This window comes from Bacillus sp. GW823-FHT06A10, from assembly GCF_058795375.1.
In genome coordinates, this window is sequence record NZ_JBXAHT010000003.1 from 29,728 (window position 1) to 87,398 (window position 57,671).

At 36.3% G+C, this 57,671-nt stretch carries 58 protein-coding genes and 2 pseudogenes (1 of these 60 running past the window's edge); 24 read left to right on the forward strand and 36 right to left on the reverse strand.

The features are described 5' to 3' along the window. Window positions 1-9,830 (reverse strand): isopeptide-forming domain-containing fimbrial protein (locus AC1Q8M_RS20985; protein ID WP_492334190.1); only part of this gene is annotated, 9,830 nt, incomplete at its 3' end. A 448-nt stretch (window positions 9,831-10,278) separates the two neighbouring features. On the opposite strand from AC1Q8M_RS20985, the gene AC1Q8M_RS20990 reads away from it, so the two are divergent. Continuing rightward, on the forward strand, window positions 10,279-10,758 hold the full coding sequence (locus tag AC1Q8M_RS20990) for a GyrI-like domain-containing protein (RefSeq protein ID WP_098365887.1): 480 nt from the start codon (window positions 10,279-10,281) through the stop codon (window positions 10,756-10,758). 218 nt (window positions 10,759-10,976) lie between these two features. After that, a complete protein-coding gene (locus AC1Q8M_RS20995; RefSeq protein WP_000391931.1) occupies window positions 10,977-12,224 on the forward strand; it encodes an MFS transporter in 1,248 nt (415 codons plus the stop codon). Window positions 12,225-12,241: 17 nt separating this feature from the next. On the opposite strand, the gene AC1Q8M_RS21000 is transcribed toward AC1Q8M_RS20995, so the two are convergent. Further along, window positions 12,242-13,123 carry a helix-turn-helix domain-containing protein gene (locus AC1Q8M_RS21000; protein ID WP_000535237.1) on the reverse strand — a complete coding sequence of 294 codons (882 nt, stop codon included), beginning with the start codon at window positions 13,121-13,123 and terminating at the stop codon, window positions 12,242-12,244. An 80-nt stretch (window positions 13,124-13,203) separates the two neighbouring features. On the opposite strand from AC1Q8M_RS21000, the gene AC1Q8M_RS21005 reads away from it, so the two are divergent. Further along, window positions 13,204-13,665: a 2-thiouracil desulfurase family protein gene (locus AC1Q8M_RS21005; RefSeq protein ID WP_098236322.1), complete on the forward strand. Its 462-nt coding sequence runs from the start codon at window positions 13,204-13,206 to the stop codon at window positions 13,663-13,665. Between the two features lie 30 nt (window positions 13,666-13,695). Here AC1Q8M_RS21005 and AC1Q8M_RS21010 read toward each other — a convergent pair whose 3' ends face one another. The 4 genes and pseudogenes from AC1Q8M_RS21010 to AC1Q8M_RS21025 form a co-directional block, all read right to left on the reverse strand. Then, window positions 13,696-14,049 carry a YxeA family protein gene (locus AC1Q8M_RS21010; RefSeq protein ID WP_000833143.1) on the reverse strand — a complete coding sequence of 118 codons (354 nt, stop codon included), beginning with the start codon at window positions 14,047-14,049 and terminating at the stop codon, window positions 13,696-13,698. 105 nt (window positions 14,050-14,154) lie between these two features. Beyond that, window positions 14,155-14,340 (reverse strand): O-methyltransferase, encoded by a 186-nt coding sequence (locus AC1Q8M_RS21015; protein WP_002094183.1) that lies wholly within the window; start codon window positions 14,338-14,340, stop codon window positions 14,155-14,157. Between the two features lie 405 nt (window positions 14,341-14,745). Continuing rightward, the gene (locus AC1Q8M_RS21020; protein WP_098365886.1) at window positions 14,746-15,516 is read right to left on the reverse strand and encodes a hypothetical protein; all 771 of its coding nucleotides are present in this window, start codon (window positions 15,514-15,516) and stop codon (window positions 14,746-14,748) included. Between the two features lie 413 nt (window positions 15,517-15,929). After that, window positions 15,930-16,022 (reverse strand): annotated as a pseudogene (locus tag AC1Q8M_RS21025) (iron-sulfur cluster assembly accessory protein); the annotation flags it as partial. A 406-nt stretch (window positions 16,023-16,428) separates the two neighbouring features. On the opposite strand from AC1Q8M_RS21025, the gene AC1Q8M_RS21030 reads away from it, so the two are divergent. After that, window positions 16,429-16,992 (forward strand): GNAT family N-acetyltransferase, encoded by a 564-nt coding sequence (locus AC1Q8M_RS21030; protein WP_001068190.1) that lies wholly within the window; start codon window positions 16,429-16,431, stop codon window positions 16,990-16,992. A 105-nt stretch (window positions 16,993-17,097) separates the two neighbouring features. On the opposite strand, the gene AC1Q8M_RS21035 is transcribed toward AC1Q8M_RS21030, so the two are convergent. The 3 genes from AC1Q8M_RS21035 to AC1Q8M_RS21045 form a co-directional block, all read right to left on the reverse strand. Beyond that, entirely contained in the window at window positions 17,098-17,451 is a 354-nt protein-coding gene (locus tag AC1Q8M_RS21035) for a HesB/IscA family protein (protein ID WP_000573830.1), read from the reverse strand. A gap of 41 nt (window positions 17,452-17,492) precedes the next feature. Beyond that, complete coding sequence (gene dapF, locus AC1Q8M_RS21040; RefSeq protein WP_000077394.1) at window positions 17,493-18,359, reverse strand: diaminopimelate epimerase; 867 nt, start codon at window positions 18,357-18,359, stop codon at window positions 17,493-17,495. 246 nt (window positions 18,360-18,605) lie between these two features. Then, on the reverse strand, window positions 18,606-18,845 hold the full coding sequence (locus tag AC1Q8M_RS21045; RefSeq protein WP_000595026.1) for a YuzB family protein: 240 nt from the start codon (window positions 18,843-18,845) through the stop codon (window positions 18,606-18,608). A gap of 352 nt (window positions 18,846-19,197) precedes the next feature. On the opposite strand from AC1Q8M_RS21045, the gene AC1Q8M_RS21050 reads away from it, so the two are divergent. From AC1Q8M_RS21050 to AC1Q8M_RS21065, 4 genes are all read left to right on the forward strand, one after another. Next, window positions 19,198-20,268, forward strand: coding sequence for an NAD(P)/FAD-dependent oxidoreductase (locus AC1Q8M_RS21050; RefSeq protein WP_000682065.1), 1,071 nt, complete (start codon window positions 19,198-19,200; stop codon window positions 20,266-20,268). Window positions 20,269-20,501: 233 nt separating this feature from the next. After that, window positions 20,502-20,675, forward strand: a complete 174-nt coding sequence (locus AC1Q8M_RS21055; protein ID WP_001054090.1) for an aspartyl-phosphate phosphatase Spo0E family protein — start codon at window positions 20,502-20,504, stop codon at window positions 20,673-20,675. Window positions 20,676-20,729: 54 nt separating this feature from the next. Then, window positions 20,730-21,389, forward strand: a complete 660-nt coding sequence (locus AC1Q8M_RS21060; RefSeq protein ID WP_492334191.1) for an ABC transporter ATP-binding protein — start codon at window positions 20,730-20,732, stop codon at window positions 21,387-21,389. Beyond that, window positions 21,373-22,170: an ABC transporter permease gene (locus AC1Q8M_RS21065; protein WP_098361526.1), complete on the forward strand. Its 798-nt coding sequence runs from the start codon at window positions 21,373-21,375 to the stop codon at window positions 22,168-22,170. The genes AC1Q8M_RS21060 and AC1Q8M_RS21065 overlap by 17 nt, the downstream gene beginning before the upstream one ends. Window positions 22,171-22,432: 262 nt before the next feature. Here AC1Q8M_RS21065 and phnA read toward each other — a convergent pair whose 3' ends face one another. The 6 genes and pseudogenes from phnA to AC1Q8M_RS21095 all read right to left on the reverse strand — a co-directional run bounded on the left by phnA (window position 22,433) and on the right by AC1Q8M_RS21095 (window position 26,342). Then, complete coding sequence (phnA, locus tag AC1Q8M_RS21070; protein ID WP_000212735.1) at window positions 22,433-22,774, reverse strand: alkylphosphonate utilization operon protein PhnA; 342 nt, start codon at window positions 22,772-22,774, stop codon at window positions 22,433-22,435. Window positions 22,775-22,933: 159 nt separating this feature from the next. After that, window positions 22,934-23,215: pseudogene (locus AC1Q8M_RS21075) on the reverse strand (hypothetical protein). Window positions 23,216-23,284: 69 nt separating this feature from the next. Next, entirely contained in the window at window positions 23,285-24,082 is a 798-nt protein-coding gene (locus AC1Q8M_RS21080; RefSeq protein WP_072940842.1) for a DUF2628 domain-containing protein, read from the reverse strand. 326 nt (window positions 24,083-24,408) lie between these two features. Next, window positions 24,409-25,086 (reverse strand): CPBP family intramembrane glutamic endopeptidase, encoded by a 678-nt coding sequence (locus tag AC1Q8M_RS21085; protein ID WP_065229511.1) that lies wholly within the window; start codon window positions 25,084-25,086, stop codon window positions 24,409-24,411. Window positions 25,087-25,186: 100 nt separating this feature from the next. Next, window positions 25,187-25,981, reverse strand: a complete 795-nt coding sequence (locus tag AC1Q8M_RS21090) for a nucleotidyltransferase domain-containing protein (RefSeq protein WP_141533100.1) — start codon at window positions 25,979-25,981, stop codon at window positions 25,187-25,189. Between the two features lie 52 nt (window positions 25,982-26,033). Next, window positions 26,034-26,342: a YuzD family protein gene (locus AC1Q8M_RS21095; protein ID WP_000248588.1), complete on the reverse strand. Its 309-nt coding sequence runs from the start codon at window positions 26,340-26,342 to the stop codon at window positions 26,034-26,036. A gap of 195 nt (window positions 26,343-26,537) precedes the next feature. On the opposite strand from AC1Q8M_RS21095, the gene AC1Q8M_RS21100 reads away from it, so the two are divergent. Together AC1Q8M_RS21100 and AC1Q8M_RS21105 are read left to right on the forward strand one after the other, a co-directional pair. Beyond that, a complete protein-coding gene (locus AC1Q8M_RS21100) occupies window positions 26,538-26,774 on the forward strand; it encodes a NifU family protein (RefSeq protein ID WP_000431159.1) in 237 nt (78 codons plus the stop codon). Window positions 26,775-27,094: 320 nt separating this feature from the next. Continuing rightward, entirely contained in the window at window positions 27,095-27,310 is a 216-nt protein-coding gene (locus AC1Q8M_RS21105) for a hypothetical protein (RefSeq protein ID WP_001125507.1), read from the forward strand. Between the two features lie 61 nt (window positions 27,311-27,371). Here AC1Q8M_RS21105 and yutH read toward each other — a convergent pair whose 3' ends face one another. After that, entirely contained in the window at window positions 27,372-28,373 is a 1,002-nt protein-coding gene (gene yutH / locus AC1Q8M_RS21110) for a spore coat putative kinase YutH (protein ID WP_000614216.1), read from the reverse strand. Between the two features lie 120 nt (window positions 28,374-28,493). Between yutH and AC1Q8M_RS21115 the strand changes: the two genes are divergently transcribed. Continuing rightward, complete coding sequence (locus tag AC1Q8M_RS21115) at window positions 28,494-28,985, forward strand: phosphatidylglycerophosphatase A family protein (protein WP_000665103.1); 492 nt, start codon at window positions 28,494-28,496, stop codon at window positions 28,983-28,985. A 23-nt stretch (window positions 28,986-29,008) separates the two neighbouring features. On the opposite strand, the gene AC1Q8M_RS21120 is transcribed toward AC1Q8M_RS21115, so the two are convergent. Next, window positions 29,009-29,488, reverse strand: a complete 480-nt coding sequence (locus tag AC1Q8M_RS21120) for a GNAT family N-acetyltransferase (RefSeq protein ID WP_098511381.1) — start codon at window positions 29,486-29,488, stop codon at window positions 29,009-29,011. Window positions 29,489-29,650: 162 nt separating this feature from the next. Here AC1Q8M_RS21120 and AC1Q8M_RS21125 point away from each other — a divergent pair, with 162 nt between their 5' ends. The 5 genes from AC1Q8M_RS21125 to AC1Q8M_RS21145 all read left to right on the forward strand — a co-directional run bounded on the left by AC1Q8M_RS21125 (window position 29,651) and on the right by AC1Q8M_RS21145 (window position 35,108). Beyond that, the gene (locus tag AC1Q8M_RS21125; RefSeq protein ID WP_061660696.1) at window positions 29,651-30,754 is read left to right on the forward strand and encodes an HpcH/HpaI aldolase/citrate lyase family protein; all 1,104 of its coding nucleotides are present in this window, start codon (window positions 29,651-29,653) and stop codon (window positions 30,752-30,754) included. Next, a complete protein-coding gene (locus AC1Q8M_RS21130; RefSeq protein ID WP_098855491.1) occupies window positions 30,699-32,045 on the forward strand; it encodes a phosphoribosyltransferase family protein in 1,347 nt (448 codons plus the stop codon). Before AC1Q8M_RS21125 ends, AC1Q8M_RS21130 begins: the two co-directional genes overlap by 56 nt. A gap of 5 nt (window positions 32,046-32,050) precedes the next feature. Next, window positions 32,051-33,163, forward strand: a complete 1,113-nt coding sequence (locus AC1Q8M_RS21135; RefSeq protein WP_098855490.1) for a cysteine protease StiP family protein — start codon at window positions 32,051-32,053, stop codon at window positions 33,161-33,163. Then, window positions 33,160-33,975 (forward strand): HAD family hydrolase, encoded by an 816-nt coding sequence (locus tag AC1Q8M_RS21140; protein WP_000575379.1) that lies wholly within the window; start codon window positions 33,160-33,162, stop codon window positions 33,973-33,975. Before AC1Q8M_RS21135 ends, AC1Q8M_RS21140 begins: the two co-directional genes overlap by 4 nt. Before the next feature lie 551 nt (window positions 33,976-34,526). Further along, window positions 34,527-35,108, forward strand: a complete 582-nt coding sequence (locus AC1Q8M_RS21145) for an NAD(P)H-dependent oxidoreductase (protein WP_000683411.1) — start codon at window positions 34,527-34,529, stop codon at window positions 35,106-35,108. Window positions 35,109-35,296: 188 nt separating this feature from the next. Here the strand turns inward: AC1Q8M_RS21145 and AC1Q8M_RS21150 are convergent, their stop codons facing one another. From AC1Q8M_RS21150 to AC1Q8M_RS21160, 3 genes are all read right to left on the reverse strand, one after another. Continuing rightward, on the reverse strand, window positions 35,297-36,061 hold the full coding sequence (locus AC1Q8M_RS21150) for a TIGR01457 family HAD-type hydrolase (protein WP_000276470.1): 765 nt from the start codon (window positions 36,059-36,061) through the stop codon (window positions 35,297-35,299). 107 nt (window positions 36,062-36,168) lie between these two features. Then, the gene (locus AC1Q8M_RS21155) at window positions 36,169-36,801 is read right to left on the reverse strand and encodes a helix-turn-helix transcriptional regulator (RefSeq protein ID WP_098365884.1); all 633 of its coding nucleotides are present in this window, start codon (window positions 36,799-36,801) and stop codon (window positions 36,169-36,171) included. An 80-nt stretch (window positions 36,802-36,881) separates the two neighbouring features. Next, window positions 36,882-37,322, reverse strand: a complete 441-nt coding sequence (locus AC1Q8M_RS21160) for a DUF86 domain-containing protein (RefSeq protein ID WP_000274010.1) — start codon at window positions 37,320-37,322, stop codon at window positions 36,882-36,884. A gap of 147 nt (window positions 37,323-37,469) precedes the next feature. Between AC1Q8M_RS21160 and glpX the strand changes: the two genes are divergently transcribed. From glpX to AC1Q8M_RS21175, 3 genes are all read left to right on the forward strand, one after another. Then, window positions 37,470-38,441, forward strand: coding sequence for a class II fructose-bisphosphatase (gene glpX, locus AC1Q8M_RS21165; RefSeq protein ID WP_000439090.1), 972 nt, complete (start codon window positions 37,470-37,472; stop codon window positions 38,439-38,441). Between the two features lie 16 nt (window positions 38,442-38,457). Next, window positions 38,458-38,724 (forward strand): DUF3055 domain-containing protein, encoded by a 267-nt coding sequence (locus AC1Q8M_RS21170; RefSeq protein WP_000392611.1) that lies wholly within the window; start codon window positions 38,458-38,460, stop codon window positions 38,722-38,724. Between the two features lie 373 nt (window positions 38,725-39,097). Beyond that, the gene (locus AC1Q8M_RS21175; RefSeq protein WP_001174588.1) at window positions 39,098-39,595 is read left to right on the forward strand and encodes a hypothetical protein; all 498 of its coding nucleotides are present in this window, start codon (window positions 39,098-39,100) and stop codon (window positions 39,593-39,595) included. Between the two features lie 45 nt (window positions 39,596-39,640). On the opposite strand, the gene AC1Q8M_RS21180 is transcribed toward AC1Q8M_RS21175, so the two are convergent. Beyond that, on the reverse strand, window positions 39,641-39,952 hold the full coding sequence (locus AC1Q8M_RS21180; RefSeq protein WP_000970508.1) for a YutD family protein: 312 nt from the start codon (window positions 39,950-39,952) through the stop codon (window positions 39,641-39,643). Window positions 39,953-40,067: 115 nt separating this feature from the next. Here AC1Q8M_RS21180 and AC1Q8M_RS21185 point away from each other — a divergent pair, with 115 nt between their 5' ends. Beyond that, window positions 40,068-40,646 (forward strand): YhcN/YlaJ family sporulation lipoprotein, encoded by a 579-nt coding sequence (locus AC1Q8M_RS21185; RefSeq protein ID WP_000744131.1) that lies wholly within the window; start codon window positions 40,068-40,070, stop codon window positions 40,644-40,646. A 34-nt stretch (window positions 40,647-40,680) separates the two neighbouring features. On the opposite strand, the gene AC1Q8M_RS21190 is transcribed toward AC1Q8M_RS21185, so the two are convergent. Further along, entirely contained in the window at window positions 40,681-41,415 is a 735-nt protein-coding gene (locus AC1Q8M_RS21190; RefSeq protein WP_000178777.1) for a MerR family transcriptional regulator, read from the reverse strand. Between the two features lie 100 nt (window positions 41,416-41,515). Here AC1Q8M_RS21190 and AC1Q8M_RS21195 point away from each other — a divergent pair, with 100 nt between their 5' ends. Further along, window positions 41,516-42,331: a YhfC family intramembrane metalloprotease gene (locus tag AC1Q8M_RS21195; RefSeq protein WP_141533101.1), complete on the forward strand. Its 816-nt coding sequence runs from the start codon at window positions 41,516-41,518 to the stop codon at window positions 42,329-42,331. Between the two features lie 25 nt (window positions 42,332-42,356). Here the strand turns inward: AC1Q8M_RS21195 and AC1Q8M_RS21200 are convergent, their stop codons facing one another. Next, window positions 42,357-42,788, reverse strand: a complete 432-nt coding sequence (locus AC1Q8M_RS21200) for a hypothetical protein (RefSeq protein ID WP_000738182.1) — start codon at window positions 42,786-42,788, stop codon at window positions 42,357-42,359. Window positions 42,789-42,921: 133 nt separating this feature from the next. On the opposite strand from AC1Q8M_RS21200, the gene AC1Q8M_RS21205 reads away from it, so the two are divergent. Together AC1Q8M_RS21205 and AC1Q8M_RS21210 are read left to right on the forward strand one after the other, a co-directional pair. Continuing rightward, window positions 42,922-43,476 carry a histidine phosphatase family protein gene (locus AC1Q8M_RS21205; RefSeq protein ID WP_098361532.1) on the forward strand — a complete coding sequence of 185 codons (555 nt, stop codon included), beginning with the start codon at window positions 42,922-42,924 and terminating at the stop codon, window positions 43,474-43,476. 74 nt (window positions 43,477-43,550) lie between these two features. Continuing rightward, the gene (locus AC1Q8M_RS21210; protein ID WP_000272748.1) at window positions 43,551-44,030 is read left to right on the forward strand and encodes a YbaK/EbsC family protein; all 480 of its coding nucleotides are present in this window, start codon (window positions 43,551-43,553) and stop codon (window positions 44,028-44,030) included. Window positions 44,031-44,050: 20 nt separating this feature from the next. On the opposite strand, the gene lipA is transcribed toward AC1Q8M_RS21210, so the two are convergent. Further along, a complete protein-coding gene (lipA, locus tag AC1Q8M_RS21215; RefSeq protein ID WP_000166367.1) occupies window positions 44,051-44,947 on the reverse strand; it encodes a lipoyl synthase in 897 nt (298 codons plus the stop codon). A 189-nt stretch (window positions 44,948-45,136) separates the two neighbouring features. Between lipA and AC1Q8M_RS21220 the strand changes: the two genes are divergently transcribed. Further along, the gene (locus AC1Q8M_RS21220) at window positions 45,137-46,120 is read left to right on the forward strand and encodes a M23 family metallopeptidase (protein WP_098361533.1); all 984 of its coding nucleotides are present in this window, start codon (window positions 45,137-45,139) and stop codon (window positions 46,118-46,120) included. Between the two features lie 73 nt (window positions 46,121-46,193). On the opposite strand, the gene yunB is transcribed toward AC1Q8M_RS21220, so the two are convergent. The 12 genes from yunB to AC1Q8M_RS21280 all read right to left on the reverse strand — a co-directional run. Continuing rightward, on the reverse strand, window positions 46,194-46,925 hold the full coding sequence (gene yunB / locus AC1Q8M_RS21225; RefSeq protein WP_000021807.1) for a sporulation protein YunB: 732 nt from the start codon (window positions 46,923-46,925) through the stop codon (window positions 46,194-46,196). Between the two features lie 54 nt (window positions 46,926-46,979). Beyond that, a complete protein-coding gene (locus AC1Q8M_RS21230; RefSeq protein ID WP_000248467.1) occupies window positions 46,980-47,282 on the reverse strand; it encodes a YunC family protein in 303 nt (100 codons plus the stop codon). Between the two features lie 65 nt (window positions 47,283-47,347). Further along, entirely contained in the window at window positions 47,348-48,763 is a 1,416-nt protein-coding gene (locus AC1Q8M_RS21235; RefSeq protein ID WP_206704213.1) for a bifunctional metallophosphatase/5'-nucleotidase, read from the reverse strand. A gap of 525 nt (window positions 48,764-49,288) precedes the next feature. After that, window positions 49,289-50,686: a Fe-S cluster assembly protein SufB gene (sufB, locus tag AC1Q8M_RS21240; protein ID WP_001118824.1), complete on the reverse strand. Its 1,398-nt coding sequence runs from the start codon at window positions 50,684-50,686 to the stop codon at window positions 49,289-49,291. A gap of 48 nt (window positions 50,687-50,734) precedes the next feature. Beyond that, window positions 50,735-51,166 (reverse strand): Fe-S cluster assembly sulfur transfer protein SufU, encoded by a 432-nt coding sequence (gene sufU, locus AC1Q8M_RS21245; protein WP_098855489.1) that lies wholly within the window; start codon window positions 51,164-51,166, stop codon window positions 50,735-50,737. Further along, a complete protein-coding gene (gene sufS / locus AC1Q8M_RS21250; protein ID WP_001020767.1) occupies window positions 51,156-52,376 on the reverse strand; it encodes a cysteine desulfurase SufS in 1,221 nt (406 codons plus the stop codon). The genes sufU and sufS overlap by 11 nt, the downstream gene beginning before the upstream one ends. Then, complete coding sequence (gene sufD / locus AC1Q8M_RS21255) at window positions 52,376-53,668, reverse strand: Fe-S cluster assembly protein SufD (RefSeq protein ID WP_098361534.1); 1,293 nt, start codon at window positions 53,666-53,668, stop codon at window positions 52,376-52,378. Before sufD ends, sufS begins: the two co-directional genes overlap by 1 nt. A gap of 15 nt (window positions 53,669-53,683) precedes the next feature. Beyond that, window positions 53,684-54,469: a Fe-S cluster assembly ATPase SufC gene (gene sufC / locus AC1Q8M_RS21260; RefSeq protein ID WP_000929163.1), complete on the reverse strand. Its 786-nt coding sequence runs from the start codon at window positions 54,467-54,469 to the stop codon at window positions 53,684-53,686. A 238-nt stretch (window positions 54,470-54,707) separates the two neighbouring features. Further along, the gene (gene metQ, locus AC1Q8M_RS21265; protein WP_097821511.1) at window positions 54,708-55,514 is read right to left on the reverse strand and encodes a methionine ABC transporter substrate-binding lipoprotein MetQ; all 807 of its coding nucleotides are present in this window, start codon (window positions 55,512-55,514) and stop codon (window positions 54,708-54,710) included. Between the two features lie 70 nt (window positions 55,515-55,584). Next, window positions 55,585-56,397 carry a methionine ABC transporter substrate-binding lipoprotein MetQ gene (gene metQ / locus AC1Q8M_RS21270; RefSeq protein WP_000735080.1) on the reverse strand — a complete coding sequence of 271 codons (813 nt, stop codon included), beginning with the start codon at window positions 56,395-56,397 and terminating at the stop codon, window positions 55,585-55,587. A 23-nt stretch (window positions 56,398-56,420) separates the two neighbouring features. Next, window positions 56,421-57,086: a methionine ABC transporter permease gene (locus AC1Q8M_RS21275; RefSeq protein ID WP_000359401.1), complete on the reverse strand. Its 666-nt coding sequence runs from the start codon at window positions 57,084-57,086 to the stop codon at window positions 56,421-56,423. Then, on the reverse strand, window positions 57,079-57,671 hold the 3' portion of the coding sequence (locus AC1Q8M_RS21280) for a methionine ABC transporter ATP-binding protein (protein ID WP_000601791.1). It continues 433 nt past the right edge of the window; the window shows 593 of its 1,026 coding nt (coding positions 434-1,026); its start codon lies beyond the right edge, outside the window; the stop codon is at window positions 57,079-57,081. The genes AC1Q8M_RS21275 and AC1Q8M_RS21280 overlap by 8 nt, the downstream gene beginning before the upstream one ends.

A 57,671-nucleotide genomic window follows, 5' to 3' on the forward strand; every position in this document is an offset into this window, starting at 1 on the left:
CCTCTCGGTTTCACTTCTGGCTCCTTCGGTTCTTTCGGATCCTCTGGTTTCACTTCTGGCTCCTTCGGTTCTTTCGGATCCTCCGGTTTCACTTCTGGTTCCTTCGGTTCTTTCGGTTCTTCCGGTTTCACTTCTGGTTCCTTCGGTTCTTCCGGTTTCACTTCTGGTTCCTTCGGTTCTTTCGGGTCTTCCGGTTTCACTTCTGGTTCTTTCGGTTCTTTCGGATTCTCCGGTTTCACTTCTGGTTCTTTCGGTTCTTTCGGATCTTCTGGTTTTGCTTCTGGCTCCTTCGGTTCTTTCGGATCTTCCGGTTTCACTTCTGGCTCCTTCGGTTCTTTCGGATCTTCCGGTTTCACTTCTGGTTCTTTCGGATCTTCCGGTATCTTAAAATCTTCTTTTGTTTTCGGTAAAATTGTAACTGTAGGCTCAAGTGGTGGATTTATTCTATCGTCCACTATCGCTCTATTTGTTATCCCTTTACTTGGTGCTGCTTTTACCTTCGCTTTAAAAATAATACTACGTTCTTTTGTATCTGTAATTTCTAAATACTTCGCTATTACTTTTCCAAACTCCATTTTTAACTCTACTGGATTTGGTTCAGCCCCTTCAAATCGAATACTATCTTGCACGTACTCTAAACCGGCTGGAATTTCATCTTCTATCTTTACCTCTGCTATTTTTCCGTTTTCTACCGTATTTTCAAAGCTAATTCGGTATTCGATTTCTTCTCCTAGCTTCGGTTCTTTATTACTTACTGTCTTCGTTGCTTTTACCTTACCATCTTTATATTCTGGCTTTATTGTCGCTGTCGGTTCCATAACTGGATGATTTGGATCATCTACGTGAATAATCGCTTTATTTGTTATTTCCTCTCCAACTTTTACTGATTCTTTTACCTTTACTTTAAAGATGATACTTCTTTCTTTCGTATCCGTAATTTCTGGATACTTCACTGTTACTTTTCCATTCTCAACTTTAAGTTCTGTTGGTACAGGCTTATCACCTACGGCCTTCAGACTATCTTTCACATACTCTAAAACAGACGGAATTTCATCTTCAATCTTTATATCAACTAACTTCCCGCCATCTACTATGCCGTTAAAAGTAATTCGATATTCGATTTCTTCCCCTAGCTTTGGTTCATGATTACTTACTTCTTTCCTTGCCTCTAGTTTCCCACCTTTATATTGCGGTGTAATTGGTACAAGTGACTCAACCGGTGGATTTGTCGGATTATTATCATCCACAACCGCCTTGTTTATAATTTCTTTTCCTACTTGTACCGTTTCTTGTACTTTCGCTTTAAAGATGATACTTCTTTTTTTCGTATCCGTAATTTCTGGATACTTTGCTGTTACTTTTCCATTCTCAACTTTAAGTTCTACTGGATTTGGTTCCGGCCCATCAGACTTTATACTATCCTGTACGTATTCTAAACCGGCTGGAATTTTATCTTCTACTTTTACCTCAGTTAGTTTTCCGTTTTCTACCGTATTTTCAAAGCTAATTCGATATTCTACTTCTTCTCCTAACTTCGGTTCATGATTGCTTACTGTTTTTTCTGCTTGTAATGCACCATCTTTATGTTGAGGCTGTATAGCGACATTTGGTTTCTCTGGCGGATTTATAGTATCTTCCACAACCGCCGTATTCACAATCGCTTCGCCAATTTTAGCTTTTTCTTTCACTTTTCCTTTAAAGACGATGCTTCTTTCTTTCGTATCCGTAATTTCTGGATATTCTGCGAGTACTGTGCCGTTTTTCACTTTAACATGCAACGGTTTTGGACTATCCCCCTCAGCTCTTTCGCTACCTTCTACAAACTCTAAACTGTTTGGTAATTCATCCTTAATTTTCACCTTCGCTAATTTTCCGTGCTCAACTACGTTACGGAACGTAATTCGATACTCTACTTCTTCTCCTAATTTTGGAGCTGGGTTATTTACTGTTTTCTCAGCTTTTATTTTTCCATTCTTATACTCCGGTGTAATAATCGCTTCTGGTTTTTGCGGAGGATTCTTCGGATTATCATCATCCACAATTGCCGTATTCACGATTTTCTTCCCGACTTTTACTGCTTCTGTTACTTTTACCTTAAAGATAATGCTACGCTCAGCTGTATCAGTAATATTTTCATACTTCGCTGTGATTTTTCCAGCTTCTTCTTTTAGCTCTACTGGATTTGGTTCATTACCTTCTGCTTTTAAACTATCCTTCACATACTCTAATCCATTTGGTAGTTGATCCTCAATTTTCACTTCTGCTAGTTTTCCGTTTTCTACCGTATTATTAAAACTAATTCGGTACTCTACTTCTTCTCCTAGCTTTGGATCTTTTTTACTTACCTTTTTATTAGCTTTAAATTTACCATCTTTATGCTGCGGTGTAATATCTACTTCCGGTCGCTCTGGTGGATTTTTTGTATCATCAACAATTGCTTTATTTACAATTGTCTTGTCCACTTCAACGGAATCTTTCACCTTCACTTTAAAGATAATGCTTCTTTCTTTCATGTCAGTGATATTTTCATACTTCGCACTAACCTTACCAGCTTCTTCTTTCAACTCTACTGGGGCCGGCTTATCACCTTCTGCTTTTAGACTATCTTTCACATACTCTAAACCAAACGGAATTTCATCCTCAATTTTGACCTCTGCCAGTTTTCCATCTTTCACCGTATTATTAAATGAAATTCGATATTCGATTTCTTCACCTAGCTTCGGTTTATGATTATTCACCTTTTTATGAGCAGCAATTTTACCGTCTTTATATTGCGGTGTAATTTTTGCTGTTGGATCAATTACTGGATGGTTCGGATCATCAACATGGATAATCGCTTTATTTGTAATGTCCTTACCTATTGTAACCGAATCTTTCACCTTCACTTTAAAGACGATACTTCTTTCTTTCGTATCCATAATCTCTGAATACTTTGCCATTACCTTACCATTTTCTACTTTCAACTCCACTGGTTTTGGCTCTTCACCTTCAGCCTTTTCGCTTCCTTCTACAAACTCTAATCCAGCTGGAATTTTATCTTCTATCTTTACCTCTACTAGTTTTCCATCTTTCACCGTATTATTAAAAATAATTCGATATTCGATTTCCTCACCTAACTTCGGTTCACGATTACTTACTTCTTTTCTTTCCTCAATTTTTCCATCTTTATATTGTGGTGTAATCGGTACATAAGGCTCTTCTGGTAGATTCTTTGTATCATCTACAATTGCCTCATTTACGATTTCTTCTCCCACTTTTGCGCTTTCTTTTACCTTCGCTTTAAAGACAATACTTCTTTCCTCTGTATTTGTAATTTCTGGATACTTTGCCATTACTTTATTATTTTTCACCTGTAGCTCTACTGGTTTCGGTTTAGAACCTTCTGCTGTGATGCTGCCTTCTACATACTCTAAACCATTTGGTAAGGCATCCTTTATATTTACCTCTGCTAGTTTCCCGTTTTCTATCGTATTTTTAAAACTAATTCGATATTCTACTTCTTCTCCTAGTTTCGGTTTATGATTATTGGCTACTTTCTGCGCAGCAATTTTACCATCTTTATATTGCGGAGTAATTTCCACACGAGGCTCTTCTGGCTCATTTTTTGTATCTACTACGATTGCTTTATTAACAATCTCCTTGCCTATTTCTGCCTCTTCTTTTACTTTCACTTTAAAAATAATACTTCTTTCTTTTGTATCCGCAATTTCTAGATACTTTGCCATTACCTTGCCGTTTTCAAATTTTAATTCTACCGGACTAGGCTTAAATCCTTCTGCTTGTAAACTGTTCTCTACAAACTCTAATCCAGCTGGAATTTCATCTTCTACTTTAACCTCTACTAGTTTTCCGTTTTCTACCGTGTTTTTAAAACTAATTCGGTATTCTACTTCTTCTCCTAATTTCGGTTTTTTATTGTTTACAAATTTCTCTGCTTTAAGCTTACCGTCTTTATATTCTGGCGTAATTGTTACTTCTGAAGTTGTTGGATCTTTTGTATCATCAACAACTACTTTATTGACAATGCCTTCACCAACCTTAAATTCTTCTTTTACTTTCGCTTTAAAGACGATACTTCTTTCTTCTGTATCCGTAATTTCTGGATATTTTGCGATTACTTTTCCATCTTTCACTTTCAGTTCTACCGGATCTGGCTTAGAACCTTCTGCTCGTAAACTATCTTTCACATACTCTAATCCATTTGGTAAATCGTCTTCTATTTTTAACTCTGCTAGCTTTCCGTTTTCTACCGTATTTTTAAAGCTAATTCGGTATTCCACTTCTTCTCCTAACTTCGGCGTTTCATTATTTACCGTCTTCTTCGCTTCCACTTTTCCGTCTTTATGCTGTGGAGTAATTTCTGCCGTCGGTGTTTCTGGCTCATTTTTCGTATCATCAATAATTGCTTTATTGACGATTTTTTTACCGACTTTCACTTCATCTTTTACTTTCACTTTAAAAGTGATACTTCTTTCTTCTGTATCCGTAATCTCTGGATACTTCGCCATTACCTTACCATTTTCCACTTTCAATTCTACTGGATCCGGCTTAGAACCTTCTGCTTTCACACTGTTTTCTACGTACTCTAAACCTTCTGGTAAAGTATCTTCTATTTTCACCTCTGCTAGTTTTCCGTCTTCTACCGTGTTTTTAAAACTAATTCGGTATTCTACTTCTTCTCCTAACTTCGGCGTTTCATTATTTACCGTCTTCTTCGCTTTCACTTTTCCGTCTTTATGTTGCGGAATAATTTCTGCTGTCGGTGTTTCTGGCGGATGTTTCGTATCGCTCACAATCGCTTCATTAACAATCCAATCGCTCACTTTACCTTTTACTTTCACTTTAAAGGTAATACTTCTCTCTTTTGTATCTGTAATCTCAGGATACTTCGCCATTACCTTACCGTTTTCAAATTTCAATTCCACTGGAGCTGGCTTAGCACCTACTGCTTTTACACTATCTTTCACATACTCTAATCCATTTGGTAAATCATCTTCTATCTTTACCTCTGTTAGCTTTCCATGTTCTACCGTATTTTTAAAGCTGATTCGGTATTCCACTTCTTCTCCTAACTTCGGCGTTTCATTATTTACCATCTTTTTCGCTTCAAGTTTTCCATCTTTATACTGAGGAATAATTTCCGCAGTCGGATTAACTGGCTTATTTTGCGAATCATCAATAGTTGCTTTATTAATGATTTTTTTACCGACTGTTACTTCTTCTTTTACTTTCACTTTAAAAACGATACTTCTTTCTTCTGTATCCATAATTTCTGGATATTTTGCCATTACCTTACCATTTTCAAATTTCAGCTCTACTGAATCTGTTCCGGCACCTTCTGCTTTCAAACTATTTTCTACATACTCTAAACCTTCTGGTAGAGTATCCTCTATTATCACGTCTGTTAGCTTTCCGTACTTAACCGTATTTTTCATACTAATTCGGTATTCTACTTCTTCTCCTAACTTCGGTGTTTCATTATTTACGATTTTCTTCGCTTTAATTTTTCCATCTTTGTGTAATGGTGTGATTTTTGCTTCTGGTTCTTTCGGATGTTTCATATCATCAACAATTGCCTTATTAATGATTTCCTTACCTACTTCCGCTTCTTCCTTCACCTTTACCTTAAAGACAATACTTCTTTCTTTCATATCCGTAATATTTTCGTATTCAGCAATGACTTTTCCATCTTTCACACTTAACTTTAATGGAGCTGGTTTTTCACCTTCAGCCTTTTCACTGCCTTTTACATACTCTAAACCGTTAGGAATTATATCCTCTATCGTTACCTTTTCTAGTTTTCCGTTTTCTACCGTATTTTTAAAGCTAATTCGGTATTCTACTTCTTCTCCTAGTTTTGGTGATGGATTATCTACTGTCTTCTTCGAATCAATTATTCCATCCTTATATTGCGGAGTAATTCTTTCTTCCGGCTCAATCGGTGGATTTTTCGTATCATCAACAATTGCTTTATTGACAATCTCTTTATCTACTTTTGCTTCTTCCTTCACCTTTACTTTAAAGACGATACTTCTTTCTCTCATATCCATAATATCGATATACTTAGCTTTGACTATTCCATTTTCAACAGCTAATTCTACTGGTCCAGGTGCTTCTCCTTCGGCCTTGATACTATTTTCTACATATTCAAGACCTTTTGGAATTGTATCTTCCACTCGCACCTCTTCTAGTTTTCCGTTCTCAACCGTATTATGAAAACTAATGCGGTACTCGATTTCCTCGCCTAGCTTCGGTTTCTTATTATTAACTACCTTTGTAGCAGCAATTTCACCTTTTTTACTTTGTGGTGTAATAACAACCTTCGATTCAGCAGGCTCATTTTTCGGATCTTTTGCAATTGCTTTATTTACAATTGCCTCCCCTACTTTTGCCGAATCTTTTACTTTCACTTTAAATACAATACTTCTTTTTTCTGTATCCGTAATTTCTGGATACTTTGCCATTACTTTGCCGTCTTCCACTTTTAGTTCTACTGGCTCTGGTTTTATACCTTCAGCTTTCAAACTATCTTTCACGTATTCAACACCTTTAGGTAGTGTATCTTCTACTAGCACCTTTTCTAGTTTTCCGTTTTCTACCGTATTATAAAATGTAATTCGGTATTCCACTTCTTCTCCTAGTTTTGGTGTTTGATTCGTTACGCTTTTTTCAACATCCACTTTACCGTATTTATAATCCGGCGTAATCTTTTCTTCTGGATGCTCAGACTGTCCATTTGGCTCACTCACAACCGCTTTATTAACAATCGTTTCTCCGGCTTTTGCCTCTTCTTTTACTTTCACTTTAAAGGAAATGCTTCGCTCTTTTGTATCCGTAATCTCTGGATATTTTGCGATTACCTTACCATTTTCTACTTTTAACTCTACTGGATTTGGTTCAGCACCTTCAGCTCTCTCACTACCTTGAACAAATTCTAAGTTAGCTGGAATTTCATCTTCTATTGTAACTGCATCTAGTTTTCCGTTTTCCACCGTATTTTTGAAGCTAATTTGATATTCAACTTCTTCTCCTAGCTTCGGCTTTTTATTTGTTGCTTTTTTCTTTGCAGCAATTTTACCGGCCTTATGCTGTGGTGTAATCTTCTCCTCTAAATCCTTTGGTGGATTTGTTTTATCACTAACGGTTGCTTTATTAACAATTTCTTCACCAATTTTTGCAGTTTCTTTTACTTTTGTTTTAAAGACGATACTTCTTTCTTCCATATCCATAATTTCTGGATACTTTGCCATTACTTTGCCATTTTCAAACTTCAGCTCTACTGGCTCTGGTTTTGCACCTTCTGCTTTCAAGCTATCTTTCACGTATTCAAGATTACTTGGTAATTCGTCTTCAATTGTCAATACATCTAGACGTCCATCTTTTGTCTTATTTTTAAATGTAATACGATACTCTACCTCGTCACCTAGCTTCGGTGTTTTATTAGAAGCTATTTTTCTTGCTTCTATTTCTCCCGGAACTTCTTTCGGAAGCGTAACCGTAACATTTGCATCATCTGTAGTTTCATAATTTACCTCGGTACTATCTTTTCCCTTTACAGCAACGATATTTTTTATTGTTGTATCTGATTGTACAGAAGCTTTCACTTTTACTTTGAATGTAATAATGGCACTTTCACCAGGCTTTAAAACACCGCCGTCTTTGGCATTAGCACCTTCACCAACACGGAAATCAATTTGATTATTTACAAACTCCGCTTCATCATCGCTTGCATTATCTGTTTTATTTCCTTTATTACTTCCAGAAATATATTGTATAGATCCCGGAACATACTCTAAACGATTATCTAATTTATCAAAACCTTTTACATTAGATACAGGTGCTTGGTTATTTTTCGTATCATTCTTCACTTCAATTTGATACGTAAACTCTTCACCAGCTTTAATTTCCTTAACTTCTTTACCGGCACTATCTAATGCCTTTTTATCAACTTGTAAGTTTGGAGCATTATGTTCTGTAACGAATGTAGCGTTATTTAATACGTAAATATCACCACCGCCACCATTTGCTCTAAAACGCATTTTTGCTTCTTTTAAATCATTTTTTACTTGAGTAGGTCCTTCAAGATGATACGTATGAATGTCAGTACTGAATGAATTTGTCCAATCCGGGTTATATCCTGGATATTTTTTTGTAACAAACTCGTTAGTACCGTCTACTTGTACTTCTGTCATAGACGAATCATTCGCATCATTGTCTTTACCGTTAATATTTTTTATCTTTATATATCCAGCACCAAAATCATATTCTCCATAATCATATGCATATCCATCTTTCTCAGCTGGGTCACCTTGCGATGAAAAATAACTAAATTTCGCCTTAAAAGCACCTTCTTTTGGTGTGTTTATTTTATTAACACTAATATCTGTCCAGGCTGTACTTTTTTGAGAGACTAGCCCTTCCCAAATCTTCATGTCTTTTACTGTTTCTTTATAGTTTTCATAAACTAATATAAGATTCCAGTTACCCCAGTAATAGCCGCCACCTGTTACATCTTTAATTTGTGGCACATTTGCAACTGTCAACGTTTGTGAAATCCCTTGCTGTGCAATTACATTTGTTACATCTGCATACGCAACATATCCTGCGCCACTACCTGAGTAATTAGAAATATAAGGTAGGTAATCCGCTTTTCGTATGCTATCAGCAGTTACATCTGCATATTCTTTATTTCCCATTTTCATTTTGACTGGTTGCCTTACTTGATCCTCGGTAACCTTTCTATCAGCAATATTTCCTGGTAACCCCATTGCTGCTGTCCAGAATAAGTAAGCCTTTTTCACTTTACTTCCGGCAGGAATGTTAGGAAATGCACCTGTTGACGAATTAAAAGTACTATCATCGTTATCAACGTCCACAGTCATTTTATTCGTTTTATAACCCATACTTTGTCTGCCATAATGATCAGTCGTCAAACCAAGTGTTACATTACCAGTCTGTACTAAATTACCAGCAGTAATTGTAGAATACAGTGGATCTCCAAATCCTTGCTTATCCCCTGTTTGCATTTGAACCTTCGAAGCATTCTCTGATGCAGCTTGTACTTTTGCATCGCTCTGATTTTCCGCTTCTTTTTCTAGTTTCTTCTCATCTTTATCTACTGGCTGCTTCACTAGTTCCGTGTTCGCTGTAGGTTTATTTTTATCTCCTGCAGATACTTTTAATTTTCCATCCACTTCTTTTGATTTAGCATCAGCTGGTGATCCGATTTCTTTCTTACTACTGTCAGCCTCATCATCGGTATTAGCTTCAACCTTGTCTTCAGAAGGAATCCCTTCAACATCTACAGACATGTTTCCTATTTGTAGTTGATCCTTTTGCACACTAATTTTTTGCTTATACTCTTTATTAAAATGTTGTGCACGACGAGCTTTTATTAACACAGTCATTTTTTCATGTGATTTTAAATCTTTAATTTTAAGATTAGAAGAAAGAACCTTTCCTCCCTTATCTTTTTCCTCTACATAGAAATCCGCTACCTTATTTTCAGGTAACTTCTCTCCGTTTACTTTCACAGATTGCGAAGGGAACGTAATTTCATTTTCATTATTTTGTTTAAGCACCAATTCTTGAATTGGTGTAGCTCCCGTATTTTCAATCGTATATTGAAATACGTGCTCCCTCTCCGCTACTTCTCCCTTATATATTTCAGCATTTACTTGCTCTGCCTTAATTTTCACATCATTTCCTTGTAACTCATCCCAGCTTTTTTTATTTATCTCTGTAGCAAAAGCACTGGGTGAAGGCAATATGATGGATAGGAGAAGTGTGATCATCGTTACGACATTAAAACACTTCAATACTTGCTTCATATTTTCTACCTTTCTCCTTTCTATATACTTGCTATCCGTCTACTTAATTTCGTAGCCGTATACATAGCAATATATATCCACTCGCAACAATCCGACCTATGAAAATGTATCGTTGAAATCCCAATTTCAACAATATAAATCTCATAGAATATTACTATTTTAATTTATCAAAAATAGCATATATATATCGGACACTTATACAAACCTTTACCATTTTTAATATAGTAAAAACGTTCTACTGCATAGGCTTATATAACAGTTAAAGGATACATAAAAATCTTAACATACTCCCTAACCTATTCATACATACAATAGAATTTTTACCATTTTTTAGTTATTTCAGTTTGTTGTTTATGATTAAAATTTTCAAAAAACAATAACCGTTACATGTAAAAATATGTTATATTATTAAAGAACGTATGTTCTTATTTTAAAGGAGGAATTTGTAATGATAAACGAACCCATTATCGTAAAAAAAGAAGCTTTCCAAGCAATCGGCGTTTCGGTTACGACAACTAATGAAATAGAGGCATCTCCTGAAGGAAAAATCCCCGGGCTTTGGGACAAATACTTTCAAGAACAAATGATGCATCACATCCCAAATCAACAAACGAAAGAAACATTCGCTTTCTACTCCAACTACGAATCAGATGAAACTGGTACATATACATTTACAATCGGTATGCCCGTTTCTTCATTAGAAGATGTTCCTGAAAATATGACAACTTTAACAATACCTGCCGCTACGTATGCGGTATTTACAACGAGAAAGGGACCAGTTGCTGAAGTCGTTTGCGAAGCTTGGGAATATATTTGGAAATGGTCGAAAGAAAATAAACGTGCCTTCACAACAGACTTTGAACTTTACGCCGAAAGAGCATTAGACCCAAATCATGCACAATTGGATATTTATATTGCGTTAGCCTAAAAAAAGATGCCCATTCGGCATCTTTTTTTGTCGTTAAATAGCTACTGGGCAAATCCATTATTATTGTCTACAATGAGAAAGTGCAGTATAGAAATATTAGAAACTGTATAAAGTGAAACTATACTCAGCGGAGGGCATCTCCCATTGAGTATTAGCCCTCACCAATCGGGCGTTTACTGGTTTTTTAGTTTAAATTTGTCACATAGAAAGGAAGCAATATGGAGGAACTACAACAAAATAAAACTGCTTTAGAAGGAAGCGGAAAACCGTTATTAAAAAATACGAATTTCCTTTTTCTTTGGGCAGCTACTCTTTTTTCAAGCTTTGCTTTAGCCTTTTTTACTTTTTCACAAACGTGGTACATAGCAAAAACATTAAACCTTGAAGCTTCACTCGGTGTTGTTTTCGTAGCTCTTAGTGTTCCAAGGCTTATTTTTATGATTATCGGCGGCGCTGTAGCTGATAAATTCCCGAAAAAAAACATTATGTTTTACTCCAATATTATTCGAGCGATTCTTGTCGCAACCATTCTCACATGGTTTATCGTTGGTGATGTAACACTATATACATTTGCTTTATTCGCTTTATTCTTTGGACTTGCTGATGCTTTCTTCTGGTCAGCAGATGGATCTATCTTACCTGAATTGGTAGAAAAAAGCCGGTTAACACAAGCGAATTCACTTACACAAATGACGAACCAAGCATCGGTCATCTTAGGCCCTGTACTTGGCGGAATTCTGATCAAATTTACAAACTACGAGACAATATTTTCTATTACAATTTTATTACTGATTGTCGCAGCCATACTCGTTCAAAAAATACAATTTACGATGCCAGAACTAAAAGATACAGATAAAGGTATGTTCACTTCCATTAAAGAAGGAATCTTATATGTAAAGGAATCGCCATTCCTTTCAACTTTCCTTCTTTGTAGCGCCTTTTTAAATTTATTTTTAATTGGTCCGATGCAAGTCGGTTTCCCGCTTTTCGTTAAAAATGTTCTGCACGGTGACTCGCTCCATTTCAGTTACTTAGAAGCATCTGTAGGCGGCGGAATGGCAATAGGCGCTGTCATTGTCGGTTTAAAAAATATTAATCGTAGACGCGGACTATTTTGCATTATCATGATGCTACTGTCTGGTGTATTCTTCTTATCCATCAACTTTAGCACCGTACTTTGGCAAGCATTATTAGCCGGCATGTTTTATGGTATTACAATTGCAATGGCTATCGTTCCGCTTATGGCGATGATTCAATCGACAGTAAAAGAGGAAATGATGGGACGCGTAATGAGCTTACTTATGCTATCATCAATGGGCTTTATCCCGCTCTCTTATGCATTCACATCAATCGCACTTGCAATGGGAATTCCAATCGTAACCGTTATGAAAAGCGGTGCAATTGCTGTTATCGTCTTCGTACTATTTGTAGCGATTCGTGTTCCAGTTGTAAGAAAGTTCGACTAGCTACTTGGAGTCATGTATTATACGCATGGCTCCTTTTTAAATGGATCAAATAACGCTATCCCCTTACTTCTTCTCACAGCTGCTCCCCATTCTAATCCAACCTCTAAAAATAAATCTCGCACTGTACTATATAAAAGTGCCTTCACATTTTTACGGATTTCCCCATATTTATAAGCTCTCACAACACTCTTCACTCGCCAAATGAAATTTCCATACACTTCTTCATCAGCTAATATCTGCTCTAGTAAAACACCTTGCTCTAGTAACCCGCTCTTTTTATACGCAAGCTCGACCTTACTCCAAAATATATTAATTTTCTTCGGATTACTCGTCATCGGTACCAGTGCGTATATAAAAGGCTTCGGTATATCATGACGGCAATACGTCTCATCAAGCTCGTACGTTATTTTTCTTTTCTCTTTTATTTGTGGAATGTTTTTAGAAAGAGTTGTTTCCCTCTCGCTTTTTTGCTCCTTTCCGCTACAGCCAGCTGTATAATCCTCACTTTCACATGCGGACATTTTCATACGGTCATCCATGCGGTCAATTGCAGATATAAGAAAAATATATAAGTTCGCACTATACCCGCCGCGCTTATGTCTTTCTTTTGTTGCAACACGCTTTATAATTCCTAGTTCCTCTAACTTTGCAATTGAACGGCGTACTGTACGAATACTCTTTCCAACATTCTTCGCAATCGTCTCCATTAACGGACAGGCGACTCCTACTGTTTTTTGTTTCTCATTCACCGCATACTTTCCTAAAAAATGAATAATGGTAGCATCCGTTTTATTCAATTGAAATCGATAGCACTTCAAAACTTGTTTTTGATATGCATTAAACTCTTCTTTACTTCGAAATTCACTGTATGGTTTCATTAAATTATATAAGCTTCCCATTTATATCACCTCATTTATAAGTAAGAGGCAGGAAGAGAATTTGGCGTGGAATTTAATATTTTTTTAATGGAGATGAAAATATGATCGTAATTAGCGCTTGTTTAGGTGGTATAGCTTGTCGATATGACGGAAATGACAATCTCGTTTCAAAAATAGAGAAGCTACTACAAAAAGAAGATACAGTCCTCATTTGTCCTGAAGTATTAGGAGGACTGCCAACACCTCGTCCTTCTGCTGAAATTATTGGCGGGAATGGCGACGACGTTTTGGACGGAAAAGCGAAAGTGATGACAAAAGATGGTGAAGATGTCACAGAAGCTTTCGTAAATGGTGCTTATAAAGCATTAGAACAAATTAAAAATTTACACCCAGAATATATTATTTTAAAGGAACGTAGTCCATCTTGTGGCAGTTCTACGATTTACACTGGTGAATTTAATGGCAATAAGCAAACTGGTTACGGGGTAACTACTGCTTTATTTAAAAGACACGGATTTAAAGTCATTTCAGAAGAAGAATTTGAAAGCAAAAAAAAGAATTGACCCTGTTCGTCAATTCCTTTTCTATCTGTCTTATTTCACGCCTAATTTTTCTTTCACTTTCGCTGGAAGCTCGTCTTTCTTCACTTCTTCCCAAGCTGTTACACCTTTTTTATCTGAGTGGTATACGCGTAGGAATGCTTCTTTACGAAGATTTTTTTGAGCTATGAATTCTAATTCTTTCTCTTTACCGTCTTTATCAAAGCCAGTCAGCTTATATTCATAATCTTTAAATTTCTGCCCATCACTAGCTTTACTATCAAATTCTTTTCCATCTACTGTAATTTGAACATAATACTCATCTTTACCCATACGGTTTAAATCACAACCAACTAACAAACTTGCAAATACAACTAAAATACTAAATAGTGCAATGTATCTTTTCATTTCCTTCACCTCATATGTTTTTCTTATATTCTTATCTTAAAGCCCGGAGCTTAAAGAAGAAATTCAAAAACATGACATGAACATTACACTTTTGTAAGATAATAATTATTTCTTCACTTTAGAAATTGTCATTCCATCACCAATTGGAACGAGTACAGATTCTAAATGCGGGTGGTTTGCTATCATTTCATTAAACTTCTTCATAACTTCTGTATAACGTTTTTGTTTTGCACTCTCATCAGCTACACTACCGCCAATGACGTCTTTCACGCCAATTTCGCCACTTATCACGTAATTTCCTTATACCGTTTATTACGCCTTCTATTATCCCCTCAATTATAATCTCTATTACAAGATATCTCACTAAACTAATAATAGGTTTAATTACGTATCTCCCTATGAATTCAAGAATATCCTCCATCATATTTTCCTCCTTCTTTTAAAAGGAAGCTGCTACTCCTCCGCTTCCTTTTACGTCCAGTTACAATTGCTGCCATACTGCGGTATATACCAACAAGAATAATACGACAACAACATGCACAATAACGCTATTGAATTGGGAAGAAACTTCGGTAAATACTAATACTATAATCAACATGGCTAATAGAATTATTTTTCCACCTATATTCGGGGATGCTCCAAAAACTTTATAAAATCAAAGACAACTTTACTACAACTCTTCCCGTAACTAATTTATTATCGTGGTAAACCGTCTTCCACTACATCCGTAACAGTTCCATTCGGTTCAAAGATTACACGTAATGATCCTTCTCCACCATAACCAGTATAGTCATATACTGAATAAGATTTATATTTCTCAATCACATGTGGCTGTCCAATTGCAGCTTTTACTTGATTCGCAGGCATACCTTTTTTGATTTTCAAATAGTGATTGTAACTTACTGCTGCCGAATTGTTATTTACATCTTTATACCACGGTACACGATCGTTTTTTTCTTCATATTCCTTTACAGGCTCTTCAATACGTTTCGTAGATACCCGATTCTCCTTACCTTTATCTTTATCTGTATCCTTTATAGCAGTACGTTCAATATTCACAACGTAACCATATGTATTTAATTCAACCATAATTTCATATGTACCATCCGTATCTTTTTCAGTATAAAATACGCGTTTTTCATTGTTATTATAATATTTTATGTTCTCACCACCGTAGTCAATCGTATTAAGAATATCCGTATACGTCATACCTTCCTCAATTTTTTGAGATTCATCATGAGAAATATAACGCTTCTGTGATGATGAAGCGTCCTCATTTTTAATACTTTCACGTTTACTCGTAGTCATAGGTGTTTTCTTCTGATCTTCTAGTACGTCACCTTCCGCCTTCGCTGGTTGCTTTGCTCCTACTTTTGTTAATACGTCTGTATCGCTAGAACAAGCTCCCAAAATCGATACTGTAGTCAACGCCATCCCTACTATAAGTACTTTCTTAAATGACTTCACTCTAATCCCCCCGGTATTTTTTAATATTTAGTAATCAACGTATTTAAATTAATACGGAACTATTCAGTTCTATACAATTTGCTATAGCCTTCTCCCTCATGCACCTTTTTTATATAAAATGAAACTTTAATCAGCCCTCACCAATCATCTTCGTTACAAATATTAACATTAAATATAACTAATAAATAGTATATTTCTGCTATTCATTTACATTTCTGTTGCATAATCTTGTCTTAAACGAACAATATGAAAGTCGAATTCACAATAATTATCATATATTCTATATATAATAACATTCAAATTAAATTCTAAAGTAACTTTACATGCATTTTCTGTTTTAACGCCAAAAGAAAAGACCTTTCTAACGATTTTATTCTATCGCTAAAAAGGTCTTTTCTATTTTGGCTAAAAACTTAGCACTCTTCTGGCTTACCAGCATTCGTCGCTGTACGGAAAAATGATCCAAATCTGCATGATGCGATTGCGTTTAGATAATCAATCGTGAATTATGCGTTCAATTTAAAGCAGGTTAAAAAATAATAACTCCTTATTCAATTAACATATGCATTAGTTTAACAACCTAATGCTGCTGTACCAACTGATAGTTTAGTTTTCAATATGTGAAAAGGGATTTCTAAATGATGAATTGAATATATATTTATTGTTTACTCGTTTTTGAGAGGTTCCTTTATGGGAGATAAGCTTTACTATATTCCTGTACTTCGCACAGTTCTATAATAACTAATAGTGATGCTGTGACGTGATTTTCTATTAGTGAGATAAAGTATTTTTCAATTCATTTATTATAAATTGCAACTCTCGTCCTCCAGAATTATTTCTTTTGGGTGAAAGTTTTTTTATGATATAAGTTTCATTCTGTCCTAATTTAAAGGTTTCGAGAGGAGAAATGATATGAACCCTATTTTATTAGATGTTCCGTTACAAATAGAAACAGACAGACTCATTCTTCGAGCACCACTTCAAGCTGGTGAAGGGGATATAGTACAACAAGCTATTAAAGATTCCATTAATGAATTAAAGCAATGGTTGTCTTTATTTCAGTCCATTCCTACTGTTGAAGAAACGGAAATTCTTCTGAGAAATGCACATATAGATTTTTTGAAAAGAGAAAGCTTTCGCTATCTTATCTATCATAAAGAGACGAATGATTTTGTTGGAACAGCTAGCCTTCATCGAATTGATTGGAAGGTTTCTAAATGTGAAATTGGATACTGGATTAACACGCAATTTAGTGGCAGTGGATATATGACAGAAACAGTAAGTGCGTTAACAAACCTTGGATTTCAGTTATTCAAATTTAGAAGGATTGAAATACGATGTGAATGTAATAACACGAAAAGTCGTGCACTCCCTGAAAAACTAGGCTTTGAACTTGAAGGGATATTACGTAATGAAGATTTTTCAGCTGACGGCAAACAACTAACTGATACTTGCATCTATGCAAAAATAAAGTGAAATATTGATTAGCCTTGGTAATCGAGCTTTTACGGCAAAAGAAAAGACCTCCTTAACGATTTTATTCCATCGCTAAAAAGGTCTTTTTCTATTTCGGCTAAAAACTTAGCACTCTTCTGGCTTACCAGCATTCGTCGCTGTACGGAAAGATGATCCGCATCCGCATGATGCGATTGCGTTTGGATTGTCGATTGTGAATCCGCCGCCAAGCATAGATTGTTTATAATCAATTTTTACTCCTTTAACAATTGGAGCACTTTCTGTATCGATAACAAATTCAACACCGAAAAACTCAAGAACTGTGTCGTCTTCTTTTGGTTCTACTTCAAATCCTAAGCCGTAAGAAAGGCCAGTACATCCGCCGCCATGTACAGCAAGGCGCACGTACTTCTCTCCATCTTCAGCATCTTTTAACATATCTTTAATTTGAAAAGCTGCTTGTTCTGTTACTTCAATCATGAAATACACCATCCTTTCTGTTCTCATTCTATTATACATCTTTACGCTTCTATCTTGTACTCATACACTCCGCGGCAAATTACTTCCGCAGGTCCTTTCATTAACACGTTTCCTTCTTCTGTCCACGCAATCATTAAATCGCCGCCAGCTAAATGGACTGTAATTTCTTTACCACGTTCCATCTTGCCATTCAAAATAGCAGCTACAACGGCAGCACATGCCCCTGTTCCGCAAGCTTGCGTTACACCAGAACCACGTTCCCAAACGCGGAAATTCATTTCTTCATCGTTTAAAATCTCGATAAATTCAACATTCACTCGCTCTGGGAACATTTCATGTGTCTCAAGAACTGGACCAAGTGTTGTAAGAGGTGCCTTCTCTACATCCTCAACAAAAATAACCGCGTGCGGGTTCCCCATTGAAACAGCCGTAAATGCATAACGATGATTATTGTATAAGAAGTTTTCACGAATAAATGGTGTTTCACCTTCACCGAGCATCGGTATCTCTTCGCGTGTTAAGCGTGGTGCACCCATATCAATTTTCGCTAATATAACTTTTCCATCTTCTACCGTTACTTCTGCCGTTACAATGCCAGCTAACGTTTCAATTGTGAAAACTGTTTCCTCTACTAGTTTATGCTCATACGCATATTTCGCTACGCAGCGCAAACCATTACCACAGCTCTTTCCTTCTGATCCATCATTATTAAACATACGCATTTTCACCGGAGCTACATCAGACGGACAAATTAAAATCATTCCGTCTGCTCCAATACCAGTATTAATATTTGAAACCTTTTCCGCCACAAGAGCTAAATCTTCTTCAGGAATTTGCTCTTCAAACATATTTACATATATATAACTATTGCCAAGACCATGCATTTTTGTAAAAGAAAATTGGCTCATTTGTATTCACTCCAAAAATAATTTGTTATTTTAAGTATAGAATGCATGCTTTTAGAACACAATATGAATGTCCCCCGTTTCTCATATTTGACAACGTTTGGCGATGAGCCACTCTTACACACATTGTGTAAGAAAAAAGCCCTTCTAAAAAGGGCCTTTTTTTATTTATCTATAGTATTAAACTACCCTCCAAAATAACGTTTTATCTAAAATAAAATGAAAAAGGCGTTGCTCATTCGCAACACCTTAAAACATTGGATTTTCATCCAAATACTCATATACATTATTAACAAGCTCTTCTACTGTTGCACCTTGTACAACTTCACCATTTACAAGTGCAAACGGTCCTTCAAAACAAATACCACAATACCCTAGACAACCATACTCCATTACATCTAAATTTGGATCTTTTTCTAATTTTTCTAGAGCTGCTTGTGAACCACTTGCAAGGTTACCTACACAAAATTCAATTAATGGTTTAATCAAAATTCTCCCCCCTGTACTACAAAACAAATTACCTTCTGACTTCATCTATAAGAAGAAAACTAAGCTGTCTCTTGTTGTTTTCGTTATACATCCTAAACTATTTAGTTACTTCACTATTTCACTTCAAAGTAGATGATTTTATTTTATATAACATGCTACTTGCAATGAAATAGTAACTAAAAAGGCAAAACAGTTTACTTTACTTTTCTTCTTATTGTACAACAGAGTATTCATTCATGCATTGTTATTTGTTCACAAATTCGATATAATTTGATTGAGTAAAGTCAAAATATTTTATTAATATAAAATTTTATGATTAGGGGATATTTCAACAGAAAAGGGGTAATCCATCATGAAACACCTCGTAATACTAGGTGGCGGCTACGGTGGAATGAGAATTCTACAAAGGCTACTTCCAAGCAACCAACTTCCAGATGATGTACAAGTGACATTAATCGACAAAGTACCATATCATTGCTTCAAAACTGAATATTATGCATTAGTTGCGGGTACTATTTCAGAAACGCATATTCGTATACCGTTTCCTGAGCACCCACGCCTCAATATTCAATACGGCACAATAACAAATATTGACCTCGAAGAAAAAGCGGTTCATCTCGATGGCGGGGAAGCAATCCAATATGATGATTTAATTATCGGACTTGGCTGTGAAGATAAATATCATAACGTTCCTGGGGCGAAGGAATATACACATAGTCTACAATCAATTGAACAAACACGTAAAACATATGAACAATTAAATAGTCTAGAACCAAATGCAACAGTAGCTGTCGTTGGTGCTGGCTTAAGTGGTGTGGAAGTTGCAAGTGAACTTCGCGAAAGCCGTTCTGATTTAAAAATCTATTTATTTGATCGAAAAGATAGAATTTTATTCCCGTATCCAGAGAAATTAAGTAGATACGTAGAAGAATGGTTCGTAAAACATAAAGTTAATATTATAAGAAACTCTAACATTACAAAAGTGGAACCAAATATTGTGTATAATCACGATGAACCACTTGAATGTGATGCAATTGTCTGGACAGCTGGTATTCAAGCAAATGAAGTTGTTCGAAACCTTCCAGTTGAACAAGACGGTAGCGGACGGGTTGTCTTAACGAAATATCACAATATTCCAAACAACGAGCACGTTTACGTTGTAGGAGATTGCGCAGCACTTCCACATGCACCATCTGCCCAACTTGCTGAAGGTCAAGGAGAACAAATTGTCCAAATATTATTAAAACGTTGGAATAATGAACCACTCCCTGATGAACTACCTGTTATTAAATTAAAAGGTGTTCTAGGATCTCTTGGTAAGAAGCATGGATTCGGTTTACTCGCAAATCAACCGTTAATGGGACGTGTACCAAGATTATTAAAATCCGGCCTTCTTTGGATGTACAAATATCATAAAGGTTAATACTTTACAGGCTGTCTACTATGTAGGCAGCTTCTTTGCATCAGTTTTTAAAAATTATCAGACACATCTTTCTCAATATGTATAATGATTTATTTTTCATTTTTATATTAAAAACTATTGATAAACAGTGTATGCTATTTGTAAGTTGTTTTATTATTTCCTTGAAGACCGAATTCATTCGGTCTTATTTTTTATGTTATAAATACTTTTGTAGGAGGCATTACATTCCACTTATGAACTTATCGAAACTAAACAATCGAATAGAAGCGAAAAAGAAAGAGTTAATCTATCTCGTTGAACGATACGGATTCACTCATGATAAAGTGATTTCTTTCAGCCAAGAATTAGATCGTTTACTTAACTTATTAATAAAACTCAAGACGCAGAAAAAACGTTGTTCGTTATAACCATTTCCCCCTCTTTTTTGATACGATATAACTAGAATCAGAAAGGAGCGATTTATGTTTATATTAAAAGACGTTATATATAAAGATATACTACACATTCCTTATTTACAGATTCAAAAAGAAAAGATCACTTGCATTATCGGTGAAAGCGGAAGCGGAAAAAGCACATTGCTTCGCATGTTAAACGATTTACAATCTCCAACATCCGGCACAATTGAATATAACGGAAAGTTAATTTCTGATTATCCGCCTATTCAATTACGTCGTGACGTAGTTATGCTTGGGCAAACTCCACCTCTTTTTGATGGAACCGTTAAAGAAAATCTATTAATGGGACTTCGTCTTTCTGAAAAACCAGTTCCAAATGATGATGCCCTGCGGAGCGCACTACAAACCGTTAGCTTAGACAAGCAATTAGAAGATAGCGCCTCCTCATTATCCGGCGGTGAAAAACAAAGACTTGCCTTTGCACGTATCGTACTTATGGATCCGCCTGTCTATTTATTAGATGAACCAACTTCAGCATTAGACAGTGATACAGAACGCCGCGTTATGAAACAATTTACTGAACTAGCACGAAAAAAGAAAAAAACAATTATCTTCATCACACACTCACAACAACTTCCAGAAGAAATTGCAGACGACATTATTGAGATTAGTAAAGCAAACGGTGCAACTAGAAAGGAAGTGCTCTCTGTTGAAGGGCGTTATTGAACTCCAAATTTGGCAACTTGCAGCTGCCTATATTTTTATTCTTATTTTAATTGGACTTGTAAAATTAAAAGGAATACCTCGCGAAAAACAAATCGCGCTCGCAACATTCCGTATGACCATTCAGCTCGTACTTGTTGCATATGTCCTTACATACGTATTTGAAAACAGTAATCCATTTTATACAATTGCTCTTATTACTTCTATTACTACCTTTGCAATTTTTAATATTTATAAACGAGTTAACATCCCGATGTCTAAAGAATTAAAACGAGTAGCCGCCCTTTCCATGGTCGCCGGATCAATTGGGCCACTTCTACTATTTATCTTCGTTATTATCGGTCATGACCCTTGGTATGCTCCGCAATATATCGTCCCTATTACAGGAATGTTAGTTGGGAATGCCATGACTGGTGTTTCTCTCGGCGCAAATATGTTCTTAAACAATATGAAGTCGCAAAGAGGTAAAATTGAAGGTGCACTTATGCTCGGAGCAACACCGAAAGAAGCAGCTGCTCCGCTCATTCGAGACGCTTTTGATTCTGCTATTTTACCAACAATTAATTCTATGGTCGGAATGGGGATTATAAGCTTACCAGGCATGATGACTGGTCAAATATTATCCGGTGTATCACCATTCACAGCCATTCAATATCAAATCGCTATCATACTCGGTATTTCAGGAAGTACTGCCTTTGCTGTCATTATCTTTTTACAGCTTGGATATAAAACGTTCTTTAATAAGCGATGTCAGTTGAAAGAGGTTGACTATGATGCGAGGTAAATCGTAACTTTCGCTCAGTAAATGATGCATCGTTCTCGGTGAGTGAAATTATATTAACGATTTTTTCAATATATCTATCATAACTTGCAATATATCAACGATTTTTCAAATATATCTATCATAACTTGCAATATATCAACGATTTTTCAAATATATCTATCATAACTCAGAATATATCAACGATTTTGTACGAAATATCGATTTACCGACAAAAAGTGACATAATAAAAAGAGGAGGCTATTCGCCTCCTCTTTTTATTGTCTTACGCCTTCTTAACGAACTGTGATTTTAACTTCATAGCTCCGAAACCGTCGATTTTGCAATCGATATCGTGATCGCCATCAACTAGACGGATACTTTTTACTTTCGTACCGATCTTCACAACTGAAGAAGTTCCTTTTACTTTTAAGTCTTTAATAACAGTAACTGCATCGCCATCTTGAAGAACGTTTCCGTTCGCATCTTTTACAACTTTTGCACCATCATTATTTTCAGCTTCTGCGTCTTGGCCCCACTCATGAGCACATTCTGGACATACGAAAAGAACGCCATCCTCATACGTATATTCTGAATTACATTTTGGACAATTTGGTAAAGTAGCCATAAATTCATTTCCTCCGTTCATTATTTATACGTAAAAATCAAAATTGATGTTTACATCTCGATAAATAAAATTTGTATAGCATTTCTTTATAGTGCCATAGTCTCACGTTATTGACAAGCCTACCTCAAATTCTCATTTTTTATTGTATTTTACAAAATTTCAATTCGTATGCCTTTTTTCTATTTGTTCTTCTACTAATTTTAAAAATCTTCGTTGTGCATTTTTATTTTTTACGAGCAATCGAACTCTTAACTTACTTTGTAAATATGAGCGAACTTTGTAGTTCGTAATAAATAACTTTCGATACTTCTCGTCTTCATATATGATTCGAAACTATTCATACTGCTGCAAGTAAAGTATGTTAGCATCAATCTTTTTCGTGTGTAAACCCGTACTTAAACTAATAGATCCTATTAGAGCTTCTATTAATGCTGAAATCATTTCTCTCCCCCTAATAAATAAAAGAAGAACCTTCACAAGATTCTTCTTTTCAAAATGAACGAGTTCCCTCTAGAAACCCCAATTATTTTCTTCAATATAAATTTGATATTCTTCTACTTCTTCTTCACTTAACTTCTTATTATTTTCATATACCTCTTGCCACTCGAAATAATCTTCATCGAAATAAACAGCAAATTTAATTTTCACGTTTTTCTTCTCTGTATAATCATAACCAGTAAACTCTACTACATCATAATCTTTTTCTTTCTTCACAAACTTCCAGGTTGGATTATCAGTCATAATCTCTAAAGTAACCCCTTCACCAGTTGAACGAACAACGTTTTTAATATTCGGCTCAGTTGGTAAAAGAGAAAGTCCGAGCATAGCTCCGCCAAACACAATCCCGACTATAACTTGTAAACCAATCATACCAGCTACACTAGCGCCACCCTTAGATTGTAAGAAATACGCCTTCTCATGATCAGACGCATCTTCTCCCTTACGAAAAACACGAACAGCCTGCTTATAATATAAACGGTTTCCTTGCCATCCAGTAAATATCATCATTCCTAATTGAAGAGCTAAACTAAATGTTACATAAATCCCCTCTGGAATATCTATAAAAGGGGTTATAACTATACTAGGTATAGCCAATAACGCAAATATAATAAATAACTTATACATTTTGCGATAAGCTAACCAAAAGGTTGGGAAGAAAAAGGCTACCCAATTCCATGTATTCCCTTGCGCAGGGTTTTCTACTTTACCCCACTTAAAATCATAATAAGCTGTATTCTTTTGAACAACTTTATGTAATTCTTGTGGAGAAATCGTTTCTTGTAAAACAGTGTCCTTCACGTACATCATCCTTTTCTTATTTCTATATACATTTATTGTATATGGACAAAATGAAGGAATCTAACAAAAAGTACACATATTTCATAAAAATGAACGGAAATCGAATATATTCCGACAATTATGCGTTTCTTATTTCATTTTACTTTTAAATATATTAGAATACTTATGAATGATACGTTTAATACACTAAGTTAATCATTTTGTATATTTGATAATAAAAATGTTTCACATGAAACTATTTATATTTTGTATTACCTTGCCTCTACACAATGCGTATAAAGCCCTTTCTACTTACTACAAAATACGAAAGACGCCCTTTTCAAAACGGCGTCTTTTTATAGTTGAAAATTTACTAATAAATAAAACGAATTATTTAATAAATGAATCCCAATTGGAACGAGTAAATTCTTCGTTTTCTTATATGTGTATGCTAAACATATACCCATACCAAAAATATATAAAATACTACCTACTGTAAGGGGATGGCCAAAAGTAAATATGAAAGCACTTATAACGGCACTAGTAAGTGCAGAAAAGCGCTGGGATAATTTCGTAAAAAACATCCCCCGAAATAAAAGTTCTTCCCAAATCGGTGCAAAAATGGTGAGCACAACTACATATAAAATGATTTCACTTTTAGTAGGCTTTATTACTATACTAGACTCGTCCACACCAATCCCATGTGGTAAAACTAAATTTAATATTGCAAGATATATAAGCATTACAATCGCTGTCATTACTATCGTTACATAGTGTTTAAAATTATTGAATTGTAATGATTTTATTAAATGTAAGCAGCAATTTCTTGCCGGTGCATACATTACGATAATCATACAAAACGTGAAAGGTGGAATAAGATGATCTACATACCATGGATATAAGGAAGAATCATATAAAAGGTTCAAAAAACCAATTCCATGCATGACCCCAAAAATAATTAATAGAATGCTAATTACTTGGCGCATACTCATTTGTTCATTCTTTTCTTCATATGTAGCTAATTCTATATTCATCCTATCCCCTCCAGTATAATTAAACCTTTTAAACCATTATATACCAAATTAAACATAAAAAAAAAGACAATACACCCCACTGTATTGTCCATTTTCTTCCCTACCATTTCTCTCTACACGTCTCAATTAAATGCAGTAAGTACCTCTTCGTCATATCTGCTCTTCTCCACCTTGAGAGCATTCGCTTTTCTTTTGGATTGTGCCGTATTCTCGCTACTTCTTTTAATAAGAGCTCCCATTCTTCCGCTGAACGTTCTGACAAGTATTGCAATCCTCTATCTTTTGAAACGATTGTTTTATAATCTAGTGTATATAAAATACGTCCCATCGTAACGACAGCTGATTCTACCCACTCTTCTATAAAAAATAAATATGGCTTCTTCGCCTTTTCACTCCAGTACTGTTCTACGTTGTATTTCATCGTATTTACTACATCATTCCATTGTATTTGCAGCGGAAGATCTTCTGCTTCTTTTCCTGTAACTGTAATGCCTTGATTTTTCAACGTCCACCATGTGACCGCATTAATGTCCCAATGACCAACATTAGCTTTACCATCTGCACAATACACGTACTCGTCCATTTCATCATTGTATTTCCCTAAGTCAGCAAGCGGAATATACATACCGTCCATTCTTTTACCTAGCGTATTATCACTAAGTTTATTATGTAGTTCCACAAGCTGCTGTTTTTCAGCTTCATTCACGGAATCATTTATCACTGTAACAAAATCAACATCGCTCGTTTCTGCATAAAATGCACCAAGTGCGATGGAGCCGTAAATATATACCCCGACTATTTTTTCATCCAAAAAAATTTCTTTTAATTCTACTGTATACCGCTCCATTAACTGTTGTACTTCCGTTGGTAACGCATGCTTCACTCCATTTTTCATATCTATCCCTCCAATAAAAAAAGCCTTTGCAAATTCGCAAAGACTTCTTGTTTTATAAATATTTCTCGATTTCTTCGTAAACATCCTTCAAACGAGGATTTCCTTCTCCAACAATTTCTCCATTTACAAGAACGACCGGATAAAATAAATCTTCTTCCACTACGCGCTCTGCGAATGCTTTTTTATCTGCATCTTCTTGTTCTTCTTGGAAATCGATATACTCGAAATTAAATTTATTTTCTTGTCCTTCATATTTACGACCAATTGCCGCTTGTAACCATTCAAACGTTTCTGTTGAAGATGGCATTCCGACGCAGCTCGCACAAATTACTTTCGTCCCATACACTTGAACATTAACCATTTCTTCTCCCCCACTTCTTGTTCCAACAGTATATTCAGATGTCTTATTACATAAGCACATCATTTTACAATCTTATCCCATACCCCTATACTGAAAAAACACGATACAATATTTCGACAATAAAACAAGAAGAGAAAAAATAGATTTTCCCCTCTATCTTGATTATAATAAAACTGATGAAAGGAGTCGATAAAAATGGAAAACCCACATATGCAAGAACAAGTATTAGAAGTATTAGATAAATTACGTCCATTCTTACTTCGCGATGGCGGAGACGTTGAATTAGTAGACATTGAAGAAGGTATCGTAAAACTACGCCTTATGGGTGCATGCGGAAGCTGCCCAAGTTCTACAATCACACTAAAAGCTGGTATCGAGCGCGCGTTACTTGAAGAAGTACCAGGTGTTATCGAAGTAGAACAAGTATTTTAATCTAAAAGCGGAAGCGGCTCGCTCAAAATGTGAGGGGGATGGAGCTTCTGACATAGAGGCGCTTTTTGCCTCGGCGGAAGAAGCGAAGCCACCGAACAATTTAGCCGCTGGAGCTGGATATTAATCTAAAAGCGGAAGCGGCTCGTTCAGAATCGCCTTCTAAAAGGAGACCAAATTTGGTCTCCTTTTTTTATTCAAATCACATTTATCCGTTAACATCATAAAACAAAATTGGAAATCCTTCTCAAAAAATGCGATAATTAATACTATATAGTGAATCGTTCACACATATACAGTAAAAAAATATAGGGGGACGACAGATGCCAAAAATGGGGAACACTTTTGTAACAATTCAAGAACTAGAAAAGAAGAAAGAGTATTTATTAGGCCTTTCATCCGTTATACCAACATGGAATACAAGCTATCAATTTTTATTTAAAGAAATCCAGCAAGAATTATTGGGTAAAGTAAATGAAAAGCTCGAAAGGCATCAATTCGTTTTAAATATATGTACAGATCAGCAGGTAGGGGCATAATGTATTACATAAAATTGTGGTATATAAAAAAGAGACCTCACTCGGTCTCTTTTTTATATTTTTAAGATAGCCAATCTAATTTTCTAATCCCGAGCTTATCTACTGGTAAACGAAGTGAGCCATAAAAATGCTTCATAAATTGCTCTGAGCGGTTCACATCGTGTAAAATGGCTTCTAAGCGATCTCTATATATGCTTTTTTGTTCTTCGTTTCCAGTTTGGTAATATCGTTCGACCGTTTCAAAATAGTGAAGCGGGAACAGGAGCCTTGCAAATAATAAGCGCCAACCAAATGAGGACAGCGAGTAATTTCGTTCATAATCTGTAACAAATTGAACGATTGTTTGATCCCAGTCTTTCTTTTTTTCAATCATCATATAGCGAATCCATTCTGCTATATCTCGAGTTGGGTGATCATACACCCAATCAAAAGGGAGTTTGAGACGCTTCGTTTGATGCCATAATAAAGGTGTGAATCGTTCTTGGCAAATTGTCGCTGCATCCGTTAGTTGCGGCGTATCATCCATTTCTGTATCAACAACATATTGAATGGCATTTTCTGCAACTCCTAAGTAATACGGGAAGGATTCAATAAACAATTGATCGAATACGTCTGTAGGGTGGTTCATCACTTGCGATTGCCAAAACTTTTCTAACTGATCGAGTCTCTTTTCCCATAACGCTTTCCATTCACCAATGCGGCTTAATTGCTCGATTTCTTCTGGAAAGAATGCACCTCGTTTATGGAATATAGAAAGTTCATTTCCTAATGACATAGCATGTCGTTCTAACGTGCGCATACCTTTTAATAAGCAATAATTTTGTTCTTCTATCTCACTTACATAGTAGCCGTGTATAGTCGGAACGAAAGTCGCTACAGTTATATCCCCTTGCTGGTTCATATAATCACTGAGCTTTTTCATCTCTACAAGTACTTCTTCCTCCATTTCTCCAATTGGAACAAGTACATAAATTTTGTTGCGAATCCAAAAGCTTTTATAGGGGCCAAGGGGGATTAATTCTTTAACATGCATGTGATAATGCTCATAAATATGCTGAATCATCGCAGTCGCCACCTATGGTTTTTCTTTATATATATGAGCTTGTGCTCGCCTTTCATTCCTATGCACATGATAAAGCAACGAAACGTATACAAATACTAAAAAGAAAAAAAGGTGATAAACATGAAAGAATCAAATCAACTACAAGAAAGAGCATTACAACTATTACAAGAACGCGGTGTAACAATTGACGATATTGCTGAACTTGTTCATTTTCTTCAAAAAAAATACCATCCAAATTTAGAGATGTCAGAATGCCGTTACAATGTAGAACGTGTACTATCAAAACGTGAAGTACAAAACGCACTGATTACAGGTATCGAACTTGATGTCCTTGCTGAAAAAGGAATGCTAAGTGAACCGTTACAAGATATTGTAAAACGTGATGAAGGCTTATATGGAATTGATGAAGTTATCGCACTTTCTATCGTGAACGTGTACGGCTCTATCGGTTTCACAAACTTTGGATATATTGATAAATTAAAACCTGGTATTTTAGAATACTTAAATGATAAATCAACTGGAAAGGTGCACACGTTCCTTGATGATATCGTTGGCGGAATCGCTGCCGCTGCATCAAGCCGTTTAGCGCACCGAGCTGAGCACTCAGAATAATAATGTTTTCTAGGCCGTCAGTTTCATGCTGACGGTCTTTCGTATTCCATAAGCATAAATTCTCTTCCGCGGCTCAAAAAAATAAGCCCTTGCTTAAATCCGATATTTTTATATAACGTAATCGCTCTTGTATTAAATGTTGCTACACTTAATCGAAACATTTTTGCGTTAAACTCTTTCGTGGCAAACGCTATTCCAGCTTGGAAAAATTCTTTCCCCATTCCTTTCCCAGTTACCGCCGGCTTCATACCAAGTCCGATATCAATCACATCTTCTCCACCATATAAATTAGCATCTCCTCCACCTGGTACTTGTGCATTTTCTCCAAAACAAAAATAGCCGATGAACTCTCCTTGATCGTCACAACAGCCATAATAAGTTCCATCTAATAATTCTTTTATTACTTCTTTCTCGCCTGAAAAACTATATAAATTATATGGTTCCTCGTACGCCCACATATTTATCTCATTTGCTTCTTCCTCTGTTAACTTATGTATATCCACTTTCTCTTTCCCCCTATTATATTTCTATTAACAATATTCGATATTCATCTTATAATTCATCTTTCTCAATATGTTTTTTTAATTTATCGCTTCATTTTAATGGAAGATTTTTCTTATTATGTTACGATTAAACAGAATCATTATAAATAAGGTGGTGACAATTTGAATTACTTTTCTTATCTCTCCTCAGAAGAACGGCAAAATTTTTTCTATAAAGAACCTCTTAGTTTTTCAAAAAATATAGAAAAAGAACAACTAGCTTACGCACTAGGCGCTACACTATATACTCCTGGCACGAAAGAAACGATTGCGGAAGATATAATTAGAAGGAAACATGTGGATGCTATCTCAATTATTCTTTGTCTAGAGGATGCTATCAGCGATGAGGAAGTAAAACTTGCAGAGCAAAACATCGTCGTTCAAATACAGCAAATCGCTAACTTAGTCAGTGCCAACATACTAAATCAAGCAGACATCCCACTTCTTTTTATTAGAGTTCGACAGCCAAGTCAAATGAAGACAATTGTTACTGAATTAGGTAGTGCTGTTCATTGTTTATGTGGTTTTGTCTTTCCAAAATTCACACCGATTAACGGAAAGACTTATATCGATCAGCTTGCATATATAAACGAGTTATACTCATTATCGCTATATGGCATGCCGATTTTAGAATCACCCGAAATTATGTATAAGGAAACACGGGCAGAATCATTATTACAAATAAAGGATTTACTAGATTCTTATCACGATTACATCTTAAATGTACGTATTGGTGCTACTGATTTTTCAAGTATATTTAGTATTCGGCGCAATAAATACACACCTATCTATCATATTACTGTTGTCCGTGATTGTATTTCAGACATTATTAACGTTTTCTCAAGGGCAACAAATGAATATATTATTTCAGGATGTGTATGGGAATATTTTTCTAATGATCATGAAGAAGGGCTTATTCAAGAGGTATCACTTGACCATGCAAATGGCTTAATCGGAAAGACAGTTATTCACCCATCTCATATTAAAGTTGTACAGGCAATGCATATCGTCACAATGGAAGATTATTTAGATGCGAGATTAATTTTACAAAATGCAGATACGTATAATGGAGTGCTAAAAAGCAGTTTTTCTAACAAAATGAATGAAGTAAAACCTCATTATGGCTGGGCTCGCAAAACCATTTTAAAATCTAATATTTACGGGGTGCTACATGAAAACAAACAATTCACCGATCTCCTTATTGCAAAAGCAAAGCAACACGTATAACGTTTTAAATAATATACAAGTTCATGTAGAAGTACGTGATAATCCATATAATTTAGCGCTAGACAATCTTTTTCAAATGGCTGCGAGAATAAATAAGAAACGTAGTTTTTTATTTGTGAGTACAATCCTTGGAAAGCATCTTCCTATTAAACCTGCAGTCTCTCTATCAAGTGGAGTTGCTCTCGCTGCAAGATATATGGAAATACTACATAATATTTCTCATCCATTTCAAAAAGAAATTTTAAATCTCATTTCATTAGAAATTGATGAAATCCCAGAGGAAGTATTTCGTTATCAATATCCTCTGCAAGAAGAAGTTTTGTTCATCGGATTCGCTGAAACAGCGACATCACTTGGTCATTCTATGTTTCAATGCTTTCAAAATGCAAAGTATGTACATACAACTAGGGAATCGATACCCCACCTAGAATCTGTCATTACATTTGAGGAAGAACATTCTCATGCAACATCACACCGTTGTTATGTAGATGAAAGCTTTTTTCAAAACAACAATCCAATTGTTCTCGTAGATGATGAGATGACAACAGGAAAAACAGCATTAAATATTATTAGATCTATTCAAAATAAATTCCCACGAGAAGAATATATAATTGCTTCTTTATTAGACTGGCGTTCTCATACTAATAGAAAACAATTTAAACAATTAGAAGAAGAACTTCAAATTAAGATTCATGTTATTTCTTTATTAGAAGGCAGTATTCATACAACTGGCCAACCATTAAATATTACAAAAACAGAGATTCAAATTGAAGAAACAAAACCTGATTTCAAAAAACATACCCTTACCTGCCCAAAATCACCCTATACATCAAATTATATAAAATATACTGGGCGATTTGGCATTTCAGCATATGAACAAAAGCACATTCATTCTTTCGCCCAAGAAGCAGGAAAAACTTTAAAAAGAGAAAGAATGGGAAAACGAACACTCTGTCTCGGAACGGGTGAATTTATGTATATCCCAATGAAAATTGCTGCTGAAATGGGTGAAAATATTTTATATCAATCTACAACAAGAAGCCCTATCCATCCTGTTTCAAATGATGTGAACTATGCCATTCATAATCATTTCTCATATCCAAGTCCTGAAGATTCTACTATTACAAATTACTTTTATAATATTTCACCTCATGATTACAATGAAGTATTTGTTTTTATTGAGCGTGATTTAGGAGAAGAAGCCCTGTTTCCTCTTCTACAGCAGTTACAAACAGTTATTCCTTTTATTCATATCGTCTCATTTTCAAATAGCATAGAAAAGGAAGGTTGATAATTATGGTAAAAGTAAATTCTCATATTAGTAGTTATGATCCAAATGATGCTATTTTTCTATTAAAAGATATTAGTAATTTAATGAAAGAAAGTTCCACAGAAACTAGAGAACAAGCAATTCAAGCTGGCACACATTATTCTGAAATGTTACCAATGGAATATAAACCATCTAAAGCGTATATGGATTTATTCTTTTCTTCCCTGCAACAATACAAACACAAACTAGCCATCGCTGTTGGAGTTGTCGCCGAACAAATTATACAGACTAAAGGAACTAACCTTGTCCTCGTTTCATTAGCTCGTGCTGGTACACCTATTGGCATTCTTATTAAACGCTACATACGCTATCAATACAACCTTGATGTACCTCACTATTGTATTTCTATTGTTCGCGGACGCGGTATTGATGAAAATGCACTCCATTATATTTTGGAACATCACCCTAAAGAAACAATTCAATTCATTGATGGATGGACTGGGAAAGGTGCAATAAAAAAAGAATTAGAATATGCCGTACACACATTTAACGAACGAAATAATACACACATTTCTCATTGTATGGCTGTGCTTGCTGATCCCGGTTACTGTACTTCAATTTACGGTACACGTGAAGATTTTCTTATTCCTAGCGCTTGCTTAAATGCAACTGTCTCTGGACTAATTAGCCGCACTGTACTAAATGATACCTATATCGGTCCAAATGATTTTCATGGTATTAAATATTATAAAGAGCTAGAGCAAGAAGACTTATCAAATTTCTTCGTTGATGAGGTAACAGATTTATTCCCTTCTGTTCATTCTCATATAGATAATCAATTACGTTATATTACTTCAACTTACACTGATCCCTCTTGGCAAGGATTAAAAGATATACAGTCTATCCAAAATCACTTTGAAATTGACGATATTAACTTAATTAAACCAGGAGTCGGTGAAACAACTCGCGTATTACTCCGGAGAATACCGTGGAAAATTTTAATACGTAAGCAAAACAATCCCGATTTAAAGCATATTTTACTTCTTGCTAAAGAAAAGAATGTCCCTATTGAAATCTATGAGAATATGGCTTATTCATGTTGCGGGCTCATTAAGCCTCTTAGGAAGGAAACAATATGATTTTCGCCAGTGATCTTGATCAAACGCTTATTTATTCCCGGAAATCGTTTCGTGCCCCTATAGAAGATGAATCAATTCAACTCATTGAAACTTTAGATGGAAAAGAAATTTCTTTCATATCACATAAAACCATTTCACTACTAAAAAAATTACAACTGCACTCACATTTCATCCCAGTTACAACAAGAACTATTGAGCAGTTTCAGCGTATTGCTTTATTCCAAAACGAAATCATTCCCGAATACGCCATTACAAGTAACGGCGGTAATATCCTTCATAACGGGAAACAAGATGGGACTTGGAACAGGACAGTAAAAGAAAGACTATCGGTTGAATGTATAGAGAGAAACGACATACTAAAGGAATTTGGACAAATAGCTCATAAAGATTGGGTTATATCACAAAAAACAGCTGATGATCTATTCCATTATTGCATTATTAAACGGGAGAACATTCCTTATGATGAATTATCATCCTTCACTTCCTGGTTAGACAAACACGGCTGGAATCATTCACTTCAAGGTAGAAAGCTATACTTTGTACCAAAACCAATTAATAAATGGGACGCCGTGCAATATATAAAAGAAATTTTGCAAATAGATACGATTATTACAGCTGGGGATTCTTTACTTGATTTATGTATGCTTGAAAAGGCGAACCATGCCTTCGCACCACTTCATGGTGAGTTAGGGGCAATGCATGATAACTTACAACCCCATATTTTAAAAACAGACGCAATCGGCATATATGCCGCAGAAGAAATCGTAAATAAATCACTTCAAATTATTCACAGTTCATTACCTACCTCATGATCATAATATGCACAATTGCATACGCACCGCGATTAAACAGATGGTACAATTTATTTGAATCGCTGTTGCTACACTTCTTGATTAAAGAAAAGGCGTTAACACGGAAATTAGCGTCTTATCAACCTCAAGCAATTGGCACATTTTGTCATCTTAAAAGACACTCGAACGAGTGTCTTTTTTCTATATCTAACAAGGACTTACTCATTTCAAAGTATAAATACATAAAATAATGTAAATCATTACACGCATGAATCACTCCCTAAAAGTTATAAAGTAGATTCAAAATAAAAAAAGCACTCTTAACTAGAGTGCTTTTTACTTTCAAACAAGGAGGCTACATATATGGATAGTACTCTCGTATTTAACTTTGGCATTGGTATTGTTATCATTTTATTCGTCTTCTTTGTACTTTGTATGAGCGGGGTATAAAAAGGCGATTTTCGAGCGTCTTTTTATACATATGTATTACTTGACTTCTATAAAAGTAGTAACCATAATAGTTACAGATATACAAATAGCTATTCACATATCCACAAATAGGAGGAAGAACAATGAAACATGTAATCGTTTATGCACACCCAAATACAGAAAGCTTCAACCATGCGATTTTAGAAACGGTAAAACGTGAATTAGAAGAAAAAGGTCATGAAGTACGCGTTCGCGATCTATACGAATTAAACTTCAATCCAGTATTAGGCGCTTCCGATTTCATCTCATTTTCTCAAGGAAATACACCCGAAGATATTAAAGAAGAACAAGAGCATATCTCTTGGGCTGATAGCATTACATTTATTTATCCAGTTTGGTGGGCGGGACTTCCTGCTATTTTAAAAGGATACGTTGACCGTGTGTTTAGCCATGGATTTGCTTATGCTTACGGTGAAAACGGCATTGAAAAGTTATTAAGCGGTAAAAAAGGATTGTTATTATCTACAATGGGTAATACGAAAGAGGCATACACAGCAGGCGGCATGTTTGATGCAATGAAGAAAACAGCGGATGTTGGTATTTTTGAATTCACAGGTATTGAAACACTTGAGCATACATTCTATACAAGTGTCCCTTCTGTGGATAATGATGTGCGTAAACAATATCTTGAAGAAGTAAAAGACGTTGTGAATCGTGCATTCTAATAAAATTATATCAGCGATTTTTTTAATATATCAGCGCAACTCAGATTATATCAGCGATTTTCTAAATATATCGGCGTAACTCAGATTATATCGGCGATTTTTCAAATATATCGACTTACCGACAAAAATCGACACTAGTCACAACGAAATAAAAAAAGCTGTTCCAAAGTTTGGAACAGCTTTTTTCATTACATCTTCTCAATCCACTCCGTCAAGTTATGCACAACTTGCGTCGGTTGAACTTCGTATTCTGTTAACTTCTCCACAGTTGTGACTCCAGTGTGGACAAGAAGCGTATGCATACCAGCATTTACTCCTGCTAAAATGTCTGTATCATAGTTATCCCCAACCATTAATGCTTCATCTTTTCCTATACCAAGAACTTTTAAAGCTTGTTCCATAATGATTGATTCTGGTTTTCCGATAAAGATTGGATCCACACCTGTTGATACTGCTACAACCGATGTTAATGAACCGTTACCTGGTAATAACCCGCGCTCAGTTGGGATGGCAATGTCCCCATTTGTGGAAATAAACGTTGCGCCATTACGCACAGCAAGACACGCTTTTGCTAACTTTTCATATGTGATGTCACGATCTAAACCAACAACAACGAAATCAGGATTTTCATCCACAAGTTCAAATCCTTTTTCCACAAGTGCATCGTGTAAGCCTTCTTCACCAATCATATATACAGTTGCATCTTGTTTACGTTCATAAATGAAGTTCGCAGTCGCCATACTCGTTGTGAATACTTGCTCTGCTTTCGCTGGAATATCGAAACGAACAAGTTTTTCTGCCACTTGTTCTGGTTTACGCGTTGAGTTATTCGTAACGAATAAATAAGGAATGCCGCGCTCTCCTAAAGCTTTTACGAAGTCGCTCGCTTCTTCAATTTGTTCTTCTCCGCGATACATCGTACCGTCTAAGTCAATTAAGTAACCTTTATACATCATTATGTCTCTCCTTCTATGCTAACGTTCTCACCTATCATACCACTCTTATATTACCCGCTTTTTCCAAAGAAAAAAACGCTTTACCTTAAAGCGCCCCATAACGTTCATTTTTTCTCTTTTATTTGGTAAGAACAACTACAATCGCCCTCGCACATGTTTGCTAGCGTTTTCACATCTGCGTTCGTAAATAAACGCTTATACATCTCTTTTTCATCTTCACATACTTGCGGGAATCTCTCTGCAATTTCTTTTAACGGACAGTTTTGTTTTTCAATTACGAAAGAGTTCTCTCCATCTCTCTTTATTTGAACCATATAACCATTTTTCTCTTGCATAGCTGCTATCTCTTGCACTTTATATGCTAAATTCTTTTGATTACTTACTCTCTTTTGCAACTGTTCTTCCATTCGCTTCGTTCTCTCTTTTAAAACGTAACAAAGTATTTTTTCATCGCCCATTCGAGCTAAATCTTCTAGCATATCAATCGCAAATTGCTTATACTCTTTCGGGAATGTATCTTCTCCCTTTTCACTTAATCCATACAAATAAGTTGGTCTTCCGACATGTTGCCTTACCATCTTAGAATAAATGAGTCCGTCTTTCTCAAGATTACTTAAATGTCTTCTGATTGCCATTTCTGTAATCTCTAAAACGTCAGCTAGTTCAGCTACTGTGTGCTCTCCCTTTACTTTCAACAATTGTACAATCTCGTCTTTCGTAGTACGTGCTTCCCCCATACTTTACCCTTCTCCCTTTTCTTTCTCACATACAATATAAGATCCCCAAAAGGTATTCTCTGGGGATCTTATAAGCATAATTATTCTGGTACAAATGCAGATACAGGTCCTAATTCCTTTTCTAAATAACTGCGAATATTTGCTGGGTACTTTTCCACCACTGCAATATGTTTTTGAATCGTCTTATATAATTCATCATGATTCATTTGAATATAATCTTGCGTAAGCATTTTTCGAAGAAGGATAATTTCTTTCATCCCTTGGCCATCTTCTTCACTTATCACTCGCTCGTCCATTAAAATATCAATAATATCTTCATAGCTTCCTGGATCGCGCATAATAAATCCATCGATCATCGCATTTCCTACATCTAATACAGTATCAATAATAAGATGGGCTATGCGCTCTAATGCGTAAAATTCAAACTCGGTTTCATATATCTTTTTCTCTTGAAATGTACTTGTTGCTCGTTCTAAACATACTAGCATTTGTTCTATTTTCTTTCTGTCTACAAAATACATGAATGTCACCTACCTGGAAATTAAAGCATTTACATTTTAATTGTAACGCTTTCTTCTGAAAAAATCGACAATTTTTCGAATTCACCTTTTCTCTGTTATTTGTTATAGTTATATTTGTATGATTTTTGAAATTGGAGGAATGGAATCTTGGAACGTGAACTCGCACTAGAAATTGTCCGTGTAACAGAAGCAGCAGCCTTAGCATCCGCACAGTGGATGGGCCGCGGAAAGAAAAATGAAGCAGATGATGCAGCAACTACAGCAATGCGTGATATGTTCGATTCAGTAAACATGGCAGGTACAGTTGTAATTGGTGAGGGAGAACTTGATGAAGCACCGATGTTGTATATTGGTGAAGAACTAGGAACAGGTAACGGTCCGGAAGTAGACATCGCCGTTGATCCATTAGAAGGTACAAACATCGTTGCAAAAGGTCTTGCAAATGCAATGGCAGTTATTGCAATCGCAGACAAAGGGAACCTTCTTCATGCTCCTGATATGTACATGGAAAAAATCGCGGTTGGTCCAAAAGCAGCTGGTAAAATTAGCTTAGATGATCCAATTGAAAAAACAATTGAAATTGTAGCAGAAGCTAACAATAAAAAGATTCGTGACCTAACGGTTATCGTTCAAGAACGTGAACGTCATCAAGATATTATTGACCGTGTTCGTGCAAAAGGTGCACGCGTAAAATTATTTGGTGACGGTGATGTTGGTGCGTCAATCGCAACAGCACTACCTGGAACGGGTATCGACTTATTCGTAGGTATTGGCGGAGCTCCAGAAGGTGTTATTTCTGCAGCAGCATTAAAGTGCCTTGAAGGTGAAATGCAAGCTCGCTTAGTTCCAATGAACGAAGAAGAAGAAGCTCGTTGTCGTGAAATGGGATTAGAAGACCCTCGTCAACTTCTTATGTTAGATGACTTAGTATCTGGGGATGATGCAATCTTCTCAGCAACTGGTGTATCTGCTGGTGAGTTATTAGACGGTGTTAAATTCCTTGGCGGAGATTTAGCTGAAACATACTCTATCGTAATGCGTTACAAAACAAGAACAGTACGATTCATTAAAACACATCACCATTTAGATCATAAACCACACTTAAACTTAGATATTTAATAAAGGAGCCATGTGTATGGAAGAACGTTTCTTTCTGTACGACGACACTGTCGCTACAAAAACTCGTTTCGTTAGCTTTATGGGAGAAAATGAGCGTCACGATTTAGCGCTTTTATACTCCGATCGTCATTACGGTAAAACAATTGTACTTGATATGCAAAGTAATAAATTTGCAATTATCGGTGCTGACGATTTAAACGAACCAGGCTACTTAGAGCACGCATTTTCTATGACTGAAGAAATTGCAGAAGAATTACGCTCATTTTTATTTGAACTTATATAATTTATCGTATGCACCAGCTATTTTAGCTGGTGTTTTTCCGCCTTCATTATTTTGAATTTTCAGTATTATATGTTATAATGAAGAATAAATCTATTTGGATAGAAAGGACGTTATCTACGTATGCCAACATTTACTTTGTAATGGACCAGCAATTGGATAGCATTACTCTCAAAAAAGCACCACGCTTTTTCAAGGGAGTAGTCTGCCCATTCCCATTACAAAGGAACGTATTGCATCTGTAGTATGATGTTTACGGAGGTTCCTCTTTGGGGAACCTCCTTTTATTTTTGTCTTTTTCTCATGTCTTCATACTACAAGACATCCAAATAGCTGTATTACGTTTCTTTGCCACTACTATAAGAGGTGAAGGAAAATGCAGAAAGTACAACTTTCTTGGAGTTTATATGAAAATCAGCAACACACAATCGAAAAATATTGTAAAAATTGCGGACGTACTACCCTATTTACTGATACGAATATTCGTAGGCATAACGCCAATGGAAAAAACATATACCGCTTTGCCATTTATAAATGTTCGAAAGATCATACGTGGAATCAAAAACTGCGTATTTATAAATCATTTACTGATCACGTTGAAACGATTGATATGACTCAGCAAGATCAAACAGAAACAAGTACTACTATTTCTATTACGCAACATAAAGAAAGTGGCGTAGCTGAAATCACGATCGTATTAGATATCGTTTTCGGTTCCCACCGCATTGATAAAGCCTTATCCACATATATTTCCGACTGGAGCCGTACACGCATTGTGGATAAAATTAAAAATGGGGATATTCAATTAAATGGACAACAAATGAAACCAAATGCAATACTTTCTGAAGGCGATCATATCTCGATTTGTTTATAAGCGAGAATATGTAAAAAATCCTCTTACAATTGTAAGAGGATTTTTTTATTTCTTCACTTTTCGTAATACGAAGTGTGCACAACCGAAGTTACAGTACTCGTATAAATACTCCGTTAACGTACTAATTTTCGTATCATATGTCGCACGTTGGTTACTATCATCAAAGAATCCTCGCAGTCTAAGTTGCTCATATCCCCAGTCTCCAACGATATAATCATATTTATTTAAAATTTCTGCATAGCGCTCTTTAAATGCTTCTTCACTAAAACCGTCACGAAAGTTTTTAATTACTTCGTACTGAACATTATTAATGCTCACCGTAGCATGAATCTCTTGCTCTTGCTTTTGCTCCATCATTAACTTCCTCTCTAAGCATTCTTCTTTTTATCGTATCACAAAGCATAACAACCAACAATTTCAAATACAAAAAATTGCAAATTAGTACATGCTATGGAGAAGGAGGTGATACATCGTGAAAAAACAAATTTTACTTTCCCTTCTCACTCTTTCCTTATTTGCAGGCTGCCAATCAGCGAACAAAGCTGAAATGGAACGTGAAGAAGGAAGCCGTGTTCTTGTTTCCAATAAAAACGACATGTATCATACGGAAAATACAAATACAAGACTCACAAGAGTCGGTTATTCTTCTAAACAAAAGCATGAAGTATCTAACAAACAAGTAGGGGCCATTAATCGCGAGAAAGTCGCTGAAATGATTACAAGCATGACAGTCAAACTTCCTGACGTTACAAACGCTGCTACACTCGTTACCGATGATGAAGTATTTGTTGTATACCGTGCAAACACAACGGATCCAAAACTCGTAGCAGATCAAGTATATAAAACCGCTTTGTCCATCGTCCCTCGCTATTATAAAGCATATGTATCAACAGACCAAAAGTTGATTTCTCAAATTCAAGGGCTTCAATCTGGCGCATTAAATGATACAGAATATACGCAAAGCCTCGATATGCTAAAACGTGAAATGAGTAAAAATCCTCATTTGAACAATACGGGGGATCAGACTTTAAATAATATGATTAAAAAGTAAAACAGGTGGAGAGAACCTCCACCTGTTTTACTTTTTATTTTTTATTACGATCCGCATAAATCTCCATCGCATCACACATAAACTGCGCTAACCCCTCGCCAAACTTATCGATATTTTTCGTAAAGCGCTCATCAGCGACGTACATTTGACCGAGTCCCTTAAAAGCGTCTAATGAATAGTGACTAAAGTTTTGCAAGTAATCGTACCATACTTTGATAGCTGCCTGCGCCTCTTTAGAATCTGGTGCATCGTGTCTAAGCGTTGCTAAATTTCTATAAATAGCATTAAACTCCTCTTGGTTCTCTTTTGACATACCTTTTGCATATTCGTTCGCTTTATCTACAGCTGCATCTCCCCATTTTTCACGTGCTTCTTCTTCATATGGGTTATGGCTGAAATCGAATCCTTCAAATTTCTCTTTATTCGTCATTTCAATCTCTCCTTTTGTATGCTGAATTGTTTTATCAATCGTCGCAATCACCTTATCTAATCTGGCACGCTTTTCAAGAAGCATCTTCTTATGAAGCTGTAGTGCCTCTTCGCGATCAAATGATGGACTCATGATAATCTCTTTAATTTTCTTCAAAGGGAAGCCAAGCTCTTTAAAAAACAAAATTTGCTGCAATGTCTCTAAATTTTCATTGGAATACAGACGATATCCAGACTCTGTCGTCTCGTCTGGGGTTAACAACCCAATTTCATCGTAATGATGCAGTGTGCGCACACTAATTCCAACTAAATCAGCTACTTCTTTTACTCTCATTGTCATTTGTATCTCCCCCTTAGTACATACGATAAAGTATGACGCAACGTTAGAGTCAATAAGTAAATTCATTTTCTTTCTAAAAGTTTCATCTCTCCCCTATTTCATGCATAATAGATATGTACATATATTAGAAAGCGGTGAAAGTATGGTTTCAAATACTGTAATTGCCAGCATCATTTTTCAACTCATTGTCTCGATTCTGGTCCCAATTATCGTACTCGTTTATTTCCGTAAAAAACATAATATTAATTGGAAAGTAGTCGGCGTTGGTGTTCTTATCTTTATCGGATTCACCCAAATTCTTGAAACACCATTCCACCTATTTATGCGCGGTAATCCAACAATCGCTCCATTTTTAGAAAATCCGTTTGTCTTCGCAATTTATGGCGGATTGACTGCTGGTATTTTTGAAGAATTAGGACGCTTCGTTGCCTTCTTCTTCTTACTAAAAAAATATCTAGAATATAAAGATGGCTTCGCTTATGGAATTGGTCACGGCGGAATTGAATCTATTTTAATTGGCGGTTTTTCTGCATTACAAGCATTAATTTTTGCTAATTCTATTAACGATGGTAGCTTCTCTCGACTGATTGAACAAAAACCCGAGCTCAGTATTTTACAGGACATGTTAATTCAGCAACCTGCCTACTTATACTTCCTTGGTAGCTTAGAAAGAATTATGGCACTCGTGCTTCAAATCGCCTTTACAATGCTTGTTTTATACGCAGTAAAACAGAAGAAATACATCTTCCTAGTATACGCTATACTATTCCACGCATTTGTAGACTTTTTCGCGGCACTTTACCAAACAAAAACAATCAACATCTTCGTTGCCGAAGGAATTACACTTCTGTGTACAATTGGCGCTGTCGTTCTTATTCGCAAAATGAAAGAGAAATTAATGAGTGTACCGGAGTAAAAAATAAACCACCAAAATTGGTGGTTTATTTTTTATATGGATGATAACTTTTGCCCTCTTGCAGCTCCCTCTTTGTTTCTGCATCTATAACGATGTACTTATGAAACGCTTCTACTTCATTTTGAGTAAAAGAAGCGAAAAAATAAACTTGGCGATCAGGGTGAACAAAAAAATCTTGAAGCACCACTCTACTTCGACAACCGACAGCTGTTTTTTGCAGGAAAGAAAATTCCTCATCAGCCACTTCTTTAAATGAAATTTTTTTACGAACACTATATGCTGCATTTTTGTACTCTTTATAAATTTTCTTATCTAACTGTTTATAAAAAACATCCCCACTCACAAATGACTTATTTTGATTGCTTGGATAATTTAGTTTTCGGTTGGATTCTGCATATGTTGTGGACAATTGCGCAAGAAAACAAATAATGAATACGATACATATCATTTTTTTCATCATTGCACCTCAATTTTTTATTATCCACATTACTTTTCCACATATTTAAATCCATATGCTGTTTCCAATAAAAAGGAATTATTTCCACATTTGTCGAAGTATATAGCGTCAACTTGAAAGATGGGGATGAATTATGAAGAAAATTATTTTAATACGACATTGTTCAGCAACTGGGCAAGAATGTGATGCTGAATTAACGACCGATGGAAAAGACCAAGCAAATACCCTTGCTACATTCCTCTTAGAAAATACTCTACAAATCGATCATATTATTTCAAGCCCATTTGTCCGAGCTATCGATTCCATTCGGCCCTATGCACTCCAAGCTAACTTATCTATCCAAGAAGATGAACGATTAACTGAACGCATATTGAGCAACGTTCCAATGGATGATTGGATGCAAAAATTAGAATCCACTTTTACGAATATAGATATTGCCTTTTCAGGCGGAGAGTCAACAAAACAAGCAACAGACCGTGCCATATCGCTTAGTCAAGACGTTTTACAATTAAACCATACGACAACACTACTTGTTACACATGGCAATTTACTTACGCTCATTTTAAAGCATTTTGATCATACGATTGGCTTTAATGAATGGAGAAATTTAACGAATCCTGATATTTACGAAATTACAATCGACGAACAATGTATCATAACACGCTTATGGGAAGCATCGTCCAAGTAATATCCCTTTCCAAAACATTCAGTTGACGCCACGAGAAGAGACTGTTCTAACAATAGAAAGGGGTATCATTTCATATGTACGAAGACGTACTTGCTTTACTACATAAAACAAATGTTTCTTATGAAAAATTCGAACACGAACCAGTACTCGATTATGAGACGGATCGGATCGTACGCGAGAGACTTGGCTTACAAGGCACTCCAAGTAAAAGCTTATTTTTAAAATCAAAGTCTGGAGATTATTACGTATTTTTTACGTTAGAGGGCACAAGGCTTAACCGGGGAGAGATGAAAGAACTAACAGGAGAACGCTTATCTCTCTGTTCTCCTGATGAACTGCGAGACAAAACTGGTTGTACGCCGGGATGTGTGGCTCCTTTCGGATATTCACACGATGTAACAATTATTGTGGATAACGCTATTTATACGTACGATAAAATTTTAATTACACCTGGTGTACCTGAATTTACAATTGAATTATCCACAGAAGAATTAAAAAAGATTTTATTAACATGTACAAATACTGTTTTAGAGTACAAACAAAAAGAGAGCTGATCGTTAGCTCTCTTTTTTCATTATTTAGCTTCTGCTGTTTTTTCTTTTGCAGAACGTACTTGCTCGTCCGCATGGTAAGAAGAACGCACAAGTGGGCCAGCTTCACAGTGGCTAAATCCTTTGCTAAGTGCAATTTCTTTAAGCTCTGCAAATTCTGCTGGTGGATAATATTTAATAACTGGTAAATGCTTCTTAGATGGTTGTAGATATTGTCCAAGAGTTAAAATATCCACATTGTTTGCACGTAAGTCATCCATTGCTTCAATTAAATCTTCTCTTGTTTCACCTAAGCCGACCATAATGCTCGATTTAGTTGGAATATCAGGCTGCATTTCTTTTGCTCGACGTAAAAACTCTAATGAACGGTCATACTTTGCTCTAGCGCGAACTCGGTTAGATAATCGACGTACTGTTTCAATGTTATGGTTTAAAATATCTGGTTTTGCATCCATTAACATTTTTAAGTTTTCTTCTACCCCAGCCATATCAGATGGTAATACTTCGATAGACGTGAATGGGTTTTTACGACGTACTGCTCGTACTGTTTCAGCAAAAACAGCTGCTCCGCCGTCCTTTAAATCATCACGTGCAACCGCTGTTATAACAACGTGCTTTAAGCCCATTTGTACTACTGAATCTGCTACGCGTTCTGGTTCTTGTAAATCAAGCTCAGTTGGTAAGCCTGTTTTAACCGCACAAAAACGACAAGCACGTGTACAAACCGCACCTAAAATCATAAATGTTGCTGTTTTTCTTACAGCCCAGCATTCATGAATATTCGGACATTTTGCCTCTTCACAAACGGTATGAAGATTCTTAGAACGCATCATTTTCTTTAAGCCTGTATAGTTTTCATTCGTGTTTAACTTAATTTTCAACCATTCGGGCTTGCGCTTATATTCTGTTTGTTTTGTCATGGTTATCAACTCCGCACAATATGAAATAGTTTACCGTGTTCGCTTCTTTCAATGTAACATATCTATTCTAACGTATGAAAGCGATTTGCTCAAATGAAGATTCTAAGATTTTTTCCAATCGTTCCCTATAATGAAATACTCCGTATATCCCACACTAAAAAGAGTGATGTTGTGAAAGGAGTCTATTTCATGCTTCGAAAAATTTCTCTTTTGCTTTCTATTTGTTTTCTTCTCCACCAAAACATCGCTTACGGTGAAGATAATCAGCAAAGCATATACGAAAAGCGCATGGCACTATATAAAGAAACCGAGCAGTCTTCAGGCATTCCATGGTATTACTTAGCTGCAATGGATCAATATGAAAGAAATATACGGAGCGTAAGAAAAGATATTCCAAAAAAACCAGATGCCATCATTTCCCTTTATTTCAAACCAGAAATATGGGCTGGACCTGTTAATAGTAACGATACTCTCCCCCATACAATTTCTCTATTTGGCGGAATAGGTTTAGATGGTGACAAAGATGGATTTGCAAATGCAAATAGCGACCGTGATCTTCTGCATACCGCAGCGACTATTTTAAGGAAACAAGGAACGTCAGAAGACCGTATTAAAATTATGCTTTGGGAATATTATAGACGTGCAAAAACAGTTGATTTAATTAGCGAGTACGCCCAAATTTATAAACATTATGGACGTATTAATTTAGAAGGAAATGCTTTTCCTCTTCCGATTCGTAGTGACCATAGCTACCGTAGTACTTTCGGCGCTGGAAGAAGTTTTGGCGGAAGACGAATTCATGAAGGCACCGATATTTTCGCTGGATATGGCGTGCCAGTAAGATCGACTTGCTATGGCATTATTGAAACAAAAGGCTGGAACCGCCTTGGTGGATGGCGCATTGGTATTCGAGACCTTCATAACAATTACCATTATTACGCTCATTTAGGCGGGTTCTCAAAAGAGATACAGCTTGGACAAATTATTGAGCCAGGAAAAGTAATTGGATTTGTTGGTAGCACTGGTTATGGACCTCCTGGTACAGCCGGAAAATTCCCACCCCACTTACATTTTGGCATATATAAAGACAATGGCTATACAGAATGGGCCTTCGATCCATACATGCATTTAAGCCTTTGGGAACGCAAAGAACGAGCAAATACAAAAAGATAACCGTAGCTGCATTGCTACGGTTATTTTTTATCCAGTAAAAGCCCGGCTCAGCCGAGTATCACTTTATATGCAACTAACTATCTGTTTTCTTTTTATCAGGTACAGCAACACTTCCGCTTCCATAATACGTAGGCACTTCCCCTTGAACGATACGCGTCGCAATCGGAACATTTTGTTTCACAGTTATCTCTTTCGTATGAAATGGAATAATTACTTGCAATGTTACTTCCATTTCCATAACAATTTGAATCGCTGTAGTATTAATTCCATGCGGCTCAATTTTTTGTTTAATATCTGTATTCACATGCCCAATTGGCGTGAAATGAATCGGAATATCTGGTCCTATATTACCAAGGAGTGCATTATCAGTTACACGTCCAAAAGGAACTGCCATAGTCGCCCCGTTTTTTTCAGAAATACCTAGTTCCTTCAACTTCCCTTGTTCTACTTGTTGCAAATATTTTTCTATGTACGTGGTCGTTGACGTTACGATTTCATTTACTTGCTTCGTATTTAAATTAATTGTGGATACTTTTCCGTTTTTATCATTCTGTACTTTCATTAATGAATCGACATCGAATCCTTCATTAATTCTATCCTTTACCGCCTTCGTCATAATTGCTGTCGCCATTTTATGTGTCTCTACTTCCCCATATTTAATTAAGGTCGGCTGAATACTATTATTCACAATCCACAACCCTTGCGTAAGTAATATAACAAAAAGAATAAACGACATAAGCAGTATATACCGAAAGGCAATAGGTCCCCTTCGAAACCGCGAGTTTTTCGAGCGAAATATACTCATAAAAAAACCTCCTTCTTATATCATTTCTATGCAAGAAGGAGGGACGATATATGCTTATCTCATTTTTAATAATGCTTCTTTTCCAATCGTTCCTACTGGAATTCCTAACGCTTCAGCTCCAGTCGTTACCGATTCTAGTGGCGCTTCAAGAAGTTGTTCAATCGTTCTTACACCAACCGCACGGCCAGCAATAATTCCTCGATCACCTAATTTCTCATTTAAAAGACCTACATCTAATGCACCACACATAATATATCCTTTATCGCTCATTACAGCTAGCAAATTCGTCTTTGGAAGTTTCACGCTAACCGCAATAAACGTATAATTATCAATTATAATTGGCTCCACATTAACCATAGTTCACACTCCTCTCTTTCTTATCTGTATGACAAGAGAAAAATGAGTGTTACAAGTTAACTAGCCTATAGTTTAACGGAAGTTGTATGAGTTATTAACATATCCGTTAACACATCTCTAAGTAGTTCTGGCATATAATATTGTTTGCCAGAAAGTGTGGATAGCTCTGGGTATAAGTATCCAAACGTAAACATATCGATTGTTCCTACCGTATATATACGGTCTAACTCCAGCGATTCGCCGTTAATCAATACATCTTCTAATAAAATTTTATTGCCAGGAATCGTATCTGGAATGACTTCTACACCAGCATAAATCATTTTCCCCATCACTTTCCCCCGAAATCCGAATCCTTTCACCTCAAGATTCTCCATGTTCGGTTTACGTGCTTTCAAAATAACTTCTCTTAATATCTTTCCTGGAACTTTCAAAGCACACGGATTAATTGGATGTGGACAAATTCTGTGAATATCTCCGCGCGTTACAACACCCTCTTCTAGCCCTTCAAGAAGTACACCGGCGTTCACCATGCCAATCTCTGCATCGCACCATGTTTTCAGCGCACTTGCTAACATATGAGAAAACGGCGTCTCCTGAAACCAATCAACCGGTAATGACTCTTTTAAATGAACGACAGGCTCTGCCATTATATGCTTACTTTCTTCCTGCAGTATTTCAATTGTGGATAACGGCTCGCTATAAGCACCTAACCGTTCCGTCTTAATCGCTCTACCGTCTTTTTTCAACAGCTTCTTCGTCTCTTTATCCACAGTAAGCTGAACGTGGCCAACGTAACGTCCCCACTTTTCACAACAGCAAAGTAAAGTATTGTTCAGTAGAACACCACGCTCAAATAAATGATGCGTATGTGCACCTAAAATAACATCTATATCATAATGCTCTGCCATATACTCATCCATACTTTTTCCAAGGTGAGATAGGACAACGGTAATATGCGCCTCATCTTTCACTTCTTCTAAAATAGACTCTAAATGGATAAGCGGATCTTCAATATGCCAATCGAGCATATGATAAAACTCTGGATAAGCTACCGTTAATCCGATAAAAGCAATGATAATCCCATCTGTCGTCGTATGTAATTTATAAGGCTTCGCCCACGCTGGACGTACCCCTTCTTTTTTAAATAAATTCGCAACGAGCACCTCAAATCCAGCATCATCATATAGACGATTCAAATGCTCCTTCGCTAACGTAATGCCTTCATTATTTCCGATCGTTACATAATCATATAACGCCTCATTTAAAAGCTTCGTATTCCCAAGGCCATTTGTCGCTTCCGAAATACTATGAAAACGATCCACATGATCACCGATATCAACCGTCAAAACAGTCTCTCCCGCTTCCTGTCTTCGCTTTTTCTCCCCTAGAACAAACCGAGAAATTTGCGGCCAATTTTCAAAATGACTATGTATATCGTTTGTATGATAAAGGTGGATGATTGTTTCTTTATTTGTATTCAGAGAAAAAACCTCCTCTCAGTTCCTTACTGCCATTTACGCTATGCGCACACAATAATCCTGTAAATACTTTTCGTCTTTTCTTGCTATTTTACATTGTACTCGCATTGTGAGAAAAAGCAAAAGATTGTCCTTTTCATATGAGAAACTTTTGCTAATGCAGGAAAGAATTCCAGATAGTGGAGGGAGGGGTGGATTTGTCAAAAAGTTTAATAGAGAATTCAGTGGGTGGTTGTTCAAGTGGATTTGTCAGTATCTTTGTCTTAAACCTAGTCGTTCTCTGTTCTTATAAAATGTTTAGGGTATGTGAGGATTTTCTTTTGTCTTATCTTGTCGACAAATCGATATTCCTTGTCGAAACGTTGATATATTGAAATAATCGTTGATATATTCCCGTTTATGATCGATATATTTGAAAAATCGTTGATATATTTAACTGAACACCCACCCGGGTATCATCTCCCAAGCCAAGACAAATCCGCAAAACAAAAAAGCGCCCTGCACAGCAGGGCGCTTCTACTTTATCTATTAACCAATAGAACCTTCCATCTCAAACTTGATTAGGCGGTTCATTTCAACTGCGTATTCCATTGGAAGTTCGCGAGTGAATGGCTCGATGAAGCCCATTACGATCATTTCTGTAGCTTCTTGCTCAGAAATACCACGGCTCATTAGGTAGAATAATTGTTCTTCTGATACTTTCGATACTTTCGCTTCGTGCTCAAGTGAAACGTAATCGTTTTTGATTTCGTTGTAAGGAATTGTATCAGATGTAGATTGGTTATCCATGATTAACGTGTCACACTCGATGTTAGAGCGAGAGTTTTTCGCTTTTGGTCCGAAGTGTACGATACCACGGTAAGTTACTTTACCACCATGCTTCGCAATCGATTTAGAAACGATTGTTGAAGACGTGTTTGGTGCTAAGTGAATCATTTTCGCACCAGCATCTTGGTGTTGGCCTTTACCAGCAATCGCGATTGATAATGTTAAACCGCGAGCGCCTTCGCCTTTTAAGATAACTGCTGGGTATTTCATCGTTAATTTAGAACCGATGTTACCATCAATCCATTCCATCGTTGCGTTTTCTTCACAAACCGCACGTTTTGTAACTAGGTTGTATACGTTGTTCGCCCAGTTTTGGATTGTTGTATAACGGCAATACGCATCTTTTTTAATGATGATTTCTACTACCGCACTGTGAAGTGAGTTAGTAGTGTAAACAGGTGCTGTACAACCTTCTACGTAGTGTACGTGTGCGCCTTCGTCTACGATGATAAGCGTACGCTCGAATTGTCCCATATTTTCAGAGTTAATACGGAAATACGCTTGAAGTGGTGTATCAACTTTAATACCTTTTGGAACGTAGATGAATGATCCACCAGACCAAACTGCAGAGTTTAATGCAGAGAATTTGTTGTCTGTTGGTGGAATTACTTTTCCGAAATGCTCACGGAAAATATCTTCGTTCTCTTTTAATGCGCTATCTGTATCTTTGAAGACGATTCCTAGAGCTTCTAGGTCTTCTTTCATGTTGTGGTATACAACTTCAGATTCGTACTGTGCAGATACACCAGCTAAATATTTTTGCTCAGCTTCTGGAATACCTAATTTATCAAATGTTGCTTTAATTTCATCAGGTACTTCATCCCAAGACTTCTCAGATTTCTCAGATGGTTTTACGTAGTACGTAATTTCATCGAAATCTAAGTCGTTTAAGTCGCCGCCCCATTGTGGCATTGGCATTTCATAGAACTTATCCAGTGATTTTAAACGGAAGTCTAACATCCACTGTGGTTCTTCTTTCATACGTGAAATCTCTTCAACGATCTCTTTTGTTAAACCGCGTCCAGCACGGAAAATCGAAACGTCTTTGTCTTTGAAACCATATTTGTAATCGCCGATATCTGGCAGTTGCTTCGCCATGTTGGTGTGTCCCTCCTTAGATAACCTCATTTTTAGGAACCTTTAACATTACTTATCTTCGTTTAAGCCCTTTTCTAACGCTTTCCACGCTAATGTTGCACATTTAATACGTGCAGGGAACTTGCATACGCCTTGTAATGCTTCAATATCTCCTAAATCGATGCTGTCATCGTACTCTTTTCCTAGCATCATGTTAGAGAAAATTTTCGAAAGCTGAAGTGCTTCTTCAATTTTCTTACCTTTTACTGCTTGTGTCATCATTGAAGCTGAAGACATTGAGATTGAACATCCTTCGCCTTCAAACTTCGCCTCTTGCACAATACCTTCTTCTACTTTCATCGTAAGTTGAATACGATCGCCGCAAGTTGGATTGTTCAAGTTAACGGTAACACTATCTTCTAACACGCCATGGTTACGAGGATTTTTGTAATGATCCATAATAACTTGACGATATAACGTATCTAAATTATTAAATGACATTTGTGAAATACTCCTTTGTCTTGATTAGCGATTCAACAAATGTATCAATTTCTTCTTTTGTATTATATAAATAGAAGCTCGCACGTGCTGTTGAAGAAGCTTTTAGCCACTTCATAAGCGGTTGTGCACAGTGATGTCCTGCGCGAACTGCAATGCCTTCTACATCTAATACAGTCGCTACATCGTGAGGATGTACGTCTTCAATATTAAATGTAACAAGACCAGCGCGATGCTTTGGACCATAAATTGTAACGCCATCTACTTCTGATAGTCTTTCTAAAGCGTATTGCGCTAATTCATGCTCATGCTTTTCAATATTATCAAGACCGATTTCTTCTAGGAAATCAATTGCCGCACCAAGTCCGATTGCATTACCGATAATCGGTGTACCCGCTTCAAACTTCCACGGAAGCTCTTTCCAAGTAGATTCTTGTAAATCTACGAAATCAATCATTTCACCACCAAATTCAATTGGCTCCATATTGTTTAGCAATTCTTTCTTACCATATAATACGCCGATACCTGTAGGTCCGCACATCTTATGAGCAGATAATGCGTAGAAATCACAGTTTAAATCTTGCACATCCACTTTCATGTGAGGTGTACTTTGTGCACCATCAACGACCATAATTGCTCCGTTTTCGTGTGCGATTGCTCCGATTTCTTTTACAGGGTTAATCGTTCCAAGTACGTTTGATACTTGCATAATAGAAACGATTTTTGTATTCGGTGTAACAGTTTGACGAACATCTTCTAAAGAAATTGTACCGTCTGGTTGAAGCGGAAGGTATTTCAAAGTTGCGCCAGTTTTCTTCGCAACTTGTTGCCACGGAATGATGTTACTATGGTGTTCCATGTAAGAAATAACGATTTCATCGCCTTCTTTTACATTTTCAAGGCCATAGCTAGCCGCTACTGTATTTAATGCAGTTGTCGTTCCGCGCGTGAAAATAATCTCTTCCATTGATTTCGCGTTAATAAACTTGCGAACTTTCTCACGTGCACCTTCATACGCGTCGGTAGCTTTCGTACCGAGCGTATGAACACCGCGATGCACGTTAGAATTATATTCTTTATAGTAACGTTCTAACGTTTCAATGACTTGAATTGGTTTTTGAGAAGTTGCTGCACTATCGAAATAAACAAGTTGTTTGCCGTTCACTTTTTGATCAAGAATTGGAAACTGTTTGCGTATTTCATGAATATTCATTAGCGAACTTTCCTTTCAATTACCTCAACAAGCTGTGCTTTTACTCCTTCAATTGGAAGCTCATTTACTACAGGTGCTAAGAATCCATGGATGACTAAACGTTCTGCTTCGCGTTTTGGAATACCACGGCTCATCAAGTAGTATAATTGGTACGGATCTACGCGGCCTACTGAAGCTGCGTGACCTGCCATAACATCATCTTCATCAATTAAAAGAATTGGGTTCGCATCACCGCGAGCTTTTTCGTCTAGCATAAGAACGCGAGAAGATTGTTGTGCATTTGATTTAGATGCACCGTGTTCAATCTTACCAATTCCATTAAAGATAGATGTTGCACTATCTTTTTGTACACCGTGTTTTAAAATCCAACCTTCAGAGTGTTTACCGAAGTGAACAACTTTAGTTGTAAAGTTTTGTGTTTGGTTACCACGGCCAATTGTTACTGTTTTCGTATCAGCATATGAACCGTCGCCCATTAAGTTCGTAACGTTCTCTGAAATTGTGTTTCCATCATTCATAAGGCCTAGAGCCCAATCAATGCGGCCGTCGCGTCCAACAACACCGCGGCGGTTAACGTAAGTTGTTACGTCTTTTGCTAATAGATCAACCGCACCGAATTTCACTTGTGCGCCTTGTTCCACAATTACTTCTGCTACGATATTTGCAATACCTTTAGCATTTTCATTTGCAACATAGTTTTCTACATAAGTTGCAGTACTGTTCGCATCAGCTACGAATAATACGTGGTTATATACGTTAGCTTCTTCGCCGTCTACTAAGAATACAGCTTGAAGTGGAGTTTCAAGAACAACGTTTTTCGGAACATATACGAATGCACCGCCGTTGATTAATGCAGCATGAAGTGCAGTTAGACGATGCTCGTCTACTTTCACTCCGTCTTTCATTAAATACTTTTGTAGTAATTCAGCATGCTCTGTTGCAGCTGTTACGATATCTGTGAAAATAACACCTTTGTCTTTTGCTTCGTCTGCTAAAGAAACGAACGCAGTTGTACCAGTACGTTGCACTAATACGCTGTTATTTTCATCGATTAAGTTTTTCACTGCTTCTGGAAGCTCTGTTAAAGAACTTACAGGCTCTTGCTTAGCAGCGTCGCCTTTTCCGATAAAGTCCCATTTTTCAATTTTCGTTTTATCAGGCGTTGGCATTGGAAGTTCTGTTGCTTGTGCAAGAGCTTGTAAGCGGAACTCAGTCAACCAAGCAGCTTCGTTTACTTCGCTTGCGCGTTGACGGATTTTTTCTTGATCGAAAGGTAATGTACCGATTGTCATGTTTATGCTCCTCTCTTACGCTTCTTGCTCTGTTGTTTCGTCTTCAATACCTAATTCTTTTTTAATCCAGTCGTAACCTTCAGCTTCTAGACGTTGTGCAAGCTCAGGGCCACCAGATTTAACGATACGACCGTTCATCATAACGTGAACGAAGTCTGGAGTGATGTAGTTTAATAAGCGTTGGTAATGCGTAATCATTAGGCAACCGAACTCTTCGCCGCGCATTTGGTTAATACCTTTAGATACAACTTTTAATGCATCGATATCAAGACCTGAGTCGATTTCATCTAAGATTGCGATTTTTGGCTCAATCATCATTAATTGAAGAATTTCGTTACGCTTTTTCTCTCCACCAGAGAAACCTTCGTTTAAGTAACGTTGTGCCATTTCTGGATCCATTTCTAGGAATTCCATGTTTTTATCTAATGTACGGATAAATTTCATAAGAGAAATTTCATCGCCTTCTTCACGACGTGCGTTAATTGCAGAACGTAAGAAGTCAGCATTTGTTACTCCGCTAATTTCACTTGGATATTGCATTGCTAGGAATAGACCCGCTTGTGCGCGCTCGTCTACTTCCATTTCTAATACATCTTCACCGTCGATGATGATGCTACCTTCTGTTACTTCATACTTTGGGTGACCCATAATCGCAGAAGATAAAGTTGATTTACCTGTTCCGTTAGGTCCCATAATTGCGTGGATTTCTCCACCTTTTACTTCAAGGTTTACACCTTTTAAAATTTCTTTGCCGTCAATTGATACGTGTAAGTCTTTAACCGTTAATGTAGAACCAGCCATCTCAATACCTCCATTAATCCTATATATACATTTTAAAAATTCCTAAAACGTTCATATTCTCATTTTATTCTCATTCTAATCTTATATCAAATAAAATGATATCGCAAACGACGAAAAAAAGTAACAATTTTTTCACAAATGTATATAAGTATTTCCCTTGCATCCTTATATGATACACCTTTCTTCTTATTTATATAAAGAAAAAAGGACTGGTAATTTTCCAGTCCTTTCCTCATATTTATTCACTTACCGGAAGTACAGCACCTTTATATTCTTTATTAATAAAGTCTTGAATTTCTTTTGAATGCAGTACTTCTACTAATTCTTTAATTTCTTTTTTCTTCTCGTCACCTTTACGAACTGCAATAATATTTGCGTACGGTGAGTCTGATCCTTCAATCGCAATTGCATCCTTCTTTGGATTTAACTTCGCATCAATTGCATAGTTCGAATTAATGAATAAAGCATCTCCCTCATTATTTTCATACAACTTCGGTGAAAGTCCAGGTTCAACATCTGTTTTAAATTTTAAGTTTTTCGGATTTTCGACTACATCTTTTACTGTCGCCTTAACCACATCTACACCATCTTTAAGCTTAATCACGCCGCCTTTTTGTAACAATGCTAACATACGGCCTCGCTCCGCTACGTTATTACTCATAATCACTGTCCCGCCATCTGGTAAGTCTTTTAAGCTTTTATATTTCTTAGAATAAATACCCATTGGCTCTAAATGAATTTTTCCTGCGTTTACAATTTTATATCCCTTTTCTTGGATCTCCTTATCTAAATACGGAATATGCTGGAAGTAGTTCGCATCAATCTCTTTATCCGCTAACGCTTTATTTGGCAGTACATAATCCTGGAACTTTTTAATCTCTAACTTAATGCCTTTTTTCTCTAAGATTGGCTGTGCTTTCTCTAAAATAACAGCATGCGGCACGTTAGAAGCTCCAACAACAAGCTTATTCTCTTCTTTTCCTCCGCAAGCAGCTAATGTAAATACAGACAGCGCTGTAACAACTGACAATAGAATCTTTTTCATATGATGTCCCCTTCTCCCCTATAGTTATGTAGTTATAAAAAAGGCTGGCATACACCAGCCTTTTCAGCAATTATTCTTTTACAGGAACAACCGCTCCTTTATATTCTTTATTAATAAAGTCTTCGATTTCTTTAGAATGCAATACTTCTACAAGCTCTTTAATCTCTTTTTTATCTTTATCACCTTTACGAACAGCTACTATGTTTGCGTACGGTGAATCATCACCTTCAATTGCAATTGCATCTTTTTCTGGGTTTAATTTCGCATCAATTGCATAGTTAGAGTTAATTAAAACAGCATCGCCTTCCTTATTGTTATACACTTGTGGCAATAAACCAGGCTCGATATCTGTTTTAAATTTTAAGTTTTTCGGATTATCTGCAATATCTTTTGGAGTTGCATTAACTGGCTCTACTCCGTCTTTAATTTTTAAAATGCCTTCTTTTTGTAAAATTGCTAAACCACGTCCATGGTCAGTAACGGAATTACTCATAATGATTGTCGCCCCGTCTGGAAGTTCTTTTAGGCTCTTATACTTTTGAGAGTATACACCAATTGGTTCTAAATGAATTTTCCCCGCTATTTCAAAATCATATTTTTTATCTTTAATTTCTTTTTCTAAATACGGAATGTGCTGGAAGTAGTTTGCATCTAAATCCTTATCCGCTAACGATTTATTTGGTAATACGTAGTCTTGGAATTTTTTAATTTCTAACTCAATTCCTTTTTTCTCAAGTAACGGTTTTGCCTTTTCTAAAATTTCAGCGTGCGGTACGTTAGAAGCACCAACAACAAGTTTCTTTTCATCTTTATCTTTCCCGCCACAAGCAGCTAAACCAAAAATTGAAGTTGAAATAAGTGCCGTAAGTAATAATTTTTTCATTTGAAACATCCTCTCGTTTTTTATTATCGTTTATCTATTCGAGTCGTTAAACTATCACCAATCCACTGAATTAAAAATACAACTAGTAATACACAAATTGTCGCAACGATTGTTACATCGTTATTTCCTCGCTGGAATCCTTCTAAATAAGCAAGTGTTCCAAGACCACCAGCACCAACAACTCCCGCCATTGCTGTATAGCCTACTAAAGCAATTGTCGTAACCGTAATACCAGATACTAATGCTGGTAACGATTCTGGAATTAACACTTTCAAAATAATTGTGCTTGTTTTTGCTCCCATTGCTTTGGAAGCTTCAATTACACCTTTATCAATTTCGCGAAGTGCAATTTCAACCATTCTCGCGTAGAATGGTGCCGCTCCAATAATTAAAGCCGGCAGAGCTGCACTTGCTCCAAGAATTGTTCCAAGAAGAATCTTTGTGAATGGGATTAATAAAATAATTAAAATGATGAACGGTATAGAACGGAATATATTTACGAATGCTCCAATCACCGTATTAATTGATTTGTTTTCCCATAAATTATCTTTCGCTGTCATGAAAAGTAACAATCCTAAAATTAGTCCTAAAACAAATGTCGCAAGAGCTGCGATTGCCGTCATATATAACGTTTCACCAGTTGCTTCTAACATTTGATTCCAATCAACATTTGCGAGTAACTTATCCATGTGCAATCACCTCCAGCTCTACTTGATCTTGATGAATTCCTTCTATCGCTTGCTGGATCGCTGTTTCCTCACCATTTAAATGAACAACTAAACTACCGTAAGAACCGTTATTCGTTTGTGCGATATTTCCTTGCAAAATGCTAACTTCTATATCACTGCGTTGCATCAATCGTTGAAGGACTGGTCTTTCTACAGCCTCACCAATAAACTGCAAACGAATTACTTTTCCATCTGGATATTTTTCAATTAAACTTTCAATCGTTTCATTTGTATCTTCAGAATCTGTTAACTGCTGTACAAATCGTTTCGTAATATCTTGCTTCGGATTACGGAATACATCAAGTACTGGACCCGTTTCTACAATCTTTCCTCTCTCCATTACCGCCACTCGATTACAAATCTTTCGAATTACGTGCATCTCATGTGTAATGAGTACAATTGTTAAACCAAGGCGCTTATTAATGTCTAATAGTAAATCCAAAATTTGATCTGTCGTTTCTGGATCAAGAGCCGACGTTGCTTCATCACATAAAAGTACTTGTGGGTTGTTAGCTAATGCTCTTGCAATCCCAACGCGTTGTTTTT

What these genes read in the sequence shown, in the direction of transcription:
- AC1Q8M_RS21175 (WP_001174588.1), top strand. Translation starts at nt 39,098, where the DNA reads ATGCAGAAAGTACAACTTTCTTGGAGTTTATATGAAAATCAGCAACAC.
- AC1Q8M_RS21050 (WP_000682065.1), top strand. Translation starts at nt 19,198, where the DNA reads ATGAAACACCTCGTAATACTAGGTGGCGGCTACGGTGGAATGAGAATT.
- AC1Q8M_RS21060 (WP_492334191.1), top strand. Translation starts at nt 20,730, where the DNA reads ATGTTTATATTAAAAGACGTTATATATAAAGATATACTACACATTCCT.
- sufC (WP_000929163.1), bottom strand. Translation starts at nt 54,469, where the DNA reads ATGGCTGGTTCTACATTAACGGTTAAAGACTTACACGTATCAATTGAC.
- AC1Q8M_RS21200 (WP_000738182.1), bottom strand. Translation starts at nt 42,788, where the DNA reads ATGAAAAAAATGATATGTATCGTATTCATTATTTGTTTTCTTGCGCAA.
- AC1Q8M_RS21140 (WP_000575379.1), top strand. Translation starts at nt 33,160, where the DNA reads ATGATTTTCGCCAGTGATCTTGATCAAACGCTTATTTATTCCCGGAAA.
- AC1Q8M_RS21035 (WP_000573830.1), bottom strand. Translation starts at nt 17,451, where the DNA reads ATGATTGAAGTAACAGAACAAGCAGCTTTTCAAATTAAAGATATGTTA.
- phnA (WP_000212735.1), bottom strand. Translation starts at nt 22,774, where the DNA reads ATGGCTACTTTACCAAATTGTCCAAAATGTAATTCAGAATATACGTAT.
- AC1Q8M_RS21205 (WP_098361532.1), top strand. Translation starts at nt 42,922, where the DNA reads ATGAAGAAAATTATTTTAATACGACATTGTTCAGCAACTGGGCAAGAA.
- AC1Q8M_RS21105 (WP_001125507.1), top strand. Translation starts at nt 27,095, where the DNA reads ATGCCAAAAATGGGGAACACTTTTGTAACAATTCAAGAACTAGAAAAG.
- AC1Q8M_RS21150 (WP_000276470.1), bottom strand. Translation starts at nt 36,061, where the DNA reads ATGTATAAAGGTTACTTAATTGACTTAGACGGTACGATGTATCGCGGA.
- AC1Q8M_RS21090 (WP_141533100.1), bottom strand. Translation starts at nt 25,981, where the DNA reads ATGAAAAATGGAGTGAAGCATGCGTTACCAACGGAAGTACAACAGTTA.
- sufU (WP_098855489.1), bottom strand. Translation starts at nt 51,166, where the DNA reads ATGTCATTTAATAATTTAGATACGTTATATCGTCAAGTTATTATGGAT.
- AC1Q8M_RS21135 (WP_098855490.1), top strand. Translation starts at nt 32,051, where the DNA reads ATGGTAAAAGTAAATTCTCATATTAGTAGTTATGATCCAAATGATGCT.
- AC1Q8M_RS21160 (WP_000274010.1), bottom strand. Translation starts at nt 37,322, where the DNA reads ATGTATTTTGTAGACAGAAAGAAAATAGAACAAATGCTAGTATGTTTA.
- AC1Q8M_RS21220 (WP_098361533.1), top strand. Translation starts at nt 45,137, where the DNA reads ATGCTTCGAAAAATTTCTCTTTTGCTTTCTATTTGTTTTCTTCTCCAC.
- AC1Q8M_RS21000 (WP_000535237.1), bottom strand. Translation starts at nt 13,123, where the DNA reads ATGGGAAGCTTATATAATTTAATGAAACCATACAGTGAATTTCGAAGT.
- sufD (WP_098361534.1), bottom strand. Translation starts at nt 53,668, where the DNA reads ATGACAATCGGTACATTACCTTTCGATCAAGAAAAAATCCGTCAACGC.
- AC1Q8M_RS21190 (WP_000178777.1), bottom strand. Translation starts at nt 41,415, where the DNA reads ATGACAATGAGAGTAAAAGAAGTAGCTGATTTAGTTGGAATTAGTGTG.
- lipA (WP_000166367.1), bottom strand. Translation starts at nt 44,947, where the DNA reads ATGACAAAACAAACAGAATATAAGCGCAAGCCCGAATGGTTGAAAATT.
- AC1Q8M_RS21130 (WP_098855491.1), top strand. Translation starts at nt 30,699, where the DNA reads ATGAAAACAAACAATTCACCGATCTCCTTATTGCAAAAGCAAAGCAAC.
- AC1Q8M_RS20990 (WP_098365887.1), top strand. Translation starts at nt 10,279, where the DNA reads ATGATAAACGAACCCATTATCGTAAAAAAAGAAGCTTTCCAAGCAATC.
- AC1Q8M_RS21085 (WP_065229511.1), bottom strand. Translation starts at nt 25,086, where the DNA reads ATGAATATAGAATTAGCTACATATGAAGAAAAGAATGAACAAATGAGT.
- AC1Q8M_RS21010 (WP_000833143.1), bottom strand. Translation starts at nt 14,049, where the DNA reads ATGAAAAGATACATTGCACTATTTAGTATTTTAGTTGTATTTGCAAGT.
- AC1Q8M_RS21210 (WP_000272748.1), top strand. Translation starts at nt 43,551, where the DNA reads ATGTACGAAGACGTACTTGCTTTACTACATAAAACAAATGTTTCTTAT.
- sufS (WP_001020767.1), bottom strand. Translation starts at nt 52,376, where the DNA reads ATGAATATTCATGAAATACGCAAACAGTTTCCAATTCTTGATCAAAAA.
- AC1Q8M_RS21145 (WP_000683411.1), top strand. Translation starts at nt 34,527, where the DNA reads ATGAAACATGTAATCGTTTATGCACACCCAAATACAGAAAGCTTCAAC.
- yunB (WP_000021807.1), bottom strand. Translation starts at nt 46,925, where the DNA reads ATGAGTATATTTCGCTCGAAAAACTCGCGGTTTCGAAGGGGACCTATT.
- dapF (WP_000077394.1), bottom strand. Translation starts at nt 18,359, where the DNA reads ATGAGCCAATTTTCTTTTACAAAAATGCATGGTCTTGGCAATAGTTAT.
- AC1Q8M_RS20995 (WP_000391931.1), top strand. Translation starts at nt 10,977, where the DNA reads ATGGAGGAACTACAACAAAATAAAACTGCTTTAGAAGGAAGCGGAAAA.
- AC1Q8M_RS21100 (WP_000431159.1), top strand. Translation starts at nt 26,538, where the DNA reads ATGGAAAACCCACATATGCAAGAACAAGTATTAGAAGTATTAGATAAA.
- AC1Q8M_RS21180 (WP_000970508.1), bottom strand. Translation starts at nt 39,952, where the DNA reads ATGATGGAGCAAAAGCAAGAGCAAGAGATTCATGCTACGGTGAGCATT.
- AC1Q8M_RS21005 (WP_098236322.1), top strand. Translation starts at nt 13,204, where the DNA reads ATGATCGTAATTAGCGCTTGTTTAGGTGGTATAGCTTGTCGATATGAC.
- yutH (WP_000614216.1), bottom strand. Translation starts at nt 28,373, where the DNA reads ATGATTCAGCATATTTATGAGCATTATCACATGCATGTTAAAGAATTA.
- sufB (WP_001118824.1), bottom strand. Translation starts at nt 50,686, where the DNA reads ATGGCGAAGCAACTGCCAGATATCGGCGATTACAAATATGGTTTCAAA.
- AC1Q8M_RS21195 (WP_141533101.1), top strand. Translation starts at nt 41,516, where the DNA reads ATGCATAATAGATATGTACATATATTAGAAAGCGGTGAAAGTATGGTT.
- AC1Q8M_RS21170 (WP_000392611.1), top strand. Translation starts at nt 38,458, where the DNA reads ATGGAAGAACGTTTCTTTCTGTACGACGACACTGTCGCTACAAAAACT.
- AC1Q8M_RS21095 (WP_000248588.1), bottom strand. Translation starts at nt 26,342, where the DNA reads ATGGTTAATGTTCAAGTGTATGGGACGAAAGTAATTTGTGCGAGCTGC.
- AC1Q8M_RS21055 (WP_001054090.1), top strand. Translation starts at nt 20,502, where the DNA reads ATGAACTTATCGAAACTAAACAATCGAATAGAAGCGAAAAAGAAAGAG.
- AC1Q8M_RS21115 (WP_000665103.1), top strand. Translation starts at nt 28,494, where the DNA reads ATGAAAGAATCAAATCAACTACAAGAAAGAGCATTACAACTATTACAA.
- metQ (WP_000735080.1), bottom strand. Translation starts at nt 56,397, where the DNA reads ATGAAAAAATTATTACTTACGGCACTTATTTCAACTTCAATTTTTGGT.
- AC1Q8M_RS21080 (WP_072940842.1), bottom strand. Translation starts at nt 24,082, where the DNA reads ATGATGTACGTGAAGGACACTGTTTTACAAGAAACGATTTCTCCACAA.
- AC1Q8M_RS21230 (WP_000248467.1), bottom strand. Translation starts at nt 47,282, where the DNA reads ATGGTTAATGTGGAGCCAATTATAATTGATAATTATACGTTTATTGCG.
- AC1Q8M_RS21030 (WP_001068190.1), top strand. Translation starts at nt 16,429, where the DNA reads ATGAACCCTATTTTATTAGATGTTCCGTTACAAATAGAAACAGACAGA.
- metQ (WP_097821511.1), bottom strand. Translation starts at nt 55,514, where the DNA reads ATGAAAAAGATTCTATTGTCAGTTGTTACAGCGCTGTCTGTATTTACA.
- AC1Q8M_RS21155 (WP_098365884.1), bottom strand. Translation starts at nt 36,801, where the DNA reads ATGGGGGAAGCACGTACTACGAAAGACGAGATTGTACAATTGTTGAAA.
- AC1Q8M_RS21275 (WP_000359401.1), bottom strand. Translation starts at nt 57,086, where the DNA reads ATGGATAAGTTACTCGCAAATGTTGATTGGAATCAAATGTTAGAAGCA.